Raw genomic sequence first — 46532 nt, forward strand, 5'->3', positions numbered from 1 at the left:
ACGCACACACTTGGCCTATATCGAACCAACTCCAACAAGGTGGGGTTCCGCTATGGCCAGGTTTCTAACTTACGACCTCAACCCAACGCACTACCCTGACATAATCGCGTTGCTGTTAACATGACATATTGACGTTGCCACGACAGGGAGAGGAGGCAGCTCAGTTTAACATCGAGCTGCTTAAGAATCCCGAAGCAGTTCTTGGCATTCGTCACTTACTCTTGATGATCTCTTTCAAAAGTTTATTGACCGGCTCCTGATTGCTGCGATCGGCGCTGTCCATGTTGATGTATTTAACTCCGGGGACGCGCCGCTCCGCCATCAAGCGCGGTCCGGTCTCCGCCGCCGTCGTGCTGGCGACGGTCATTTGAATTTCTGGAAATTTCTTTTCGAATACTTTGACCGCGGCTTCGATATTCTCGCGGTGATAAAGAAAGACGCCGACCTTGCCTTCTTCTTAGCCGGTCGACCGTTCGCGCCCACTCCGCTTCCGTCCCTGGAGCTGAAGCAGCGTGGACAATCGAAGAGACAAAAATATTGCTAGAAACTAGCAGCGCGACAAAAAGCGGACAGCACCGCAACGCCAGTTTAGAAAGTGGTAGATCGCAAAATCGCATTCAAAATCTGAGATCTGAAATTTGAAATCTGCAATGCGCCGCCGTGGCGGCGATTACTCGGCGGGCCACAGCGTCATGCCATTAGGCATCAATTCTAAAAATACTTTGCCGCCGGGCTTCAATTGGCGCGCCTCGGGCGAGACGATAACCCGGGTTTCAGCGCCGAGAGTAACGGTGTATTCGTAGCGGTCGCCGAGAAATTGGCTCGACCGCAAAGTTCCCTCGACGACATTCACTTCCCCGTCGCCGACGCTTTCGGACAGCACCATCTTTTCCGGCCGAATGGCGACCATTACGGGCTGGCCGACAACTGGCACTTCTTTGGCGATCACTTTGGCGCGTTCGATGGTCAACGCGCTGGCGCCGACACCGTGCACTTCGACGCGCACCTGCTGTTCGGATACACCCGTCACTTTACCGGCCAAGAGAAATGTCTTACCCAAAAAGTCGCGCACGAACGGCGTCGCCGGTTGGTAATAAACCTGCTCCGGCGTGCCTACCTGCTCGAGCACGCCGAATTTCATGATCGCGATGCGATCGGACAAGCTCAACGCTTCGACTTGATCGTGGGTGACGAAGATTACAGTGACGTTGACCCGCTGGCGCAGCGCTTTTAATTCCCGGCGCATCTCTTCGCGCAATTGCGCGTCGAGATTACTCAGCGGTTCGTCGAGCAGCAAAACCTTCGGCGAAAAAACCAGCGCCCGCGCTAAAGCGACGCGCTGCTGCTGGCCGCCGCTCAAAGCCGGCGCCTGGCGCTCTTCCAAACCGCCGAGGCCGACTAGTCCCAACACGTCAGCGACTTTCTTCTGCGCTTCGGAACCGCGGATGCCGCGCAGTTTGAGCGGATAGGCGACGTTTTCGAACACCGTCATATGCGGCCACAGCGCATAGGACTGAAACACCATGCCCATGTTGCGCTTTTCCGGCTTGATGAAAAGATTTTTTTCCGCCGACACCAGACATTGATCGCCGAGATAAATCGCCCCGCTGTCGGGCCTTTCCAAGCCGCCGACCATGCGCAGCGTCGTGGTCTTGCCGCAACCGCTGGAGCCGAGCAGCGTGAAAAACTCGCCCTCTTGGATTTCTAGATTGATCCTGTCGACCGCGGGGGCGCCGCCAAAAGTTTTGTAAAGATTCTCGATACGGAGAAAACTCATGGGTGATTTCCTATGGAAGAACTAGGTTGCTCAGTGGGTGCGAATGCCGACTTTCAAGCCAAACGAGCGCGCCACGATCGCCAGGCCGAGAGTCAGCAGAGTAATTAAGATGATCGTGATGCTCGCCACCTCGCGATAACCGGCGGCGATCTGATCGAGAGCGAGTAAGGATAAAGTGCGAGTTTCCGAAGTCGCTAGCAAAATAATCGCGCCGTTGTGCTGCGCCGCGAACATGAACTTGATCACCGCGACCATCACCATAGTTTGGGCCATCAGCGGGAACACCACTTTAAGATAAGTCCCCCAAAATCCCGCGCCCGACATGCGCGAAGCTTCTTCGAGTTCCTTGCTCAGCTGGACGAAATTGGCTTTGAGAATTTGCGTCGCCAAGGTGATGCCGCCGAGCACCTGGGCGACTACCAGCAAGACGATGGTGCCATAGAACGGCCGGAAAAACGGCGTGCCAAGAAACATCCATAACAAACCGAGACCCGACAACACGCCGGGAATCGCCGACGGCAGCCAGCAGATCGAATCGAGCAGGCCGCGGCCGGGCAGTTTGGTGCGCACCAAGACGTAACCGACGAGAGAAAAAAACACAGCGCCGATCACGCCGGCGCTGACCGCGACGATCAGCGTGTTGTGCAGCCCCTGCAAAATGCGCGGATCGCTGAGCGCCATTTTCCAATATTCCATGGTCCAGGTTTTCGGCAGATTGAAAAAACCGAAGCGGGTCATGAAGCTGCCGCCGACCACGCTAAACAGTGGCACGACATCTAAGATAAAAATTATCAAGGCGACGAACGCCGTGGCTGGAACACGCCAGGCACCGAGTTCGACGATCTTCGGCTTGAACTGACCGGTGACGGTGGTGAATTGGCGCCGGTTGATGAGCTTTCGTTGCAGCGGAATGAACGCCGCGAGAAACAGCAAGATAATGCTGCCCAGCGCCGCCGCTTGATTGACCAGTGGCGGCTCCTGGCGCGCCAGATCGACGATCTTGGTCGAGTAAACGTAAAAACTCCAAGGCACGCCGAGCAACAACTCGATTTCCAAACTGCTGAAAATCCGGATCACGCTGAGAAGAAACACCACGATGATCACCGGCGTCATCGCCGGCACGGTGATACGCATCAAGGTCGTCAACGCGCTGGCGCCGGACATCCGGCTCGCCTCTTCCATGGACGCATCCATGCGCCGAAATGACGGTGTCATGAGCATGACTTTGGTCGACAGCCCATGGCTGACCAGATGCACCCAGATGATGCCCCAGAAAGAATAGATGTCGAAGTTAAGCCCGCTCAAAAACGGCATCTGGCGCAGCCAAGCATTGATCAAGCCCGTGCTCGGATCGAGAATCAGCATCCAGCCGAAAGTACAGGCGAGACCGGGCATGAAGAAGGAAATCCAAAAACCGAATTCAAAAAAGTTCGCGCCATAAATATTGGTGCGCGCGAGCAGCCAGGAAACCAAAATGCCGGTCGGCAAGGCGCACGCCTGCACCGCGATGCCGATCTTCACGCTGTTCCACAAAGCGCGCCAAATCCCAGGCTCGGCGAACGCCTTACGCCAAGCACCTAAGCCGTAAACTTCCGGCTCGGCGATGGTCGCGGTGTTGAAACTATTGATCAGGATTAGAATCAGCGGATAGAGAACGTAAAAGCCCATGAAGCCGATCAACGCGGCCATCATCGCCGTGCCGCCGTCCATCGCCGGCAGCCAAGAACGACTGACGGACGGCGAACTGATCGCTTCGGTTTTAGCCATATCGAAAACTCTCACACGAGCCAGCGCGTTTCTAGCGCGTAGGAGTGGAAAGTTCAAGGGTTTAGTAGCTCAAAAGGGGCTCGGCACTTGATGAAAAACCTTTTCCTCCCGGCCATTTTGACTGGAGTGAAGTATCGCCAGGCAAACTTCCAGAGTGGCCTTGCCCCACTTGCCGTCATGCAGCACCGGCCGGTCGTCCGTCACCGAGCGGCAAAAATCTTCGAGCTCGACCTTGAGCGCACCGGCCCAAGGCGGACAGGCCACTTCGCTGCGGCCATGCTCATCGTAAACGAACAAGCCAGCGGAGGACTGGCGCAAGGCGCCGCGCTCGCAGCTCACCAGCGTCAAACCGAAAAAAGGTTGGCGCGGCTTCTTGTCGACATCGCCGTCGCCGCGCTCGATGTCGAAGGCGACGCCGGAACGGCTGGTGTCTTTATTTAATTTTCCTTCAGCCCGCGCTTGGCGCAGGCGATGGCCGGGGCCGAGCTGGTCTTTGCCGCCGACCACGTCGCCTTCGATCAATTCTCGATCGTCGAAATAACCGTAGCCGTCGTAAATCAACGTCGCGCTGACGCCGTTGTCGAATTCGAGCAACGCCGAATAATTTCCTTCGGTGTCGTTTTCCGCCGACCAACGGCCGGCATGGGCGCGCACGCTGCGCACCATGCCGCCGCCGAGCAAACGCGCGATGTCGACTTGGTGCGGCGCCTGGCGGTAACAAACACCGCCGCCCAGTTCAGTGACGATCTCGCCGGGCTCGCGCGGCCGCAAGAGCCACGGTGAATAGCGCAACGTGTGCACCTGGGTGACGCGGCCGAGCCGGCCGCTGCTGATCACTTCACGCATGGCGCGAATCGGCGGATTGAAGCTGCGCGTGTGGGCGACCATCAATTTAACTTTATTATCCCGCGCCGCGGTGATCATCCGGTCGCAATCTTCCAGCGTCAACGCCATCGGCTTCTCGACCATGACATGCTTGCCGGCTTGCAACGCCGTGATCGCATGTTCGGCGTGAAATGGATTGGGCGTGGCGACATAGACCGCATCCAACTCTTTCATTGCGCACAGCGCCTCGACGCTGTCGAAGGTTTGAATGCCAAACTCGCTGGCATACAGCGCCCGCGCCTCAGCGCGCAGATCGGCGCCAGCGACGAAACTGAAGCCGGTGGTCTTGCCAACCGCGAGAGGCAATGAGCGACCGCCGGTGCCAAGACCGACAAGGCCGATTTTAATCATCATGATGATTCCTAAGTTCTCTGCACGAATCCCTCGCTACGCGCTGCGCGCTACTCGGAACCATCGGATTTACCGGGCCGATTTCCCTAGTAGCGCAAAGCGCGTAGCGAGGGAAGAATTGTACGGCTATTTCTCTTCGCTATTCAAAATCGGACTATACTTCGTCGCGCCACCCTGGCGGCTCGGCTTGCCGCCTCGGAACTTGTTCTTATCAAGCTTGGCATCCTCTAGACGCAGTTTGATCGAAACATTTTTCGCCGGATCGCGAAACACGTTCATCGGGTCTTGGCCGGCTTGGACTTTTTCAATCTGTTCTTGCAACTGCTTTCGATAAAGAATGATCCCCTTGTCCGACAGCCCGAGAGCTTCTTTGGTCCGGTCCGCCACGCCGCCTTGGGTCATCCAAGCGATCATGTCTTCGCCGCTGTTGTTATCGAGCAAGGACCAATCCGGCTCGCCGCTGGCATCGATGCTCGGCACCGGCACTTGATAGAACGGAATGACCTCCTGCGGCTTGGCATCGTCGCGCGCGTAGCAGGTGTACCACAGATGCAATGTGTGCGTGTCGTCCAGCGGCACACGGATCTGAAAAGTCGGCCGCTGCGTACTACCGCTCAAGAGAATATTCGGGAACAGCACTGGATGACCCACCTGCCAATCTTCGCTGTCTTCGGTTTGCCCTTCGAGCATGCGGTTTTTGATCAGCCCATGTTCGAATTCGCGAAAATTAATTTTCTTGTGGCTCACCGGCTTGCCTTTGAACTCCGTCCGCCCCAACCGTTCTTGAACATAGTTAAAAAAATGTTGGTGCAGCCACTCGACGTGAACCGGGTCAAGCGAGTTCTCCATGATCTGCAACCAATTGCAGGGAATCACCGCCGCGCCGATATCGCGCAGCACGCCGTCGCGCACGAACAACTCCCAGCGCGGAATCAGCGGCGCCGGTTCGGGACCGAGATAGGCGAAGAGCAAACCGCCCAATTCCTGCACCGGATAAGCCGGCATGCGAATGCGATCTTTGAACGTGCTGTTGGGATCTTCGGCGGTTTCGTAAGGTTGTTCCAAACATTTCTCGTCTTTGCCGTAGAGCCAACCATGATAGGAACAACGCAAGCCGTCGTTGTCGGGAATGCCTAACATCATCTACATGCGCCGATGCGCGCACTGCGGCCCGATCAACCCCGGCCGCCCTTGCTTGTCGCGGTAGAGCACCAAATCCTCACCCAACAAACGCACCGCCTTCGTCGGCTTGTCGATCAGTTCAGCAGACGCCGCGATCGGCAGCCAATAACGCCGCCACAATTCCCCCATCGGCGTGCCGCGACCCACTTGGGTGAGTAGTTCATTCTCTTGTTGGGTCAGCATAATAGTCTCCAGGATTTTTCACCACGAAGGACACGAAGAGCACGAAGTTCAGAATAATATTTTTCCGAACCCTTCGTGTCCTTCGTGTTCTTCGTGGTGAGATAGAATTTTCTTATTCACTTCTTCGCCACTTCGCCCTGCGCCTCGGCGATCACTTTCATAATCGGTTTCATATCGAAGTAGTCCGGATTCCACTGCGGCACATACTTTACCCCGGGGTTGAGCCGATTGCGCGCTGGAATATCGTCCTTCCCTATGTCCATCCTGAGCGAACCCTCGGCGCCGGCGTCGAGATATTTCGCCGCCGATTTTTGAAAATCGCTCTGCCCCTCGCGCGATAGAAACCAGTTGAGAAAAACCTTCGCCGCGTTGGCATGAGGCGCTTGATTCATCAGTACCAAAGTCTTGGCGCGGCTTTCAACGCCGACGCCCTCCTTGAATTGCGCCGGCTCCATCAAGTCCACCGGCAGCCCTTGGCTCTTCGCTTCGCTGATCGACTGGTGCCGGCAAAGACAGAGCGAATATTTACCCGCGGCCAACCAATCCTCACCCTGCGGGATACGCGCATACAGCGTCAGCGCCGTTTCGCTAAACAGCCGGCGTAAAAACTGCGGTCCCAATTCGGGATTGTGATAAAAAAACCGGTCGCGGGTCGCGGCAAAGCCGCCGGACTTGGGATCGAAGGCGACGATCTTGCCCTTCCACTTGGGATCGAGCAAATCCCAATAAGATTTGAAGCCGGCGGGATTAACCGACTTGGTGTTGTAGCCAAGCAAGAACAGCGGCGCGCCGACGTAGACAAAGATATATTTGCCCTCGGGGTCGATGAACTGTTGCTTGCCCTGCCACCACTTAGACTCGTCCTTAACCTCCGGCAGGATAAAGGCCGAAGCGATCGGATCGAGGACTTTGCTTTGATAGAGCGTGTACGGCGAAGTGTTGCCGAGGTTGCCGATGTCGGCGAGAAACTTCCCTGCGCGCCGCTCCGCCATGATGCGCTGCAAGTGCTGCGCCGCGCTGGCGTGCAGCAAGTTCACTTTGATTTTGGGATATTTTTTCTGAAACGCCTGCCACTCGGAGTCGCTGGCGATCTAGTAGACGTTGACCTGGCCTTCCTGCTCGGCGGCTTTGATCGTCCGCTCCCACTCGCTATCCGGTGCGGCAGCCGTTTCCGCACCATAGGCGTGGGATCCCAAAAGCACCGCCGCCAATAGAATCGCTAACGATGCAATCGCATCGCGGATCCCCCCCTTTGAAAAAAGGGGGGAAGGGGGAATTTTCTGGCGGATCATCGTCGATCCGCCTCCGCAAGACTCAAAGATCCAAGGTCGCCGGCGCGAACAACTCTTCGATCTTGGCCTTCTGCGGGGTCAGTCCCTGCTCGTATGAGTAGTCGATAATCGTCTCCATCATCGGCCGGTTCGCTTTGACGCCGTAGGGATACGGATCGTCGCCGAGAATCTCGCGCGTCTTGGCTGCGTATTCTCTGCCGAAGAACAGTCCCGACGGCAGGCTCTGGACGAATCGGTCACGCCAGCGTTCTTTGGCCGCGGCAAAACCTTTGTAAAGATTGAACGCCAGCCAAGGATACTTGCGCGCGACATCGCCGCGGATCGCGTAGGCATGGTTGGCCGGGGCAAAGCCATGCTGATTGACGAATCGGCTGACCTCGGCGATACGGTCGGGAAACAGAGGTTTGACCTTGCTCCAATCGCCGTCCTGGGCGCGGATATGGGTCGAGCGGTCGATGATGTTCGACTCGCGCGAGAACGCCCTGGTCACCGAGGCGACGTCGAGTTCATGGTTGACCAACATCGAGGCGATGCTCTTGTCCGCGGGAATCTTGTTAAACGAGATGCCTTTCGGCGGCGTGAATCCGGTCGCGCCGCCGTGACTCAACTCATCGGTGCGCTCCATCCACCAATCGACCTTGTATTGCGACACGCCGAAATCATGGTCTAACGTGCCGCGCACCCACAGCGATGCGGTCTGCTGGTATTCGCCGACGCCGATGCGATGGCCGGTCACGTCACCGGGCTGTTTGATCCCGGAATCGACGTGATAGGAAAGCTCGGCGTGAAAAAATCGCCGCGAGGGAAAGACTGGAATCGCGATAAAATCCATACCCCGGGAGCGCGCGATCAGATAGGACGACAGCGACATCTCGGAAATTTCAAATTCCTGAAACTTGAGCTGGCGCCAAAAAGTTTCCGACGGATCGGAGTAGGTCGGCACCAGCTCGACGCCCTCGGGCTGAATGCTGCCGTCCATCAACGGCTGGACGCGCTCGTTGAATGCCGAAACGAAACTCAGTTGCAGTCGTGGCATGGAAACCTCCGATTCAATTTAATATACGAAGCCGCGCAATTATTTCTGCGTGCAGCCGGGATGATACGGCATGTTGCAGCGCGCGCCGGCGGCGTTGATCGACGCTTCGAACTGTTTGTGAATCAGCGGATCTTCATCTTCGAACTCGATCTGCCCGCCGCCATTTTTAATACTCGTATAAGTCCCGCCCTCGCCGTCCTGCATGCGCATGAAGCGAAACTTCCAACTGCCCCAGCGTAGCGCCAAGTAACGCGCTGGCGCCGCGCCGGAATTGAAATGTTGGTGAAACCATTGATCCGGCGGTACCACCGCGCTGCCGGGCTTCCAGTTAACCCGCTGCATGTCTTGCCCTTCGGGCCAGAGCACCGAATAGCCTTGGCCGGAGAGGATGATGACATGCGCGCCCGGACCATGCTTGTGGCCTTTCTTGTAAGTGCCGACTGGAAATTCGGAGATATGCGCACACATGGTTTGGCCGGCGAGATTGAACTTCATGTTGGTGCTGCCCTTGCCGCGCTCGCTGTAGTCCGCCAGCCCGACGGTGTGAGTGTCCGGCACGAAGTTGGTGGTCATGAAGAAGCGCCCGGTGACTTCGCCGTTGCCGCTGAAATAATTATCGTCGGATGGATCGAAGCGATCGATGAACGGATAGTCGTTGTTGAAAATAAAATCGACGTTGTGAAACAGGTTCATCATGAAGCAGGAATTTGTCACCGCGAAATAACGCGCCGACTCGCCGCCGCTGGCGTTGAAATGCTGATAGTAAGCGTTGATCGGCACGGCGAACAAACTACCCGGCCCCCACTCGAATGTGTGTTTCTTGCCGTCCTTCTGCCACACCGTGGTCGCGCCGTAGCCTTGGGTGACGTAAACCATCTCTTCGTAGAGATGCTTTTGTACCTTGGTCTTACACTTGGGCGGAATCTCGCAGACATAGCCGTCATTCACCCCGCCGGTGCCGTCGAGCACGACGAACGAACAGGGCACGCCCTTCAGATCCCAAGGCTCCACCGGAAGTTTGTTCAAATCCTCGACGAAGAATCCGGTGACCAACGGAATTTTTTGCTTGGCCTGCCAATCTTTGTAGGTATCGATGCGTTCGTATTTGATCGCCAAGGGCGTTGCTTCCGCCATAAAAGAATCCCCCCGTAAAGCCAAAAAACAATTCGCTAAGCCATCTCGTATCGCGAGCCGCGCTAACCGTCAACCGATAGGAGCGCGGACATTCCTGTCCGCGTCAAAAAAAAAGGCCGGCTCAAAAGCCGGCCCTCCTTTTTAATACCGTGAAAGTTAACTGCCGCGGCAATCGCAGCGCGCTTACTTCTGCGTGCAGCCCGGATGATACGGCATGTTGCACTTGGCGCCGGCGATTTTCATCGCTTGCTCGAAGTCCTTGTGCACCTGCGAGTCTTCATCCTCGAACTCGATTTGGTTGCCGCCCAATTTAAGGCTCGTGTAAGTGCCGCCTTCGCCATCCGTTGAGCGCAAGAAGCGGTAGCGCCAGTTGTTCCAACGTAAGGCGAGATAGCGCGCCGGGTTGGCGCCGGAATTGAAATGCTGATGGAACCATTGATCCGGCGGCACGACCACGCTGCCCGGCCCCCACTCGACCCGTTCGGTGGGCTCGCCATCTTTCCACAACACCGAATAGCCCTGGCCGGAAAGAATGATCACATGGGCGCCGGGACCATGGCGATGACCTTTCTTATAAGTTCCCACGGGAAATTCGGAAATATGCGCGCCCATGGTGTTGCGCGCCAGGTCGAACTTCATGTTGGTGCTACCCTTGCCGCGCTCGCTGTAATCGGTGAGCTTGATGTTGTGGGTATCGGGAACGAAATTCGTGGTCATGAAAAACCGCCCGGTGATGGTCCCTTCGCCGTTGAAGTAACCTTCGGTGTGGGGATCGAAGCGGTCGGTGAAAATATAGTCGCTATTGAAAATGTAATCGCTGTTGTGAAACAGGTTCATCATGAAGCAGCTGTTGGTCACCGCGAAGTAGCGCGCGGTATCGCTGCCGCTGGCGTTGAAGTGCTGGTAGTCGGCGTTGATCGGGATCGCGAACATGCTGCCCGGTCCCCACTCAAAGGTGTGCTTTTTCTTGCCGTCGCGCTGCCACACCGTGGTCGCGCCGTAGCCTTTGGAAACGTAGACCATCTCCTCGTACATATGTTTCTGCGGTTTGGTCTTGCCGCCGGCGGGAATCTCGCAGACATAGCCGTCGTTGGTGCCGCCGGTGCCGTCGAGAACGACAAACGAACAAGGCACGCCTTTCAAATCCCAAGGCTCCACCGGAATTTTGTTGACGTCTTTAACGAAGAAACCGCGAATGCAGGGGATTTTCTGTTCCGCCTGCCAAACTTTATAAGTATCGAGCCGCTCAGGTTTGAGATCGACGGGTTGGGTTGTCATTTCGACCATTAAAACTTCCTCCTATAAAATTCCGTGATACGTCCGATTGGTGACTGATTCCGTCCGATTGCTGTAACGAAGAGGCTGCCTACGCCACCTTTTTTTCCTTCGGCAGAATCCCGATGCGCTCGTTGACCACGTCGAACTCGATCAAACGATTCTTCTGGGCATCGCGCACCACGCCCAGGGGCTCGCCGCCTTTGCGCACGACTTCGATCTGCTCGCGGAGAATTTTTCTAAGCAGAATGATGCCCTCGTCGCCGACTCCCAAATGCTCCTGAGTGCGATCCGTCGGCGCGCCTTGAGTCTCCCACGCCATGGCGTCCTGGACCAACACTTCATCGAGCCGGTAGTTGCCATCATCGTCGCGAATGCGAAAGAACTCCCAGGGCGTGTCACCGTCCGCCGGCGAACGATCCCTATCATTGGGCGAAAAGTAGACAACGAACACTTGCGTATGGGCGTCGTCCACCGGCACGCGGACCTGCAAATTGTGGCGCACGCGACCTTCGAACAAACGCTCCTTGAACACATGGCGCAAGGTGCTCGGGAATAAAAGCGGATGCTGATCGACGACGGGAGCATCGCCGGGTTTTCTGCCCGGCGTCACGCGCCGCTTCATGATGCCGTATTCGAACGGCGTAAAAGTGTGATCCTCTTCATAATGGTCCACGCTCGGCGCCAAGTGCGCCGTGTCGCCGTGAAGCCAATAGAGATGCGACGGGTCGACGGAGTTCTCCGTCGGCTGGAGCCAGTTGCAGTTATAGATCTCGTGCTTCTCGATCCAGCGGTAGCCATTTTCCCAGGACAGCACGTCCCAGCGCGGCAGAAGCGGCGCGGGCAGCGGCCCCATGTAAGTCCAAATCAATCCGCCCAAGCGCTCGGCCGGATAAGCCGTGTGTTTGATCTTGTCTTTGTAGCCGCCGTCGGTGGGCTCCGCCGGCTGCTCCAGACATTTCCCGGTGCAGTCGAACTTCCAACCATGATAGGGGCAACGAATCCCTTCGGCATCGACGCGGCCAAACGCCAACGACGCCTTGCGATGCGGGCATTGTTCGGCGACCACGCCGTAGCGGCCGCTCTGATCGCGATAAACGACCAGATCTTCGCCCATCAGCCTAAACGCTTTGATCGGTTTCTCTTCGGTCAATTCGCCCGCCGCCACCGCCGGCATCCAATAGCGCCGCAAGAACTCGCCACCCGGCGTGCCGCGGCTGACTTGGGTTAGGGTCTCGTTTTCTTCTTTGGTGAGCATAACGTACTCCTGACACCGAAACGTCGAAAGCGAAATGAAATTTCCGTTTCTCTCCCAATTTTACTTCCTCTCCCTCGACGGAAGAGGGAACAACTCATACACTCCGTGCACAATTCATCGCGGCTCGAATGATGCTACTTGCCCTTATCCACCGAAGTCATGATGTCTTTCGCAAGATCGAAAATCGGTTTCATATCACCATACTCAGGTTTTACAACGTCAAAATACTTCACGCCGGGCTGCAATCGATTGTCCGGCGCAATGTCGTCCTTGGGAATATCGATGCGCCGCGAATTCGCCGGATCGTCGACGTCGCCGAGCTTTTGCAAGGCGAGCTGACCCTTCTTCGATAAAAACCAGTTGAGAAAAACTTTTGCCGCGTTGGGATGAGGCGCTTGATTCAAGTAACTCACCGAGCCGCCGCCGGCCGAGAAGCTCGAACCCTCTTTCCAACGGTTGGTGTCGAAATCTTCCACCGGCAGCCCCTGATTCTTCGCCCGCGCGGAGTCTTTGCAGCCCATGCAAATGGCGAATTTACCCTGTCCCAGCCAATCGGTCATCTGGCGAAAATTCTTCGCGTAGGTGATTTCCATGCCGCCGAAAAAAGTTTTCATAAATTGTGGCCCAAGTTCCGGACTGTAATACCAAAACTGCATGGTCGCACCCAATCCCGTGTCGCGCGGATCCAGCGAGACGATTTTGCCTTTCCATTTCGGATTGAGAACATCCTGATAGGATTTGAACTCCTGGGGATTGACCATTTTAGTATTATAAGCCAACTGCGCATTGCTCGCAGCACCGATAAACGCAAAGATATGTTTGCCTTCCGGGTCGGCGTAGCGATGCTCGTTGTTGAACCACTTAGACAAGTCGGTCACTTCGGGCAGCACCAACAGCGGTTTGAGCGGATCGAGCGCTTTGCCTTTGTAAAGCGTGTTGTACAGACTGTTGGTGCCGCCGCTGTAAACGTCGGCGATGAATTTCCCCGCGCGCCGCTCCGACATGATACGGTTGGTCAAGTCATTACCGCGCCCAGTCACCGAAACCACGTTGATGCCGGGAAAGTCACGCTTGAAATCGCGCAGCAAACCCTCGTAGCGGTAAATGTAGACCGTGACCTGCCCCTCATTTTTCGCCGCCGCCAGCGTCTGCTCCCAGTCCTTTTTCCAATCCGCCTGAGCACCGAAGACTTCAGCCGCCAATGCCAACAAGAAAAAGATCCCGGCAGCACCGATCGTTTTTTGCCTCATTCTATTCGATCCCATATTCAGCTCCTCAGCTATAGAGCCGGTCAATGAATCCAGAATGATCGAGCGTTCGCAGGTAATGCAAATCCCAGAGCGCCAGCGGCGATTGTTCTTCGGCTTCAGGATTTTTCAAGCAGCAAAGTTTGTAGGCGTTGGCCACGGCCTCATACTCAGGATAGGGTTTCGGCGCTAGCTTGGCGACGCTGCGGTACTGAACGTTTTTACATTCCGGCTCGCGCTTGCGCAGGCCGTCGAGAATCGCTTCGGTCTCGCCGCGCTTGGTGCGCGCGAAGTGAATACCCATGATTTGCGCCTTGACCAGCCGCTCCGCCAAACCTTCTTTGTTTTGCAGGGTCGTCAACGTCGAGGTCAGCGTCGGCCCGTTAATCATCGGCAAGCGATCCAGCCGCAGCACCTGCATGCCGGCCTGTTCGAACTTGTCGGTATTGCCGGTGACAAAGATCGCATCGACCTGCTTATTTTTCAGTACATCGAGCTGCATCGACTTGAACGCATTGTTGGACTCCGACAGTTCGATCCACTCGACATCGGTCAACTTCAAGCCGCCGCGCATGACGTAGAGCATATGATTGCCGCGCGGATGATGATAACCGCCGATGGAATCGATCAGCGTGGTATCGCCAATGCGTTTGCCGCGCAGCTCGGCGATAGATTGGATTGGAAAATTTGTCACCAAGCGATCGTTGGTATCGTTGGACGGCGAAGTCAGGCAGACGATCGGCTTGCCGCGCTTGACGAGCAAATACGGCGAAATATGATTGCCCGAAACAAAGTCGACATCGCCGCCGAACAAAGCCTTCTCTGCCGCCTCCGAACTGTCGCAAAATTCGAAGCTGACTTTGAGCCCGGCCTGCTGCCAGATCCCCGACTTCTCCATCACTTCCCAGATCGGCAGATGCGAATAAGCGCGGAAAAAGCCGCGGATCTCCATCGGTTTGTCTTGCGCCATATGAATCTCCTTCGATTAGATTTTTCCCGTAGGGACGGACCAAAGTGTCCGCCCGCCTCTGAATTCCGCTATTGCGGGTATGACGGAACGACTCGTTTCATCGCCCGAAGCCCTAACCTTCGCGCATACGAGAAACAATCTGCGAAATAAAACTCTGCTCAGCTGCGCGCCAGATTCTGACGGAACTTCTCGCGATACTCGGTACTGTAAAGGCGGGCGAAATTTTCCGGATAGGTTTCGCCCAGCTCGACCTTGAGCGAGACGAACACCGGACCTTCTGCGTTGAGAATTTCCGGTAGCTGCTTTTGCCAATCCACCAGCTCAGAAATCTCAAAAGTTTTTTTGTAGCCCGAGGTCTTGGCCAACTCGGCGAAGCGAACTTTACCGGCGCTCGGCAGCGGCACCGAGCCATTGGTTTCGTAGCAGCCGTTTTCGCATAGGCAATGAATATAATTTTTTGGCGCCTGACTGCCGATGGTCACCAGCGAGCCGAGATTCATCAGCAAACTGCCGTCGCCGTCGAAGACGATGACTTTCTTGTCCGGCCGGCCCAAGGCCAACCCTAACGCGTGCGACGAGCCCTGGCCCATGGCTCCAACAAAAGTGTAGTTCAAATCGCTCGGCGAAATATGCGTCAGCTCCTGCGCCGCCATATAGACCGCGACGACGATTTCATCTTTGCGCTGACGCGCAAACGCTTTTAGCATCTCATCTCGTTTCATCATGGCTAGCGCGGCTCCCTTCCGATTAAAATCGCGCTCGGTGACGAGCTAGCAAACGATTTTTCAATTGCCGAAAAAATTTTCGGCGCGTCGCCGTCCCGTTCGACCAAGCAATGCTCGATGCCCATGACATCGCAGATCGGCTCGATAATCTTGACACCGTATTTTTTTGACTGCGCGGGCGCCACATCGGGCTCTTTGCCGAGCAGACCGACGACGATGCAGACAGGGAACTTACCTTCGACAGCGATGCCGCGGATCGAATTGATGGAATCGAGAAAGCCGGTGTACTGCATCATCAACACCGACTTGTGGCCGGCGGCGTAGAGTCCGGCGCAGATCGACACGCCTTCGTCTTCTTTGCACACCTGAACGACTTTGTAGTCGGGATCGGCGATCAAGCCTTTGAGCAAATGATGGCTAGTCACCCGATCCGGCAGCGCGACGACAAAACGAATGCCGGCGCGTTTATATTCATTCTTGATCGCCGCAGCGGTCAAAGGATAGTCGGCCATGGGTCCTCCCTCTTCTATTCGGTCGGGCGCAGCATGCTGCGCCCCTACGAAATCACGCCACTTCCTGGACAAAATCCGCCAATCGCTCGCCGATCATGATCGAAGTTAAATTGGTATTGGCGCGGCTAACCACCGGCATGATCGACGCGTCGCCGACCCAAAGATTTTGCAAGCCGTGCACGCGGAGTCTTTGATCGACCACCGCCATCGGATCGCTCGCCGGTCCCATCTTACAAGTGCCGACGCCATGGTGATAGCTATCGTAAGTCTTGCGCGCGAAGGCGCCCCAATCATCGCCCGGCCCCGGCTGGATCAACGGCCCGTAGTAATCTTTCACTCCCGGCTGATGCACCAACTCATCGATGAACTGCATCGCCTCGACCATCGCTTTCAGATCTTCCGGATGTTCGAGCATGCAGGAGTCGATGCCGACCTGATCGTGCGGATCGGCGCTTTGCAGGAAAACCTTGCCGCGGTTGCGCTGTTCGAGCAAATGGGCGGAAATCGGCATCATGCGCTTGAGCCCGCTCACTTCCGTCGGCGGCCGCATGTTGATGTGAAAGTTCGCCGCTTCGCTGATCGGGTTCTTGCGAACGATCAAACGGAAACGCGGCACCACCCAATCCTCTTTCGACTCCTTTGGCCCTTCGAATGTCATGAAGACGACAGGATGGTCTTGATAGTTTTCGCCGACGCCCTTGAGTTCATGCGCCAGCGCGATGTTATATTTTTTCAACTGCTCGGCCTGGCCGATACCGGTGAGCATGAGAATCTGCGGCGTGCCGTAGACCCCCGAGGTGACCAGAATCTGCCCGCCGAGAACAGTGTGCATGGCGCCGTCTTTTTCGTAATTGACGCCTTCGCACTTTTTGCCGTTGAGTTTTAGTGTATGCACCGTCGCTTGATCGATGATCGTCAGATTCTTTCGCTCACGCGCGGCGTTTAAGTAAGCCACCACGGTGGATTGCCGTTTGCCGTCTTTAATATTGTAAGGCGACGCGCACACGCCGTAGGGCTCCGGCACATTGAGATCGGGGCACTTCGGCAGGCCCATGGCATAAGCCGCATCGATGAAGGCGCGGGCCGGCGGCGACATCGGCATATCGAGCGTATACTGACGTTTAACGTAGAGCGGACCGTCTTTGCCATGAATCGGATCGTCAGGAAAATCCTGGTCCGACTCGATCTTCTTCATGAACGGCAGACATTTTTCATAGGTCCAATCGGGATTGCCTGCCGCCACCCATTGATCTAAATCGTAACGCTGCGGCCTGAGCACCGACATGACGTTGACCGAAGAACCGCCGCCCATGATGCGGCCGGCGAGCGCATAGTAAGTGCTGCCGTCGATATGGCGCTGGGTGCCGAACATCGAGACGTAATCGGACTCCAACAGCAAGCGCGTCTGATTCTTCGACTCGGCAATCAACTCCGGCAACGGCCAGGGATCGGGACCGGCTTCGAGCAACAACACTTTGCGCGCCGGATCTTCCGACAACCGATTGGCCGCCACGCAGCCCGCCGATCCGCCGCCAACAATTATCACGTCGTACTTTCCTTCGGCCATTACGTTCTCCTCAATATGCTATGTCGTTAGTTTATCCGGGATAGATTTCTCGCTGCGCTCGAAATGACAGTTGATTGGGTTTGTCATCCCGAGCAAAGCGAGGGATCTCACCCTTCGCTCAGCCTATAAAACATTTCCGCTAGTTTGAACAGGCCGAAACAGGCGAACCCTATTGCCTGTTGCCTACTGCCTGTTGCCTTCCGCTACGCCTGCGCGCCAAGCCCCTGATGCAGCCGCTTGGTGAATTCTTGGAGAATCAAAGTCGCCGTCGCGCGCAAAACCATGTCGCCAAGAATCCCCAGGCGCCCTTTGATCTGCACATCCGCTTTGTAATCCATCTGCGAAGTCGAATCGGTCACCCGGCGCAAATCGACCGTCATATCGGCGTTCACCGTACTCTTGGTCACGGTATCGGTGCCTTCGGTCTTCACCACCATTTGCACCGGCGGCTTGCTCTCGACGATCGTCGAACGAAAGTTAAACTTCCCCGAGATCGGCCCCACCGACGCCGAGATCACCCCGTCGAAACGCGTCGAATCAATCTGCGTCACCGAGTCGATGCCCGGCAAGCAGGTCGAAAATTTATTGATATCGATCAAAAACTCCCAGGCCTTTTCGATTGGGGCATTCAAATCGATGGTACCATCAAGAATCATTGTGCGGCTTCTCCCATTAGAAATTCAGGCGCGATCTTATGTGACAAAAAATCGCGTGACAAGTCCTGGACAAACTATTACGGTTCAAGCCCGTGCTTATTCCCGAGTTAATCCGAGTTCCGCCCACATCCAAGTGAAATCATAGGCGACCTCTCCTGAACGGCGCTGGCGTTCTGAGTAGCTTTCGAAATCTTTTAGCAATGCGATCAACTTGGGGCGTACGGTTTTCAACTTGGCGGCATGACGGGGCGTACGGTTGCCAAGGGCCGGCACCGGCTCGTCGAGCCACTTGCCATAGTGATCTTGGTAGAACTCACCGAGGAGCCGCTGTTGTTCTGCAGACGGAATCTCTGGCTCTTTTGTTCTGTTCCGTGGCGGCGCGTGTTTGAGCGCTTGCTCGATGTCTTCGTAACTGATGGCGCGGAAACGCACGGCGGCGCCGCACAGGACCGACAACTCATCGCGGGCCTTTTCGGCGCGCGAGCGCGACATGGTTTCGAATACGACGCGCTTATCCTCAATGACAATGACGCCAAGGCTGCGCTGCCCAGCGCCAGCCGGCTCCAGCCAGACGTAGCTACCGTCATCCTGAGCGACAAAATCTTCGCGCACCGCCAACGCACCCAACAATGCATCGCGGTCGAGCAGATCGAACACCACCTTGGCGAAGATCATCGGCTCGCCGTCGCTGGTCATAATCTTAGGCCGCGGCGGCAACGCGACTCGCTCCAACCACCACTGATGCAACGACGGCGTCACCCAGCGAAAGAAGTCAGAAAGGCTTTTCTCGCCATATCGGCGGGTGAATTCCCGATGGTCGCGCCGCAAGTCACTTAGAAGCTCATCCTTGATCGACGCTGGAAATAGATGGGTCAAAGTTTCGAACACCACGGCACCGTCACCTGACAAGCCGATCCGTCCGACAACCAAATCCCACGCTACCACTTGCCGGGTGGCAGATCGCTCGCGCACATACAGGCGCCGATCATCCCACAAGTCGCGCAGTTCGAATCCCTGGTCAATCTTTACTTCGAGAACTTCGTACAACCGGGAATGGCTGCCGAGCATGCCTTCGAGATAATTAAGCTCGCCGCTGGAAAATCTCTTGGCCTCGCGTTCGAGAAATAGATCGAGCAACGTCAGACCATCGCTAAGTTCGAAATCGTAAGCAAACCAACTGTTGTACGCGATATTCACCGATTCCGATTTCATCACCGCATCGAGTTGCTCGTCCGGCTCATCCAGTATCCATTCGCCCCAAAACAGTTCGAGAGCTTCCTTGTGCTCTTCATTGAACTCAGCGCGAGCGGCGAAGCGCACCAGCTTCGCCAGGGCGCTATCGCGCTCCTCACGGCGATAGGATGGCGCCACTGTAAGGCTCTTGTTGAAACAGCATTTCTTGAACTTGAGGCCACTGCCGCAAGGACAAGGATCGTTTCGGCCAACCGCACTCACTGTAAATCCTCCTATTGCAGCTGAGAGCTTGGAGCTGCGAATTTAGAATCGCCAGGCTCTAACCGCTATTTTCCCGGATAATCCGCCGCCGGTGCTTTGCCGACCGCCACCGCGCACGCCGCCTTGGCCAACGCCACCGGGCTTGGCCGATCGGCCGCGCTGTCGCTCACGTAGGCCCATTTCACCTTGCCGGAGGGATCGACGACGTAGGTCACCGGCGCGGCTATGGTACCGGCCCAATGACCTTGGTTCTCCGTGCCGCAGGCGCGGATCAAAGTCGCGTCGGGATCCGAGAGCAGACGCAGCGGATAAGGATCGAGTGGAATATGCGGCCGGTCTTCTTGGCAGTCGCGCGTCACTCGTTCGAGAAGTTTCTTACCTTCCTCCGGCGGTTCGACACTGATGCCGAGGATCTGCACATTTCCAGCTAAATATTTTTCCCATTCGTAAACAAAGGCCGTCACCTGGGCCCGGCACCAGGGTCACCAGCGGCCGCGGTAGAAAAAGATCACCGTCGCCGGCGCACTTTTAAAAACCGCGGGAAAGTCGACGGTACCGCCGTCGATGTCTTTGATCGATGCGGATGGGAATGGATCGCCGACCGATAATTTTGCCATGAGACTTTTCCTTTTGTTGCGATCTATTGAGGTTTATTCCCTGTGAACGAAGAGGGCAAGGCACGCCTTGCCCCTACGAAGATTGCGTCGATTTCGGCCTTCAGTGAATGTTTGTGAGTCGCATTTGGATTGTTAGTATCCTCATGCCAGCGACCCGGATTCGCCACGATATATTCGCGCACTCGATCCATCTCTGAGTCATTGCGAATGACACGTTCGAAGTAATTTCGTTGCCAGAGTTGCGCTCCAGATATGCCGCGTAATTCGTTGATGCGTCTCGTGCTGGCCGACTTAAACGCCCCAACCACCATTCCCAACGAAGCTCTGACAGGCCGGCCGAAGCCCGCCGACGTAGGGGCAAGGCGTGCCTTGCCCTCTTCGCCTCCATTCAAGCAGACAATTCCATGGACGTGATTCGGCATGACAACGAAGGCGTCGAGACTCACATAGGATCGCAAGGCTGCGCTTTTCATCCATATCCTCATCAACGATTTTTCCAAAACCATTCGGTTCCATCGTTCCATCCACGACATCTCCGAAAAGACATTGACGATTGAGTGTACAAACCGTTACGAAATAAGCTCCGGTCTCTCGATAGTCAAATTCTCGGAGCCTGATTGAGCGGCGATGGATTTGTTCATTCGTTGGCGCCATTGCCATGCGAGCAAGGGCAAGGCACGCCTTGCCCCTACAGGGGACGACTAATCGTTGACCGTGTACTCGCGCTCGTTCAGCGTGAACCTGCCGGTCACCGGCATGCGCTTACGCATGGAATTGACCGTGTGGCAGCCCTGGTCCGCCGCTTGGGCGACTTGGATGACCTGTTCGAGCGGCGATTCGCTGATGATTTTGAAGACGTAGTTGATGCCTTGGGCGGCATCGGAAAAATCTTTGATCGGAAACTTGCCGGTCAGGTCGTAGGTCATGCGCAGATCCATTTCAAGGTCGCGTAAGACCACGCCGGTCTTAACCGCCAGACGTTTGAACTGGCTGAACATGCAGAAGCCGATAGAGGCGATGAAATATTGCAGCGGCGAAGGCCGCTTGCCATGTTGCCGCTTGAACTTTTCGTCGTCGCAATAGACCGTGTAGTCTTCGCGTTGCTCTAGCTTGACCAGCTCTTCGTTGAGCCGAATGATGGCGCGCTGCTGTAAGAGATAGCCGTCCGCATCGTCGGACGGCCGCTGCCGTTCTTCCTCATAAACGACGCGAAACTTTCCGAGATCGATGGTTCCCGGAAATGCCGCCATGGGTCACTTGGCGCCGTGCAGCGCTTGGTAAATCTTTTCCGCCGTGATCGGCAGGCTGGTGATACGCACGCCGCAAGCGTCTTCCACCGCATTGGCAATCGCCGCGGCGGTGGGAACATTCGAGGTCTCGCCGATCGGCATGCTGTTGTACGGCCCCGCGCCCTTGAGACTTTCGGTCACCGAGCTTTTGAACACCGGCAAGTCTTTGATGGTCGGGATTTTGTATTCGCCAAAATTCGCCGTCACTACTTTGCCGTCGCTGATAATCACCTGCTCCATCAATGTGTAGCCAATGCCGGTCAGCGCGCCGCCTTCGATCTGGCCTTGATGCATGAGCGGGTTCAAAACCGTGCCGCCGTTGTGCGTGGAAGTGAATTTTTTGAGCTGCACTTGGCCGGTGGCCGGATCGACTTCCACTTCGGCGATCTGCACGCACATGGAAGCTTCATGAACTTTTTTATTGTTGTCGTAGGTCGCTTCGACGCGGATCGGGCCGCCGGTGGCCTTGACCAACTCGGCGTAGGAAAGCTTGCGTTCCATGCGCGGATGCAGCACCGCGCCTTTAGCCAAGACGATTTGATCGGCGGGAACGTTGAATTGACTCGCCGCCGCCTGCTTGATCGCTTCGACGGCTTTCAACGCCGCTTCGTAGCCGGCGTTGCCGTAGACACGGGTCGCGCGGCTACCGCCGACGCCGGTGTCTTTGACGCCTTCTTGAGTGTTGAGTTGCTGCATGCGCACTTGGTTCAGCGGAATTTTTAGTTCTTCGGCGACGATCTCGCTGATGACTGTATAAGTTCCCGCGCCTTGATCGGCCATCGCCGAGGAAATCGTCACGATGCCTTTGTCGTCGAGCGCCAGCGCCACCGTGCCGATGCCGCCGTTGGCCATCCATTGCACGAACGCCACGCCGCGGCCGACGTTTTTTGCTTTCGGCCGATTGTATCCGGAATCTTCCAGCGCTTTCGCCAGGGTTTCATCCGACTTGATGAAGCCCACTTCTTCGCCGATGGGATCGACATCGCCGTCATGCATGAGATTTTTCTGGCGGAACTTGAGCGGGTCCATGCCAAGCTTCTTGGCGATGATATCCAACTGGCTCTCGTTGGCGAAAAAGCCCTGAGGGTCGCCCGGCGAGCGCATATGGCCGCAGGGAATCTTGTTAGTGTAAACCATATGCTCTTCGATCAAACAGTGGGGAATCTTGTAGGGCCCGGCCGAGCCGTGCGGGCCGGCGAGAAACGCGTTGGGCTTGAAGGCGCCATAGGCGCCGCTATCGAAGATGAAATCCATATGATGGGCGACGATGGTGCCGTCTTTTTTGAGACCGGTTTTAACTTTGATGATCGACGCGTGGCGCGGATTGCCGGCGATCAGCTCTTCATCGTAATCCATCACCAGCTTCACCGGCTTGCCGGCTTTCTTCGACAGCAAGTAAACCACCGCGACATCCATGAAGTCGCCCTTGCCGCCAAAATCGCCGCCGATGTAGCAAGGATTGACGACCAATTTTTCGTGGGCAATGTTTAAGGCATTGCCGACCTGCTCGCGAATCGCGTAGGGCACTTTGCTGCAACACCAAATCTCCGCCGAACCGTCCGGCGCGGTTTTGACCACCGCGGAATGGGGTTCGATGTAGCCGTGATGCACCACCGGCGTGGTGAAAGTATTTTCAACGACGATGTCCGCTTGGCGGAATCCGATTTCGATATCGCCCTTCTTCCAGGTGTAATAAACAAACTCGTTAGTCGGACCCGAGAGCGGTTTGGGCAGGCCTTTATAGTTGGCGACATTGGGATGGACCCACTTCGCGCCGGCGCCGAGCGCTTCGACGGGATCGAGCAGCGCGAGATTTTCTTCGTACTCGACTTCGATCAAATTCAAAGCCTCTTCGGCGATGTCTTCGCTGTCCGCCGCCAGAGCGAGAACTTTTTCACCGATGAAACGCACTTCGCCGTCAGCGAGGATCGGCATGTCGTAAAGTCGGCGGCCGATTTTCAATCCCTCACAGTCCACGCCGGTGACGATGGCGCGCACGCCTTTGAGTTTTTCCGCTTTGCTAGCGTCGATCCGCTTGATCTTTCCCGAGGCGATCGGACTGCGCAGCAGTTTTCCCCAGAGCATGCCCGGCAGCGTCACGTCCACCGCGTACTTCGCTTGGCCGCTGACTTTGAGTTCGCCTTCGATTCGCGGTGTCGGATTACCGACGATTTGTTTGTTCGATGCCATGCTTGACCTCCTGATGCGGGTAAAACTAATAATAAAAAAAATATATGTACTCCGCTTCGCTAAACGACCTCGGTGAGATCGCGCGAAGCGGAGTTGAAAGCTGGCTCCCCGGGAGGGACTCGAACCCCCGACCCGGTGATTAACAGTCACCTGCTCTACCAACTGAGCTACCGGGGAACATCAATGCCGCAAAACTTACTATTTCCTTTAACAGCCGCAGCCAGAGGCTGATCCGCCCACCGCAGAAACTGTTATACCGACTGAGTTTCGGCAGAACCGGGGAAATAATTCCGGAATCCTTATCCTAAGCCAACTTAATCGAGCTATTCCCGCCTCGATGCAATGCCAGTTTGCAATCGGTGATGGTCACTTCACGAATGCAGCAACTCATCTAACCAATGGCGGCCTCTACCCGACTTCAAGAAAAGCTCTCGTTGGCGGGCGGTCTTAGAGTCACCAAACTCTTCGTGATGAATCAACACAAACGGTCTGTTTTGCCGTGTCCACCGCGTAGCGCCACCATTATGTTCCTTTAGCTTATCCGTTGGCGCCTTACTGGTATACCCAATATACCTTTTGTTGTTTTTAAGACTTCGCAGAACGTACACATAGAACATCTTCCATAGTTCTCTAAACAAAACGCGCCACAAATGGTCTTGCTCCGTTAACGCTCTACCGGCTGACTGAGCTTCGGCTGAAAGCCGATCAGCCTACGGCTGAACCGGGGAAGCAAAAGAACAGGCACTTTTTTTAGCATACGATGGAATGGAATTCTACATCATCCGGCGGCAATTTTTTGTAGTGCGTCCAACATCTTGTGTTGGTGCGTCGCCGACCAATAGACGCGCTGGCACCGGGGACACCAAGAGAAGCGCTCTTGGCTGGCGTAAACGTAAGGCGGCACGAGATTTTCCACGCTTGTCTTTGAGCGCGCTTGCAGCGGGGAATTGCAAACCAGGCAGCGGGAAAATAGCCGCTCGCCCCATTGCAAGCCGCAGTCGCGTATCAACTGGCGCATCTGCTCATCGTAACGGTTGCTTTCAAGAAAAATAAACGGCGGCGGCTGTTTCTGTTTAAGGCCGCGGTCGCGGGTGAGAATCGTTCGGCTCTCGGCCCGCGCCGCGCGAATCAATCCGTAACCGGTCAAGTGCGGACCGTAAATCACATCGCAGCCGGCGGCGCGCAGCCATTTGACCAGCCGGCCGAGCATGCGGTCGGCGGCAAATTTTTGCTCGGCGGTTTCAGTGATTTCCATATTTGACATTGCTTCGCATAACCCGAGGCCGTAACATAGCCGCTCAACCCCATGCTTGTGAAGCGCTCCATCGGAATCTTTGCCGCATTGTTCTGGTGCGTGATGAATTTTCTCCTCATCCAGCGCCAGCTCGCCGCGCCGCCGAGCGTGATCGCCCTCAAGGGCACGGAGAAAATTTCCGCCGGCGGCGAAGAATGGTGGGGCGTGTTTTACCGCGGCGAAAAAATCGGCTACGCCTGGCAAACCATCGCGGCCAAACCGACGGGCTATGAGCTGCGCGACGGTTCGGTATTGAATCTCAACCTGCTCGGCATCGTGCAGCCGGCAGAAACCCACTTGGAAATGGCCGCCAACGAAGATTGGATTCTCGACCGTTTTAACTTCCAACTCACATCCAAAGAAATGCGCTTCAGCGCTCGTGGCGCCAGGAACAATAACAAACTGTCGCTCGAAATCGACTCCGCCGGCCACCACTCGACGCAGGAAATAACTTTGACCCAAGCGCCCTACCTGCTCGCCGCGCTCAAGCCCTACGTCGTCACCCAGCAACTGGAGACCGGCAAGAAGTTTTTCTTCGCCACCTTCGATCCCTCGACGCTGTCGCAACAAGTGACGGCGGTGGTCATCGAAGGACGCGAACAGATTCGCATCGGTAATCGCCTAGAAGCGGCGATCAAGATGCGCCAAAGCTTTCGCGGCATCTCGGTGCTGTCATGGATCGACGGCCAGGGACGAACGTTGAAAGAGGAATCCCCGGCCGGCATGTCGCTGCTCAGACAAGATAAAGCCGTCGCGCGTAATTTATCGAATCGCGCCATGGCCCTCGATATCGTCGCTCAGACTGCGATCAAGGTGACGACGCCGATTGACAACGCCGCCGCGCGGCGAGCGCTGGAACTCAAACTGAGCGGCTTTGACTTAAGCAACTTTCCCCTCGACGGCGGCCGCCAGCGGCTGAGCGAGAATCGCTTGACGATTGCGCTAGAAGATTTGCCCAAGCCCGGCACGCGCACGCTGCCCTTCGCCGATGCCCGCGTGTCGGCGTATCTACGTCCCACCGCGTTTTTGCAATCGGATCATCCGCGCATCAAAGCATTGGCAACAAAAATATTGAACGGCGAAACCGACGCGCAGCGCGCCGCGGTTAGAATCAAAGACTGGGTTTACCAAGAAATCGCCAAAGAACCGACGGTCAGCATTCCCAATGCTCTGCAAGTGCTGCAAACGAGAAAAGGCGACTGCAACGAACATACGGTGCTGTTCAACGCCTTGGCCCGCGCCGCCGGCATCCCGGCGAAAACCGTCGTCGGCGTGGTCTATCTGCGCGGCGCCTTTTACTATCACGCCTGGTCCGAAGTCTGGCTCGGCGAATGGATTTCCCTCGACTCGGTATTCAATAAATTTCCCGCCGACGTCACCCACGTGAAATTTCTCGAAGGCGAAATCGACCGGCAGATCGATATTCTGCAATTGATCGGCAATCTGAAAATCGAAGTGCTGTAGAAATGATTCAACTCATCAACCTGACCAAACACTATGGCAAACTCGCCGCTGTGGATAATTTGAATTTGGAAGTTCCCGCCGGCGAGATCTTCGGCTTCCTCGGACCCAACGGCGCCGGCAAGACCACGACGATCCGCTGCATGATGGGTATTTTGAAACCGAGCTCAGGCCAAATCTTGCTCGGCGAGTACGACGTGATTAAAGAGGCGCAGAAGGCCAAAGCGATCTGCGGCTTCATTCCCGACCGGCCATTTATCTACGAGAAGCTCAGCGGCCAGGAGTTTTTAAACTTCGTCGGCAAGCTCCACCGTGTCGAAGATCGACAGCTCGAAAAGAAAATTGCCGAACTGCTAGAGCGTTTGGAACTCACATCGTGGCGTGACGAGCTAGTCGAAAGCTACTCTCACGGCATGAAACAGCGCTTGGTGGTCTGCGCCGCGCTGATTCATGAGCCGCGCATCTTGATCGTCGATGAACCGATGGTCGGCATGGACCCCAAAGGCGCGCGCACGCTGAAAGATCTTTTTCGTTCCCTGGCCAAAAGCGGCACCACGGTTTTTCTTTCCACCCACAGCATCGGCGTCGCCGAAGAAATCTGCCACCGCATCGCCATCATCCAAAAAGGCCGCCTGATCGCCTGCGGCACCATGGCGGAGATTCACAGCCAAGCGAGTGATAACGACGGCAATCTCGAAAGCGTCTTTCTCGAACTGACTCGGGAGGAAGAGCGTGTTCGTGACTCGTGATCGTGCTCGTGTCCGGATTCGAACGAACACGAGCACGAACCACGAGCACGAAAATGGCGAAGTACTATGACCAACGTGATCTTACTACTCACCCCAACCTGGCTGGGCTGGAAGAATAGTTTCTTCCGCGCCAAGGCGTCGTGGAGCCGGCGGATTCTGCTCGGCGCTCTCGCGCTGTCCTTTTGGTTCGGCACGTTTCTGCTGATTCGCCGGGTGCTGCGCTATTTCGAAAATGTCTACGAACTCGGTCCGGCCTTGGCCTATCAACTTTTGTTGATCGTCCTGCTGACGTTTCTTTCCATGTTGCTGTTCAGCAATTTGGTCTCAGCGCTGTCGACTTTTTTTCTCGCCCGCGATCTCGAATTGATACACACCACGCCGGTAGCACCGACTAGTTTTTTCTACGCGCGCTTGATCGCCACCACGATCAATTCGTCTTGGATGATGCTGTTTTTCAGTTTGCCGATCTTCGCCGCCTATGGCTCGGTGTTCGGCGGCGGCGTCACGCTTTATCTTTGGCTCGCGGCAATCTTGCCGCTATTTCTCGTCATCCCGGCGTCGATCGGCATTCTCATCACCCACCTCTTAGTTTACTGCCTGCCGGCACGGCGCATTCGCGATTTATTATTTTTCCTCGGCCTGTTCGGTTTTCTGGTTATGTACTTTTTGTTCCGCTTCGCCCAGCCCGAGCGCTTGGTGCAGCCCGAAGCCTTCGGCAACTTCATGCAGTTTCTGTCGGCCATGGAAACGCCGTCGTCGTCTTTTTTGCCTAGCAGTTGGTCGGCGGAGATTCTCGCCGGAACACTTTTCAACCGCGACACCGAGCAGGGCTTCTTCTTCGCGCTATTGGCGAGCTACGCACTGTTCCTGCCGGTCGCCACTAGTTGGGTTTCCGGCGCGGTCTACCTCGACGGCTGGTCCAAGGCGCAGGAATCCCGCCAAGGCCGCCGTAAACTCGCTTGGCTCGATCGCACGTTGGAAGTAATCACACGGCCGTTTCCGGAAATCACCCGTGCGCTCATGCTCAAGGACATCAAAACTTTTTTGCGCGATACCACTCAATGGTCGCAGCTTTTTTTGCTGGTCGCGCTAATCGTCGTCTATCTTTACAATTTCAAAGTCCTGCCGTGGACCGTTCGCCCATGCCGCTGGCGACCATCCGCACCATCGTCGCGTTCGCCAACCTCGCGCTCGCCGGATTCGTATTGAGCGCCATCGCGATCCGCTTCGCCTTTCCCGCCGTCAGTCTGGAGGGCAAAGCGTTTTGGCTGCTGCAAACCGCGCCCATCGAACTGCGAGCGCTGCTCTGGAGCAAGTTTTGGCTCAATTTCATTCCCCTCTGTTGCTTAGGCGAGCTGCTGATCTTTCTAAGCAATTTAATGCTCGAAGTTCCTAACTGGATGATGGCACTATCGCTAGCGACAATATTTTTAATGACCTTCGGCATCACCGCCATCGGCATCGGCCTGGGCGCGCTCTATCCTAATTTTAACTATGACAACGCCGCCGAGATTCCCACCAGCTTCGGCGGCGCGATCTGCATGATCGTCAGCATGGCGTTCATCGCCCTCGCCGTGATGATCGAAGCCTGGCCGATGTATCGCATCGCGATTCAATCCTTCGGCCGCGCCCAGAGCGCCCCACCGGATGTGTGGACGATTGCGCCGCCAATGTTGATCGTGTTAGCTCTCACCGTCGTAACCGTGTTGGCAGTGCTACGCGTCGGCATCAAACATCTGGAGCAGCTAAAAGAATAACTTCACGACACTCACTCTGACGGCTCTTCGTACCTTCCGATACCCTCGCCCCTTGCGGGAGAGGGCTAGGGTGAGGGGGGAATCGCTGCAACCGGAGTTAACAAACGCTAACTTGCGACGAGGAAGACAATAAGGCCCATAGGAGAATTCCGTGAATCTCATCCACACCATTTACCAACCGCCCGGCGCCGGACCGTATCCAACGATTCTCACTCTCCACGGCCGCGGCGCCAACGCTTTCGATTTGCTCGGCCTCGCACCCTATATTTGCGGCGGAAAATTTTTACTGATCTGCCCCCAGGCACCGCTCGAAGTTCCCATCGGCCCAGATGCGACGGGCTACGCCTGGTATGCGGGAAGTCGAAGCGGCGTGCCGGATGTCGAAGGGATGCTGTCGTCGCACAAACTGCTGCAAACATTTCTCGATGAATGTCTGCAACGCTATCCCATAGATGAAAAAAAATTGATCGTCCTCGGCTTCAGTCAAGGCGGCGTGATGGCGTACAGCTTAGCGCTGACCGATCCCGGCCGCTTCGCAGGTCTGGCCGCGCTCAGCACCTGGCTGCCGCGCGAACTAACGCCGCGCTTGAACATCAGCGACGCCGTACAAACGCTGCCGACGCTGATCCAGCACGGCATTCAAGATCCACAAATCGAAATCGCCCGCGCCCGCGATTCCGTAGTGCGACTGCACGAACTCAAAGTCCCGTTAACGTTTAAGGAATACGAGATGGGCCATGAAATCAGGCCGAGAAGTCTCACCGACCTGTCGGCCTGGTTAGAAACAAATGTAGGGGCGACCGGCCGGTCGCCCGTGCACGAATAATGGCTGAGTGCGGTGCGTCCTAATTACGCATATAGCTCAAATCTTTCGCCATCGCCTCTAGCCGCGCGATGCGTTCTTCCATCGGCGGATGCGTGCTGAACCACGACGAGATACCGCCGCCGCTCAATGGACTGACGATGAACATATGCGCGGTGGCATTGGTGGTCGCGTCGCTCGCTTGCAAGGGAATTTCTTGCGCGCCCATGTGCAGCTTGCGTAACGCACTGGCGAGGGCCAATGGGTCGCCGCTAAGCCTCGCGCCGCCGGCATCCGCCAGGTATTCACGCGCCCGCGACACCGCCATTTGAATCAGCGGCGCCGCAACCATCGCCACCACCATCGCAAAGATCACTCGGATAATGTTCGAGCCGCCGCCTTCATCGTCGCGACTTCTGCCGCCGCCGAAAAACATGGCGAATTGCGCCATGTAACCGATCGCCGCGCCAAGCGTGGCGGCGATGGTGCCGATGAGAATATCGCGGTTCAAAACATGCGTGAGTTCGTGGCCGAGCACGCCGGCAAGCTCGCGCTTGTTGAGAATACGGCGAATCCCTTGAGTCACGGCAACCGCCGCATGTTGAGGATTGCGTCCGGTGGCAAAGGCGTTGGGCGTGTCGTCAGGGATGATATAGACCTTGGGCATCGGCAGCCCGCCCTTAACCGCCAACTCTCGCACTAACCCATGCAGTTCCGGGTCGTCGTTCTGGGAAACTTCTTGGGCGCTGTACATGCGCAGCACGAGCTTGTCGCTGAACCAGTAACTGAAGAACTGCATGCCGCCGGCCATGATCAGCGCCATGACCGCACCCTGTTGACCGGCGAGCGCCTGTCCTACCATCATGAACAAAACTGTCAGCACCGCTAAAAGAACTACTGTGCGGGTATTCATACGAATCTCCCTTCGCTATGTATCCTACGAAAAGATCGGGTTAAGTCAAGGTACGTTTTCACGTAGCGTCAATCTGTGTACGAGTGGGGCAAAATTCAAGTCCCCAGTTTCACAAGTCGGCGAATTTGACTTAATATCGGCCAACTGAAAATTGGAGGGATGAAGCATGCGTATTGGAGTAGTTTTTCCGCAAACCGAGATCGGCGCCGATCCGTATTATATCAAAGACTTCGCCCAGGCCGCTGAGGAGCTCGGCTTCGCGCATATCCTCGCCTACGATCATGTCGTCGGCGCCAATCCGGCGAGCCGGCCCAATTGGAAACCGCCTTACTCACATTTAGACAGTTTCCACGAGCCCTTTGTTCTGTTCGGTTATCTTGCCGGCGTGACGAAAAAGATTGAACTGGTCACTGGCATTATTATTCTGCCGCAACGGCAAACCGTTTTGGTCGCCAAACAAGCGGCGGCGCTGGATGTTTTGAGCGGCGGCCGTCTGCGCTTCGGCATCGGCATCGGCTGGAACCCGGTGGAGTACGAAGCGCTCGGGGAAAATTTTCACAATCGCGGCAGTCGCTCGGAAGAACAGATCGCAGTGTTGCGCCAACTGTGGACGAATCCCACTGTGACCTTCGAAGGCCGCTGGCACAAAATCACCGACGCCGGCGTCAACCCGCTGCCGGTGCAAAGGCCGATCCCGATCTGGTTCGGCGGCGGCGACGAGCGCGCGCTGTGCCGATTGGGAAAACTCGGCGACGGCTGGTTTCCACTCTTAGGCCCGGACGATAAATGCCGCGCCGCCATCGAAAAAATCCGCGCCGCGGCCCAAGAGGCTGGCCGCGATCCAAACACAATCGGCATCGAAGGAAGAATCGCCTACGGCCAAGGCTCGCTCGAAGCGTGGACAAAAGATTTGCAAGCTTGGAAAGCTCTCGGCGCTAGCCATCTGAGTTTCAATACGATGAAAGCGGGACTGACGACGCCGTCGGCCCACATCGAAGCGCTGCGGCGATTCAGCAAGATCGCAGTGACAAGTTAGGAGGGCGGGTTTAAAACCCGCCCCTACACGTCCCGATCTTTTTTACTTCCTTTGCGTCCCGATTGCCCTGAGCTTGTCGAAGGGTGCGGCTAATAATCTTCGCACCGCTTCGAAGGGCTCGCCGCCGTCGGCCACTGCCTGCTTCACCATTTCAACTGTCTTCACCAGACTTCGCCCCGACTTCTCATACAGCAATTCGAATAGATCGAGATCTTTCAAATAAACGACGTAATGCATCAGCACGGCGTTGTTGAGCGGCTGTTGGCTGAAGGCGCGGGCGCGATGTTGTGGGCGGTCGGCGGTGCGCCAGGCCCATTCGGCTTTGCCGCGATTAAAAACTTCCTCGCGCAAACGCAATTTATCCGCCCGGGCGATGTCACGATTGTAAAGCTCGACCAACGTCTGCGCCAGTTCAGCGATGAATGAACTGAACTCCCGTTCTTCTTCCCAAACGAGAATGGCGCGCTGATGCTCCGCGCTACCCGCGCCGAAACGGTCGCGAAAAAAATCTATCGCCGCGCGATGGCCGATAAAATTCGCCAGGCTTTCGTTAAATGCGCCGGCGCCATTGATATAAAGCGTTTGATGAAACAGCTCGTGAAAAACGATCTCGCTCAGCACGACTTTGTCGTAGCGCAGCAAATGCGACAGCAGCGGATCGTCGAACCAGCCGAGCGTACTGAACGCCGCCGATGGGCGAATGTTGGTGTCGTAACCTTCGGCGTTTAACCGCTGCGCTTCTTCCTCGGCATCGGCTTTCTCGAAAAAGCCCTTGTACGGCACGCTGCCGACGATCAAGAACCACCAAGTGTAAGGACGCAGTTCGGTTTTCGGAGCGGCGACCACAATGTGCGTGAGATCGGGCCGGTCGACGTAGGAGTAACTGGAAAAGCTCCCGCCGACGTTGAGCTTGAGCACGTCGCGCGCGTATTCGCGCAGCGCCAAGACCAGTTTTAATTTTTCCTGAGTGTCGAGAGTAACTTCCGGCTTTCGGACATAGTCGACAATCGGCTCGCGGCGCCAGAGAATCTTCCCTTCTTCATAAGCGGCGCGGAGAACGTAGATGGGCGAGCAGCCGGACAGAACCGCTCCCATGACGATTCCCAATAAGATTGCAGCAACGAGTCGGCGCGGTGGCACTTGCGTTAATTGAAGAAAAGCGTTTCGCACGGCGCCGCTAGGCATTAACTTTCGCCGCGCTATCATGCGGTGCGAGCTTCAACACTTCGCGCTCGTACTGCAGTTGGTACAAGCGGTAGTAGATTCCGCGCCGGTCCATCAGCTCGGCGTGGCTGCCGATCTCGCGGATCTCGCCGTGGTGCAGCACGATAATGCGGTCGGCATTGCGGATCGTCGACAGCCGGTGGGCGATCAACAGACAAGTCCGGTTGCGCATGACTTTTTCCAGGGCATCTTGGATCAGCGCCTCGGTCTCGGTATCGACGCTCGATGTCGCTTCGTCCATGACGAGAATTTCCGGCTGGAAGACCAACACGCGAGCCAAAGACAACAGCTGGCGCTCGCCGGCGGAAAAATTGCTGCCGCGCTCGCGCACCGGCGCCAGATAGCGTTCGGGCAGCCGGTTGATGAAGGTGTCGGCATTGGCCGCCTCGGCGGCTCTTTCGATGCGCTCCATGGGCGCCGCCGCATCGCCCAGCGCCAGATTGGCGCGCACGTCGCCGGAGAAAAGAAACACGTCCTGTAAAACTACGCCGACATGCTGGCGCAGCGCGGCCAAGTCCCACTCGCGCACGTCGACACCGCCGACTTTGATCGAGCCTTTTTGGATATCGTAGAAACGGTTCAGCAGTTTGATCGTGGTGGTTTTTCCCGAACCGGTGGCGCCGACGACGGCGATCTTTTCCCCCGGCGCGATGCGAAACGACACGCCTTTTAACACTGGATCGCCGGCTTTGTATTCGAACCAGACGTTGTCGAACACCACTTCGCCGAGAAACGGTTTGGGCACCACGGCGTTTTTTGGACTTTCGATATCCGCGGGCGTATCGAGCAGTTGAAAAATTCTTTCCGCCGACGCCATCGCCGACTGCATGACCGCGTATTTTTGGCTGAAGTCGCGCAGCGGCACGAAAAATCGATGGATGTATTCTTTGAACGCCACCAAGGTACCGATACCGATCACCGCATGCAGCACTTCGCCGCCGCCATACCAGAGCAGCAAGCCGACGCTCACCGAACCGGCCGCCTCAACCATTGAGTAGAGCGCCGCTTCGTAGAGATTCGACATGTGATAGGCATCGCGATGGTCGCCATTGAGCGCTTCGAATTCTTGATAGGTTCGTTGCTCCCGGGCGAACAGTTGAATCACCGCCATGCCGGAAATCGATTCGCCGAGATAAGCATTGATGCGCGCGATGCGTTCGCGAATTTGCCGATAGGTCTGGCGCGCCTTGACGCGAAAAAAATTAATTGCCAAGGCCATGGGCGGAATCATCGCCAGCGAAACCATGGCCAAGATCGGGTGGAGATAAAACATGATGCCGACGATCCAAGCGACCATGATAAAATCCGACACCAGCGTCATCACGCCGGAGGAAAACATCTCTTGCAGCACGTCGACGTCGGTGGTCATGCGCGTCACCAGCCGGCCGACGGGATTGCGGTCGAAATAACTCATCGGCAGCTTCTGCACATGGGCGAAGATCGCCACCCGCAGATCGGCCAGACAGCGCTGCGCCACCAGCATGGAAAAATAATATTGCACGAAAACGACCACGGTCTCGCCGATCAGCGCGGCGAGAAACAGCAGCATGACGGTCTGCAAACCCCAGAGATCTTTGCCGGCGATGTAGCGGTCGATACCGATCTTCATCAGATAGGGCTGGGCCAGACCGAACCCCTGCTGCAAAGGCAAGAGCAGCATGCTCAAGAGAAATAACCGCTTGTAGGGAATAATAAAGCGCCACAGCCGCTTCATCATTTGAAAGTCGTAGGCTTTGCCGAGAACTTCTTCGGATTGCGAGGGCTGCGCCATTTAGATTTCTTCCAGCTCCTCGCTCAACCGCTGCTGCTGATAGAGTTCGGCGTAGACGCCCTCTTGACGGACCAGCTCTTCATGATTGCCGCGCTCAATGATCCTGCCTTCATCCAAGACGAGAATTTCATCGGCTTCTTTGACTGCGGAAATACGGTGGGAAATGATCAAGCAGGTTTTTTCTTTGAGTATCGAGCGCAGGCCTTGGAGAATTTCCGCCTCGGTCTGGGCATCGACGCTCGACAAGCAATCGTCGAGGATCAACACCGGCGGGTCCATAATCAAAGCGCGGGCCAACGTCGCGCGCTGCTTCTGGCCGCCGGATAGCGTCACGCCCCGTTCGCCGACCATGGTGTCGAGCCCTTGGGGAAATATTTCCAGATCGCGGTCGAGCTTGGCGATTTTGATCGCGCGCGCCAGCTCTTCTTCGGAATACTCGTCCCGGCCGAATGCCAAATTGCGCCGCAATGAAGTGGAAAACAAAAACGGATCCTGCGGCACATAGCCCATCACCCGGCGCAGCTCACGCAGCGAAAGCTTGCGAATATCCTGGCCGTCCAGACGAATCTCGCCGCTGCCGACATCGAACATGCGCGGCACCAACTGCGCCACAGTGCTCTTGCCCGAACCGATACGGCCGACCAGACCGACCGATTTGCCGACAGGCAGCTTAAAGTTGATGCCTTCCAACGCGCCGTGACCGTTTTGCGGCTGGCCATAAGAAAATGAAACGTTGTGAAACTCGATGCCATCTTTGAGCTTCGCCAACGGTGCGCCGGCTTCGGCGCCGGCGATCTCTGGCGTGGTTTCAAGAATTTCTTCGAGCCGGCGCATCGCCGCCCGGCCGCGCTCGACCAACGATAGCATCCAGCCAAACGCCGCGGTGGGCCAAGCGAGAACGTTTAGATAAGCGATGAAGGCGACGATGTCGGCGACCAGCAGATCGCCGCCTACCACCCGCACGCCGCCGTACCAGATGACGATCAAGACGGTCAAGCCGTTGATGCCTTGCATGACCGGATTGACGATGCCGCGCATCTTCGCCATCTCCATGCTTTTGACTTCATAGCCTTTGTTGAAATCGGCGAATTGCTGGGTTTGAAACTGTTCCTGGGAATAGGCTTTGACCACGTGCATGCCGCTCAAGTTTTCCTGCACGTGGCTGCTCAACACCGACATCTGCTGCTGCACCTCCAGGGAAGTTTTTAATATCTTGCCGCGGAATTTGCGCGCGACGTACATCAGCAGTGGAAACGGCGCCAACGCCGCCAAAGTCATGCGCACGTCCATCGACAGCATCAGCGCCACCGCGTAAACGTAATAGAGCGGCGCGTTGGCGAAGTTGAGCACGCCGGGACCGAGCATGACGCGCACCGCGGAAATGTCGTTGATCGTGCGCGACATCAAGTCGCCGGTGCGCCGCGACTGGTAAAACGACAGCGGCAGTTTTTCCAAGTGGGCGAACAGATCGTTGCGCAGATCGTATTCGACGTTGCGCCCGGCGTTGAAAATCAACGCCCGCGAATAGGTGCGGACGATCCCTTGAACCAACGCCGCGGCGACGATCAACACGGCGTAAAACGTCACGTCGCGCACCGCGCCGCCGCCCTCGATGATGCGCACGGCCTCGCGAATCCACCACGGAATCCACATGACCAACGTCGCGGTGGCGAGCAAACACAGTCCGCCCTGCAAATAACTCCGCCAGTAACGCCAGATGTAGTGTGACAACCGCCCCATGTAATTTTTAAAAATACGCTACGGTGGCGCGCTTCGCAAGGAAGCGGCCGCGATGCAGTGGCGCGAATCGGCTCGGCGGCTTGACTTCGCGAGTTCGCTCCCTAATAACAGTGCATGACTCAAACGCATCTCACCCGCCGCGAAGATCTTCGCAACATCGCGATCATCGCCCACGTCGACCACGGCAAAACCACTTTAGTCGATGCCTTGCTGCACCAAAGCGGCATTTTCCGCGCCAACGAACAGGTTGTCGATCGCGTCATGGACTCCATGGATCTCGAGCGCGAGCGCGGCATCACGATCATGGCGAAAAACACCTCGATCCATTACGGCAAAGTTAAGATCAATATCGTCGACACGCCCGGCCACGCCGACTTCGGCGGCGAAGTGGAACGAACTCTAGCGATGGTCGACGGCGTCATGCTGCTGGTAGATGCCTCGGAAGGGCCGCTGCCGCAGACTCGCTTCGTCTTGAAGAAAGCGCTTGAAGCCAAGCTGACGCCGATCGTCTGCATCAATAAGATCGACCGGCCCGACGCGCGCATCGCCGAGGTGCTCGATGAAATCTACGATCTGTTCATCGACCTCGACGCCAGCGAAGACCAGCTCGATTTTCCGGTGGTCTATACTAACGCCAGGGCCGGCACGGCGACCCTCGATTTGAAACAGCGCGGTGAAAATCTTAAACCGATGTTCGAGCTGATCGTCGAAACCTTGCCGGGCCCAAGCTACGACCCGGCGATGCCGACCCAGTTTCAAGCTAACAACCTCGATTACAACGACTATGTCGGCCGCCTAGCGGTCGGCCGCGTCAAGAACGGCACGCTAGCGCCGGGACAACACATGCTCTGCCGCGTCGACGGCAGCCAGCAACTGATCAAGATCACCCAAGTCTATGGTTGGCAGGGGCTCAAGCGCGTCGAAGTCTCCTCGGTGCAAGCCGGCGACATCACCGCGGTGGCCGGCATCGAGGACATCGGCATCGGCGACACCATCAGCGACAAAGAAAAACCCGTGCCGCTGCCGCCGCTGCGCATCGATGAGCCGACCATCGCGATGCTGTTCATCGCCAACAATTCGCCTTGGTCCGGCCGCGAAGGAGAGCATGTCACCTCGCGCAAACTACGTGAACGATTGTTCTTCGAGTCCCGGCGCAACGTCAGCTTGCGCGTCGAAGAAACCGCCAGCGCCGACGCCTTCCAAGTCACCGGTCGCGGCGAATTCGCCTTAGCCATCGTCATCGAGACCATGCGCCGGGAAGGTTATGAAATGATGGTCTCCAAGCCCACCGTCATCACCCGCGAGATCAACGGCATGACCAACGAACCGATGGAACTCTTGGTGATCGATATTCCCGAAGATTTTATCGGCGTGGTGTCGCAGCTATTAGCCATTCGCAAGGGTAAGATGACCAAGATGATCCACGCCGGATCGAGCCGCGTGCGCTTGGAATTCGCCGTGCCCTCGCGCGGTCTGATCGGTTTTCGCTCGCGCTTTCTCACCGACACCCGCGGGACAGGCATCATGAACGCGCTGTTCAACGGCTGGGAGCCCTGGCATGGCCTAATTCAGTCGCGCACCAACGCCGCCATGGTCGCCGACCGCGAAGGCAACGCGCCGCCCTATGCGATTTATCACTTGCAAGAACGGGGCGTGATGTTCATCGCGCCGGGCACCAAAGTCTACGAAGGCATGGTGGTCGGCGAATACTCGCGCGAAAACGATTTGAACGTCAACGTTTGTAAAGAGAAAAAGCTCACCAACATGCGCGCCTCGGGCAAAGACGAGAACATCATCATCTCGCCGCACCGCGAGATGGGGTTGGAAGCAGCCCTTGAATGGATCTCTGACGATGAGTTGGTAGAAGTGACACCGCAGTCGATTCGACTGCGCAAGAAGATTCTCAAACAAGCCGACCGTCCGCGCCGGCGCTACGAATCCGAAGAAGATTAACCGCTATTTTTTCTCGGCACCGACCGGCTTCTTGTCGCAGTTCTCTTGCCGGACAAACATGACATGAATCCCTGCCGACGGCGCGCGCACTTCGACTGCGGGGCGGATGCCGGCTTTGAACTCCTTAACCTCGGCTGGATGGCCCAGGGCCTTCAACTTTTCTTTTAGCTGCAGCGGACTTTTAACGCCTTTTAACTGCTCGCCCTTTTTTTCCAGGATCGACACCGGCGCGCACTCGCCTTCCCGGCCCGCGAGCAGCCAGGTACCGCTGTCGTCGAGCGGCGCGTTCTTGGCAGGCTTGGCCGCAGCATCCTTGGCAGCTGCTGTTTTGCTTGGTTTCGGTGCGGTTGCCGCAAGCGAAATAGTTGGCGCGGCAAGCAGCGCCGCAAAAGCGATGCTCAGCAAAATTCTTCCAGTTGCGTTGGCATTCATCATCGACCTCCAGCGCGAATTTTAAATTGTCTTCGCGTCGAGCGCAACTGCGAAACCGCCATTCAGGCTAGCTTGACTTACAAACTTCGGCCGGCACGACCATCACGGCAAGCTCCTTCGCCGGCACATGAACTTCCACCATGTTCCCGTTGGGAGTTTTATGTTCCTTCACTTCGACCCGATAGCCCGCTGCGCGCATCTTGTCGATCAGCTGATAAGGCGTCTGAAGCCCGACAAACTCCGACCCCTTCCGAGCCAAACTCGCCAACGGCGCGCAGCCGCCCTCGCGCATCAGCAAGAACCACTCAGTAGCCAGCGCCGAGCTAGGCGGAACGGAGAGCATGAAAGTCGCGATCAATAGATTGCGAATATTGCGTTCAGTCATTGCCATCCTCAAATCCGATGTAATCTCTCTCGATTGCCTGCAACTCGAACTCTTGGTTTGGCAGATCGAAACTGGTGACAACCCAAACATTGGCATCCGGATCCCATTCAGCCTTAACTTCAATGCGATCGATCACGTCCAAAGCCCAGTCGATTATCCCGGATGAGTCAACGCCAGAAAACACTTCAAACGCCGCACCACTGCCGCGCGATTTCCGTGTAAGCTTCCGCGGCTAGATCGATCTTAGATATGGAACAAAACTCATCGGTCTTATGCGCCAGCTCCGGCTCGCCGGGACCGAGAATTATCGTCGGCGGATTGCCATAGGCCGGAGTTAAAATCGAGCAATCGCTGAAATAAGTCGCCCCAACTGGCACCGGACGCTTGCCGGTGAGATGTTCCATGATGTCGAAGACAGATCTCACCCACTCATCATTTTCATCGCTGCTGACGCTGGCCGCGCCTTGCAAGCGCCGCAACTCGACATCGATGCCCAATGCCGATTGCAGCTTTTTAAGAATGTCTGCTTCCGTCTGTCCGGGTAGAGTTCGAATATCCAAGCTAACCACCGCTTCGCCGGGAATCATATTGATCGCGCTGCCGGCGCTCATCATCGTCACCGCCAGCGTCGGCTGACCGAGAATGGGATGGGACGGCACGGCGAAATCGAAGGACTCAAGCTTCTTGATCGCATCCGCCGCCTTGTAGATCGCATTGACGCCCTGCTCCGGCATCGAACCATGGGCCGCAACGCCGGTTATTTTTACCGCGTAACGCACGCAGCCTTTGTGCGCAATGAAAGGAACATTGGCGCTCGGTTCGCCGGCGACAATCGCCCCGGCCACGCCGAGCACGCCGTCCAGCGCCGCAACCTGCGCCGCGCCTTCGCAGGTGGTTTCCTCGCCCGCGGTGAAAATCAACGTGATCCCGGATTGGCGGTTGGCCAGCTGCGCCAGCGCAAGCGCCATCGCAACCATCGCAGCCACGCCGCTTTTCATATCCGACGCGCCGCGTCCAAAGAGCTTATCGCCGTCAATTTCACCGGCAAACGGATCGCGCGCCCAGGGCGTCGCACCCAATGGCACGGTGTCTAGATGGCCGGTGAAACAGATCGGCGGTTTATCGTTGGATCCGGCAAGCCGGGCGATCAACGTCGAACGCTTGTCGGCGAACTCGTAGTAGCGCGTTTCGTATCCGGCATTTTCCAGCAGCCCGCCAAGATAGTGCGCACACTCGCGCTCATCGCCGGGTGGATTGACGGTTTTGAAAGACAGCAGCTTGCGAGTCAGCGCTAGGGCATCATTTTTCATTGCGCCTCCGCTTGCTCTCGGTGTTTGATACCTTTCTTGCTTGCTTCGCGTCATTCCTACGACCAAACGCGTCAGGTTCAGGCCAATAACCTTTAGTCAAAACAAAGATCGCGTCTTTCGCTTCCTCAGCAACTGACCATCCTAATGCAGCCACCGCGTGGTCGCTACGCGAGAGCTTGCAAAGTTTCGGCAGCGCTTGCTTGAGGCCAAAACAATTTACGCCAAATACGCCCCAGAACCGAACTTCCGCCTCAGCATCATCCAGGCAATCGAGAAGCACCTCCGTCGTCGCGCGTCGACTGCGACGCCGCCGATCAATATAATTGCCGTGAATCGCGATCCCTTCCACAGCTTGTCCGCGCAAATGAGGATCGTTCGTCCGATCCTTAACCACAGCAAAGAAAATAGCCGGGTCGAGCCCAAACCATTGGTGTGCCAGACCGTGACAGGCCTCGAATCGAGTTTCCGGCAACTGCTCCTGGTCATTGAGAACGCGAACAAGCCCCTTGAAAGCTCGCTGACCACCTAGAGTTGCCAAGGCATTGCGAATATCGAACCGAGAACCTCTATCTGTCTGAACCTGCTGGAGCATTTCTAGCAATGTCGGCACCACTGCTCGCTTGCCAGTCAGTCCCAAGATCTCAAATGCCGTTCGCAGTTTTTCTTTTGGGAGAAAATCGAGACGCTTCAAAAGTGTCGCGTAGTTCTTGACACCGTCACGCTGTAAAACCAGAAAAGAGCGGGCATTAGTTTCTCGCACCGATGGGTGCGACTTCTTCAGCAGATCCCGGTAGAAAACACAAAGGCGAGTCGTTCCGCGCGTGGCGCTATTTTTTGCAGCCCGAGCATTCATTTTGCCGGTGCTCCGCCCCAAAGTTTTTCCATAAACCCGCTCTTTTCCATCTCATCGACAAACTGACGATCGAACAACGACTGCGGCTTGATGGCCTTCGCGCGGGCGTCGGTGGGCGCGATGTCGTCGAGGATCGCTTGCAGGGTGTCGAGCTTTAATTCCAAGCGCGGCTCCAACGCTTTGATCTCGGCGTTGTAACCGGCTTCGAGAATCTTGCGGTCGTCGACGCGCAAATATTTCGCCAACACTTTGAACGTCGTTTCTTTGTCGGTGTGGAGAATTTTCGCCGCCTCGGCCATGGCACGCAGAAATTGGCCAATCAAGTGTGCGTTGCGCGCGATAATGGAACGGCGCGCGATGAACGAAACCGCGACTTGGGGAATGCGCAGGTCCGGACCGTAGACGACATAATGATAACCTTGCGCGATGGCGCGGGTATCCCACGGCGCGGTCATGGTGCCGGCATCGAGAGTGCCGGAAACCAGCGCGGCGTACATCTCCGGCGCGCCGCCGGTTTGAATGATCGTGTAGTCGCGCCCCGCTTCCATGCCGCGCCGTTTGAACGCTTGTAAGACAAAATAATGGGTCGTGCTGCCGATGCGCGTGACGCCGACTTTCTTGCCGCGCAAATCCTCCAGCCGTTTGATGTCACTCTTGGCGAGGATGCTTTGGGTCAAATAATTTTTTACGCCGGCGATAAAAACCAAATCGGTATTGCCCTGCACCGCGGCGCGCACCGTACCCAACCCACCGTCGACCAAGATCTGCGCTTCGCCGCTCAACATCGCCGCCGTCGCCAGCGGCGACGAACCGATATAGACCAAGGGAAATTCCAAATTGTACTTGCGAAAAATGCCGGCCTCCTCGGCAATCCACGGCATCGACTGCGAGATCACCCGCGCCGATTGCACGCCGACGAGGCGGTCCGCTGACCAACTCACCGTCACACCAACGGTCAGAACCATCAGCAAACAAAAAATCGGGGACGTTTTCGTTTTCACGAAGACTCCTTCCCGACCGTGGTAGACATTGCGCGCAATCGCCGCTCCGACGCATCAACTTTAGGCCAGCGACCGTTATGTGTCTGGCAATAAACCGCATCTTTAGCCTCTTCCGCCACGGACCATCCAAAGGGGCCGTCGGCGTGATCCATGCGAGCAAGTTGGCGGAGCTTCGGCAGCGCTTGTTTCGCCTTGGCCCCAGCCAAAGCGAAGATCGCCCAAAACCGCACTTCGGCAAATTGATCATCAAGGCAAGGAAAGAGTAAGTCCACTGCTTTACGGCTCTCACTTCTTGCAGCGCCCGGCGCGCGAAGGCCGATACGACCACCGACACTCTCGATCGCATATCCGCGCAGACTCGCGTTTTCTCCAGGGTTGCTGACGATCGGATAAAAGATTGATGCTCGGACTTTGCCTCGCCAATGATGTCCGAGCCCATGACAAGCTGCAACGCGAACGTTCAAAGGCTGCGTTTGATCATTAAGCGAACGCACGAGCTCGCGGCGAGCATGTTTGCCGCCAAGAATCGCTAACGCTTCGATGGCGTAGACTGCCGCCTTCGGTCGTATCCGGCGGATCACCAATATCTTTGAGACATCACTTCGCTTACCAGCCCGGCCGAGAACCCAGAGCGCTGTAGAAAGTTCGCGCTCAGGAAGGGTTTCAAGGAGTTTCTTGAGTGAAGTACGATTCCTTATGCCACGACGCTCAAGCTTTTTGAGGTCACGCTCAATGCTTTCACGAACGGAATCGCCCATTTGATCCGCGATCCGCTTTAGAAACGGACAAAGTTCCTGGTTTCGCGAACGCGAAATGGCGACAGGCCGCGGCAATTTCATTTAGCTCACTTCCTAAAATCTAAAAAGAGATCGGATGCCGCGCACTCGATCTAACTTCCCTTCCAACTCACGTGCCGTCAATTGATACTTGAACGCCTTGCGCCCGTCGATAAACAACACCGGCACTTCGTTGCCGTATTTCGCCTTTAGCTCGTCATCGTTATCGACATCGATCTCGACTAAGTCGAGCGCAGTCTTCGCCGCGACTTGATGAATGATCGATTTCATCTCGTCGCACAGGCAACAGTCTTGGCGCGAATATAAAGTCAGCTTGGGCCTCATTTTGCTGCCGGCGCTTTGGCGGGCTCTTTTGATTCTTCTTTTTTCTCGCCATCGCCCAAGGTGAGGACGTTTTTCGGAATGCCGAGCACGCCCCAAAATATTTCCGACAAAGTTCCCAGCGGCGCCGGCGTGATGGTCGGATCTTCGATGCGTCCTTTGACGTTGAAGCTGCCGACTAAAAAAGAATTGAGGATCGCCGCCACGCCGCGGCCGAGGATCGGCACGGTGTTGAACGCCGATTCGATGCCGGGGAACGGCCGCACGGCGATGAGCAGATCGATTTCGTCGTTGGGTACGTCGATCTTGCCGGCGCCGGTCATGCGCAGGTCGCTGCTATCGACGATCAAGTTTTCCGTCTCGTAGACACCCTTGACGACTTTGAAGTCCGCCGTGATGGCGCGAAAGCGAATGCCTTGCTTGGCCAGGTCGGGCATCTGAAAGGTAAACCAGCGCGACAGATCGAGCAGGTTGAGAATCTGCACCACCATGCGCATGCGGTTGATGACGCCATCTTCGATGCGCAGCGTGAACGCGCCGTTCAAGTTCTGCCGGCGCTCGACGTCGTTCTTGCCGACGGTTTCCAGTTTCCCGGTGAGATTCACTTGTCCGGTCATCTCGGTGTTGGCGACGTTGAACCATTTGAGAAACGACTGCACCGGCACGGCTTGAATTTTCGGCTCGGTGACGATGCCGAGGCTGTCTCGCCGGTCGACAATCGTCGTCGCGCCGAGGATCGTGCCGCCGGCCGAGCGCGCCGTCAGATTGGCCAGACGCCAGACGCGCCGGTCGATGGTCGCGTCGATTTTCAGATCGCTGAATTCGAAATTTTTAATCCGCCCACGGCCGATGGTAAATTTTCCCTCGGCCTGCAAGCTGTTGTAAAACTCGCCAACCTCCGGATCGATTTGCGCGATCAGCTGGGTCACGTCCAGATTCGGCGCAGTAAAATCGAAAAGCAGCTGCGGTTTTTCGCGGTAGCGCCAACGGCCGCTGGCGGCGGCGGGAAAGCCGGCGACTTGTCCTTTTAAATTCTGAAAGTCGATGCCATTGTCGTCGATGATGACCTTGCCGTTGAGTTCGCGCAGCGGCTGCAACAACGGATGCACCAAGATTTGCAGGTTGGCGAGGTCCAAGGCGCCGGTGAACTTGCGCCGCTCTTTGCTGTTGAACGCACCGGCGTAGCGCACCGCGCCGCGGATGATGCCGGAATCTTGTGGCGTGCCGGTATCGAGCAGCAAGCTGGTGACGACGCCGGCTTTGATCCCGGTCGTATTGATCGCCAAGTCGAAACTGCCGTCGGCGCCGTCGTAATCTAGCAGCGTCAGTTGGATCTGGATCGGCGCGCCGCTCAACTGCGCGCGCAGCTGCTCGCTCTTGATTTCTTTCGGCGTGAACAGCAGCTCGCCTTTGATCTCACTGAAAGAGTGATCGCCGTAGCGCAGCTTAACATTATCCAATGCCGCCCTGCCGTTGATCTCCACTGGCCCGTTAGCCTCACGCTTAAGCTCGAAGTCGATTTTGCTGCGGCCGAGCAACTCTTGCAGCGACTGTGCAAGCTTGACCGACTGGGCCGAGAACTGCCCCGATATCAGCTGCTCGCGCAGTTCGGCGAGATTGAAATCGCCGTGCAATTGCAGCGCCAAAGCGCCGCCGCCAGCCGGGGCGAGATCGTAACGTCCGTTCAATTGCTGAATCTGCGAATCGCCGTAGACGGCTTTGAAGTTTTGCAGCGTCGCCACGCCTTGATTGAAACCCAGATGGCCATCCGCGCCGCGCAGCGGCAGCATGCCGTCAACTCCCAAGCTGCCGGCGCCGTCGCGCAACTCGCCGTCGAACCAGACCTGCTTGCCGAAGCCGGTTTGAGAAACGCGCCGCAAGCCGGCAATCGTGGCATCGACGCCGGCTTTTTTGATTTCCAAGCGGCCGGCCTGGATTGAAGCAAGCGCTTTCTCCAAACGCGGCGAATCGATTAACTTAACCGGCAGATATTTGCGCAGCGCCAATAACGGCGCACTCGGCGCAATCAAGTTCAAACGCAAATGGGGATCGTTGCCGTCGAGGCCGTCGATGTCGCCCTGAAGTGAAAACTTGACCTCGCCGGCGCGAAATTCGCCGCGCGATAAATTTAACCGGTGGGGGCTCCACTCGGCTGTCAGAGTCGCCTTGCCGGCGCCGACGGCGAGAGGCGCGGTAAAGATTTCCGGGGCATCAATAGTGAGCGCTTTGAAATCGACATCGCCGCTCACCAGCCACGGCTTTTCCGCCGCGCCTTCGACATGCAGACGCGGGCTAATCTGGCCTGTCAGCGATTTTAGCGACGCCGCGCCGGCGTATTTTTGCACCAGCGCGCCGGGCAACTCGCCAAGCTCGATATCGCCGCTCCAGCGCGCCCGCTGAAATTCAAGCGCGTCTTTGGGAAACAGCAAACGACCGGCGCTTTTTAAGTTCATCGTCGCGCCGTCTTTAACCAACGAACCCTTGAGGTCGAAGCTCAACGCCGCGCCGACGCTCTCCGCCTGCCCCAGTTTGAACCAGCTCGCCATGACATCGCGCAATCTCTGGCCACGGACCCACTCGACGTCAATGATAGCTTTGGCTAAATGCCAATCGCCGAGCATGCCTTGGGACCAGCAGTCGGTGAAATCGATGGCGCCGTCTTGAACCTTGAGCGCCTGCAAGTCCAATTTGAACTCGCCGCCCTGCTGTTTGAGAAACGGCAGATTGCGCAGACGATCGAGCAACGGAATGCTTCCATCCGCTTCACGGATGAACGTAGCAGACGGTTTGCGCAGATGAATTTCATAAAACACCACTTGCCGGCTGAGCAGCGGCAAGAGCGCCACCCTTGCGGTCAATCTTTCGGCACGGATCGCCGGCGCCGCCGCGCCGGGCTCCGACAACGCCAAGTCGGAAAAACCGACGCCGGTAATCCAACCGATTTCCAAATCGGCGTCGCCGAGGGCGACTTTAAGCTCGGTTTGCTTTTCGACTTCGTCGATCAAAAAGCGGCGAAACTCGCCGGTGCGCACGAGATGATAAAACGCCAGAGCGCAAACGATGAAAAAAAGAATGAAAGTAACGCCGATGAAACCGCAGACTTTGAACGCTTTGCGCATGAGAGATAGATGATCGCTAAATGGTTTTGGGATGGTTCGCTAACTTTGCCGCATGCTAATGGAACTGCTCTACTCTGGCAAGAGAATTGTCGCGTGGTGTTGTAGCAAAGTGATTATGTCAGGGGTTAACGGCAACGTAATTATGTCAGGGTGGAAGGATGACAACCCTGACAATGAAAGACGAGAAACGACTAGACGTAATTCAACAAGTATATCGCAGCGAGATCACCGTGGTTGAGGCCGCAC

43 protein-coding genes, 1 tRNA gene and 1 pseudogene are annotated in these 46532 nt (G+C 56.5%); 7 read left to right on the forward strand and 38 right to left on the reverse strand.

The features are described 5' to 3' along the window. Positions 1 to 670 precede the first annotated feature (670 nt). The 25 genes and pseudogenes from EXR70_09660 to EXR70_09780 all read right to left on the reverse strand — a co-directional run bounded on the left by EXR70_09660 (position 671) and on the right by EXR70_09780 (position 24632). The gene (locus EXR70_09660) at positions 671 to 1777 is read right to left on the reverse strand and encodes an ABC transporter ATP-binding protein (GenBank protein ID MSP38743.1); all 1107 of its coding nucleotides are present in this window, start codon (positions 1775 to 1777) and stop codon (positions 671 to 673) included. Between the two features lie 30 nt (positions 1778 to 1807). Next, positions 1808 to 3544, reverse strand: coding sequence for an iron ABC transporter permease (locus tag EXR70_09665; protein MSP38744.1), 1737 nt, complete (start codon positions 3542 to 3544; stop codon positions 1808 to 1810). Positions 3545 to 3613: 69 nt separating this feature from the next. After that, positions 3614 to 4783, reverse strand: a complete 1170-nt coding sequence (locus tag EXR70_09670) for a Gfo/Idh/MocA family oxidoreductase (protein ID MSP38745.1) — start codon at positions 4781 to 4783, stop codon at positions 3614 to 3616. Positions 4784 to 4906: 123 nt separating this feature from the next. Next, positions 4907 to 5923, reverse strand: a complete 1017-nt coding sequence (locus EXR70_09675; GenBank protein MSP38746.1) for an aromatic ring-hydroxylating dioxygenase subunit alpha — start codon at positions 5921 to 5923, stop codon at positions 4907 to 4909. Then, positions 5924 to 6145, reverse strand: a complete 222-nt coding sequence (locus tag EXR70_09680) for a hypothetical protein (GenBank protein ID MSP38747.1) — start codon at positions 6143 to 6145, stop codon at positions 5924 to 5926. Positions 6146 to 6261: 116 nt separating this feature from the next. Further along, positions 6262 to 7236 carry an extracellular solute-binding protein gene (locus tag EXR70_09685; protein ID MSP38748.1) on the reverse strand — a complete coding sequence of 325 codons (975 nt, stop codon included), beginning with the start codon at positions 7234 to 7236 and terminating at the stop codon, positions 6262 to 6264. Next, complete coding sequence (locus EXR70_09690) at positions 7237 to 7437, reverse strand: hypothetical protein (GenBank protein ID MSP38749.1); 201 nt, start codon at positions 7435 to 7437, stop codon at positions 7237 to 7239. A 22-nt stretch (positions 7438 to 7459) separates the two neighbouring features. After that, positions 7460 to 8473 carry a hypothetical protein gene (locus EXR70_09695; GenBank protein ID MSP38750.1) on the reverse strand — a complete coding sequence of 338 codons (1014 nt, stop codon included), beginning with the start codon at positions 8471 to 8473 and terminating at the stop codon, positions 7460 to 7462. Positions 8474 to 8512: 39 nt separating this feature from the next. Then, positions 8513 to 9607 carry a cupin domain-containing protein gene (locus EXR70_09700; GenBank protein ID MSP38751.1) on the reverse strand — a complete coding sequence of 365 codons (1095 nt, stop codon included), beginning with the start codon at positions 9605 to 9607 and terminating at the stop codon, positions 8513 to 8515. A 183-nt stretch (positions 9608 to 9790) separates the two neighbouring features. Further along, entirely contained in the window at positions 9791 to 10894 is a 1104-nt protein-coding gene (locus tag EXR70_09705) for a cupin domain-containing protein (protein ID MSP38752.1), read from the reverse strand. Between the two features lie 79 nt (positions 10895 to 10973). Next, entirely contained in the window at positions 10974 to 12140 is a 1167-nt protein-coding gene (locus tag EXR70_09710) for a hypothetical protein (protein MSP38753.1), read from the reverse strand. Positions 12141 to 12274: 134 nt separating this feature from the next. Beyond that, on the reverse strand, positions 12275 to 13405 hold the full coding sequence (locus EXR70_09715; protein ID MSP38754.1) for an extracellular solute-binding protein: 1131 nt from the start codon (positions 13403 to 13405) through the stop codon (positions 12275 to 12277). Positions 13406 to 13415: 10 nt separating this feature from the next. Further along, complete coding sequence (locus tag EXR70_09720) at positions 13416 to 14357, reverse strand: hypothetical protein (GenBank protein ID MSP38755.1); 942 nt, start codon at positions 14355 to 14357, stop codon at positions 13416 to 13418. 158 nt (positions 14358 to 14515) lie between these two features. Further along, entirely contained in the window at positions 14516 to 15082 is a 567-nt protein-coding gene (locus EXR70_09725; GenBank protein ID MSP38756.1) for a thiamine pyrophosphate-binding protein, read from the reverse strand. Between the two features lie 2 nt (positions 15083 to 15084). Then, a complete protein-coding gene (locus EXR70_09730; GenBank protein MSP38757.1) occupies positions 15085 to 15594 on the reverse strand; it encodes a decarboxylase in 510 nt (169 codons plus the stop codon). A gap of 52 nt (positions 15595 to 15646) precedes the next feature. After that, complete coding sequence (locus EXR70_09735; GenBank protein ID MSP38758.1) at positions 15647 to 17161, reverse strand: GMC family oxidoreductase; 1515 nt, start codon at positions 17159 to 17161, stop codon at positions 15647 to 15649. Positions 17162 to 17364: 203 nt separating this feature from the next. After that, positions 17365 to 17817, reverse strand: a complete 453-nt coding sequence (locus tag EXR70_09740; protein ID MSP38759.1) for a hypothetical protein — start codon at positions 17815 to 17817, stop codon at positions 17365 to 17367. Positions 17818 to 17913: 96 nt separating this feature from the next. After that, positions 17914 to 19314 (reverse strand): SEC-C domain-containing protein, encoded by a 1401-nt coding sequence (locus EXR70_09745; protein ID MSP38760.1) that lies wholly within the window; start codon positions 19312 to 19314, stop codon positions 17914 to 17916. 23 nt (positions 19315 to 19337) lie between these two features. Then, the gene (locus EXR70_09750; protein ID MSP38761.1) at positions 19338 to 19736 is read right to left on the reverse strand and encodes a redoxin domain-containing protein; all 399 of its coding nucleotides are present in this window, start codon (positions 19734 to 19736) and stop codon (positions 19338 to 19340) included. Between the two features lie 299 nt (positions 19737 to 20035). Further along, positions 20036 to 20543, reverse strand: a pseudogene (locus EXR70_09755) (transposase). A gap of 47 nt (positions 20544 to 20590) precedes the next feature. Beyond that, positions 20591 to 21139, reverse strand: coding sequence for an OsmC family peroxiredoxin (locus EXR70_09760; GenBank protein MSP38762.1), 549 nt, complete (start codon positions 21137 to 21139; stop codon positions 20591 to 20593). Positions 21140 to 21142: 3 nt separating this feature from the next. Continuing rightward, positions 21143 to 23368: a xanthine dehydrogenase family protein molybdopterin-binding subunit gene (locus EXR70_09765; GenBank protein ID MSP38763.1), complete on the reverse strand. Its 2226-nt coding sequence runs from the start codon at positions 23366 to 23368 to the stop codon at positions 21143 to 21145. Between the two features lie 101 nt (positions 23369 to 23469). Beyond that, positions 23470 to 23545, reverse strand: a tRNA-Asn gene (locus tag EXR70_09770). A 194-nt stretch (positions 23546 to 23739) separates the two neighbouring features. Next, a complete protein-coding gene (locus EXR70_09775; GenBank protein MSP38764.1) occupies positions 23740 to 23985 on the reverse strand; it encodes a GIY-YIG nuclease family protein in 246 nt (81 codons plus the stop codon). Positions 23986 to 24146: 161 nt separating this feature from the next. Then, positions 24147 to 24632 (reverse strand): hypothetical protein, encoded by a 486-nt coding sequence (locus EXR70_09780; protein ID MSP38765.1) that lies wholly within the window; start codon positions 24630 to 24632, stop codon positions 24147 to 24149. A gap of 42 nt (positions 24633 to 24674) precedes the next feature. Here EXR70_09780 and EXR70_09785 point away from each other — a divergent pair, with 42 nt between their 5' ends. The 5 genes from EXR70_09785 to EXR70_09805 all read left to right on the forward strand — a co-directional run bounded on the left by EXR70_09785 (position 24675) and on the right by EXR70_09805 (position 29455). After that, a complete protein-coding gene (locus EXR70_09785; protein ID MSP38766.1) occupies positions 24675 to 26126 on the forward strand; it encodes a transglutaminase domain-containing protein in 1452 nt (483 codons plus the stop codon). Positions 26127 to 26128: 2 nt separating this feature from the next. After that, positions 26129 to 26872, forward strand: a complete 744-nt coding sequence (locus EXR70_09790) for an ABC transporter ATP-binding protein (GenBank protein ID MSP38767.1) — start codon at positions 26129 to 26131, stop codon at positions 26870 to 26872. A gap of 66 nt (positions 26873 to 26938) precedes the next feature. Then, entirely contained in the window at positions 26939 to 28081 is a 1143-nt protein-coding gene (locus EXR70_09795) for a hypothetical protein (GenBank protein ID MSP38768.1), read from the forward strand. Next, positions 27934 to 28629, forward strand: coding sequence for a hypothetical protein (locus tag EXR70_09800; GenBank protein MSP38769.1), 696 nt, complete (start codon positions 27934 to 27936; stop codon positions 28627 to 28629). The genes EXR70_09795 and EXR70_09800 overlap by 148 nt, the downstream gene beginning before the upstream one ends. A gap of 151 nt (positions 28630 to 28780) precedes the next feature. Then, a complete protein-coding gene (locus EXR70_09805; protein ID MSP38770.1) occupies positions 28781 to 29455 on the forward strand; it encodes a hypothetical protein in 675 nt (224 codons plus the stop codon). Positions 29456 to 29474: 19 nt separating this feature from the next. On the opposite strand, the gene htpX is transcribed toward EXR70_09805, so the two are convergent. Beyond that, the gene (gene htpX / locus EXR70_09810) at positions 29475 to 30344 is read right to left on the reverse strand and encodes a zinc metalloprotease HtpX (GenBank protein ID MSP38771.1); all 870 of its coding nucleotides are present in this window, start codon (positions 30342 to 30344) and stop codon (positions 29475 to 29477) included. A gap of 166 nt (positions 30345 to 30510) precedes the next feature. Between htpX and EXR70_09815 the strand changes: the two genes are divergently transcribed. Continuing rightward, positions 30511 to 31380 (forward strand): LLM class F420-dependent oxidoreductase, encoded by an 870-nt coding sequence (locus EXR70_09815; protein ID MSP38772.1) that lies wholly within the window; start codon positions 30511 to 30513, stop codon positions 31378 to 31380. Between the two features lie 42 nt (positions 31381 to 31422). Here EXR70_09815 and EXR70_09820 read toward each other — a convergent pair whose 3' ends face one another. The 3 genes from EXR70_09820 to EXR70_09830 are packed head-to-tail and all read right to left on the reverse strand — an operon-like array spanning position 31423 to position 36115. Continuing rightward, entirely contained in the window at positions 31423 to 32586 is a 1164-nt protein-coding gene (locus tag EXR70_09820; GenBank protein ID MSP38773.1) for a hypothetical protein, read from the reverse strand. Further along, complete coding sequence (locus EXR70_09825) at positions 32558 to 34375, reverse strand: ABC transporter ATP-binding protein (protein MSP38774.1); 1818 nt, start codon at positions 34373 to 34375, stop codon at positions 32558 to 32560. The genes EXR70_09820 and EXR70_09825 overlap by 29 nt, the downstream gene beginning before the upstream one ends. After that, the gene (locus EXR70_09830; GenBank protein ID MSP38775.1) at positions 34376 to 36115 is read right to left on the reverse strand and encodes an ABC transporter ATP-binding protein; all 1740 of its coding nucleotides are present in this window, start codon (positions 36113 to 36115) and stop codon (positions 34376 to 34378) included. 114 nt (positions 36116 to 36229) lie between these two features. Between EXR70_09830 and typA the strand changes: the two genes are divergently transcribed. Beyond that, entirely contained in the window at positions 36230 to 38068 is a 1839-nt protein-coding gene (gene typA, locus EXR70_09835; protein ID MSP38776.1) for a translational GTPase TypA, read from the forward strand. A gap of 3 nt (positions 38069 to 38071) precedes the next feature. On the opposite strand, the gene EXR70_09840 is transcribed toward typA, so the two are convergent. The 9 genes from EXR70_09840 to EXR70_09880 all read right to left on the reverse strand — a co-directional run bounded on the left by EXR70_09840 (position 38072) and on the right by EXR70_09880 (position 46286). Further along, positions 38072 to 38500 (reverse strand): hypothetical protein, encoded by a 429-nt coding sequence (locus EXR70_09840; protein ID MSP38777.1) that lies wholly within the window; start codon positions 38498 to 38500, stop codon positions 38072 to 38074. A 67-nt stretch (positions 38501 to 38567) separates the two neighbouring features. Continuing rightward, on the reverse strand, positions 38568 to 38891 hold the full coding sequence (locus tag EXR70_09845) for a hypothetical protein (GenBank protein ID MSP38778.1): 324 nt from the start codon (positions 38889 to 38891) through the stop codon (positions 38568 to 38570). Next, the gene (locus EXR70_09850) at positions 38878 to 39069 is read right to left on the reverse strand and encodes a hypothetical protein (protein MSP38779.1); all 192 of its coding nucleotides are present in this window, start codon (positions 39067 to 39069) and stop codon (positions 38878 to 38880) included. Before EXR70_09850 ends, EXR70_09845 begins: the two co-directional genes overlap by 14 nt. A 1-nt stretch (position 39070) precedes the next feature. After that, positions 39071 to 40249 carry a M20 family peptidase gene (locus EXR70_09855; GenBank protein ID MSP38780.1) on the reverse strand — a complete coding sequence of 393 codons (1179 nt, stop codon included), beginning with the start codon at positions 40247 to 40249 and terminating at the stop codon, positions 39071 to 39073. Next, a complete protein-coding gene (locus EXR70_09860) occupies positions 40185 to 41048 on the reverse strand; it encodes a hypothetical protein (protein MSP38781.1) in 864 nt (287 codons plus the stop codon). The genes EXR70_09855 and EXR70_09860 overlap by 65 nt, the downstream gene beginning before the upstream one ends. After that, on the reverse strand, positions 41045 to 42049 hold the full coding sequence (locus EXR70_09865) for a hypothetical protein (protein MSP38782.1): 1005 nt from the start codon (positions 42047 to 42049) through the stop codon (positions 41045 to 41047). The genes EXR70_09860 and EXR70_09865 overlap by 4 nt, the downstream gene beginning before the upstream one ends. Next, entirely contained in the window at positions 42046 to 42888 is an 843-nt protein-coding gene (locus EXR70_09870; protein ID MSP38783.1) for a HEAT repeat domain-containing protein, read from the reverse strand. The genes EXR70_09865 and EXR70_09870 overlap by 4 nt, the downstream gene beginning before the upstream one ends. 12 nt (positions 42889 to 42900) lie before the next feature. Continuing rightward, positions 42901 to 43170, reverse strand: a complete 270-nt coding sequence (locus EXR70_09875) for a glutaredoxin family protein (protein MSP38784.1) — start codon at positions 43168 to 43170, stop codon at positions 42901 to 42903. Then, positions 43167 to 46286 (reverse strand): AsmA family protein, encoded by a 3120-nt coding sequence (locus EXR70_09880; GenBank protein MSP38785.1) that lies wholly within the window; start codon positions 46284 to 46286, stop codon positions 43167 to 43169. Before EXR70_09880 ends, EXR70_09875 begins: the two co-directional genes overlap by 4 nt. Positions 46287 to 46532 lie beyond the last annotated feature (246 nt).

This window comes from Deltaproteobacteria bacterium, assembly GCA_009692615.1.
Taxonomy (GTDB): domain Bacteria; phylum Desulfobacterota; class Binatia; order UBA9968; family UBA9968; genus DP-20.

Excerpts from the sequence above, each read along its gene's own strand:
- EXR70_09660 (MSP38743.1), bottom strand. The coding sequence starts at position 1,777 with ATGAGTTTTCTCCGTATCGAGAATCTTTACAAAACTTTTGGCGGCGCC.
- EXR70_09665 (MSP38744.1), bottom strand. The coding sequence starts at position 3,544 with ATGGCTAAAACCGAAGCGATCAGTTCGCCGTCCGTCAGTCGTTCTTGG.
- EXR70_09670 (MSP38745.1), bottom strand. The coding sequence starts at position 4,783 with ATGATGATTAAAATCGGCCTTGTCGGTCTTGGCACCGGCGGTCGCTCA.
- EXR70_09675 (MSP38746.1), bottom strand. The coding sequence starts at position 5,923 with ATGATGTTAGGCATTCCCGACAACGACGGCTTGCGTTGTTCCTATCAT.
- EXR70_09680 (MSP38747.1), bottom strand. The coding sequence starts at position 6,145 with ATGCTGACCCAACAAGAGAATGAACTACTCACCCAAGTGGGTCGCGGC.
- EXR70_09690 (MSP38749.1), bottom strand. The coding sequence starts at position 7,437 with ATGATCCGCCAGAAAATTCCCCCTTCCCCCCTTTTTTCAAAGGGGGGG.
- EXR70_09695 (MSP38750.1), bottom strand. The coding sequence starts at position 8,473 with ATGCCACGACTGCAACTGAGTTTCGTTTCGGCATTCAACGAGCGCGTC.
- EXR70_09700 (MSP38751.1), bottom strand. The coding sequence starts at position 9,607 with ATGGCGGAAGCAACGCCCTTGGCGATCAAATACGAACGCATCGATACC.
- EXR70_09705 (MSP38752.1), bottom strand. The coding sequence starts at position 10,894 with ATGGTCGAAATGACAACCCAACCCGTCGATCTCAAACCTGAGCGGCTC.
- EXR70_09710 (MSP38753.1), bottom strand. The coding sequence starts at position 12,140 with ATGCTCACCAAAGAAGAAAACGAGACCCTAACCCAAGTCAGCCGCGGC.
- EXR70_09715 (MSP38754.1), bottom strand. The coding sequence starts at position 13,405 with ATGGGATCGAATAGAATGAGGCAAAAAACGATCGGTGCTGCCGGGATC.
- EXR70_09720 (MSP38755.1), bottom strand. The coding sequence starts at position 14,357 with ATGGCGCAAGACAAACCGATGGAGATCCGCGGCTTTTTCCGCGCTTAT.
- EXR70_09725 (MSP38756.1), bottom strand. The coding sequence starts at position 15,082 with ATGATGAAACGAGATGAGATGCTAAAAGCGTTTGCGCGTCAGCGCAAA.
- EXR70_09730 (MSP38757.1), bottom strand. The coding sequence starts at position 15,594 with ATGGCCGACTATCCTTTGACCGCTGCGGCGATCAAGAATGAATATAAA.
- EXR70_09735 (MSP38758.1), bottom strand. The coding sequence starts at position 17,161 with ATGGCCGAAGGAAAGTACGACGTGATAATTGTTGGCGGCGGATCGGCG.
- EXR70_09740 (MSP38759.1), bottom strand. The coding sequence starts at position 17,817 with ATGATTCTTGATGGTACCATCGATTTGAATGCCCCAATCGAAAAGGCC.
- EXR70_09760 (MSP38762.1), bottom strand. The coding sequence starts at position 21,139 with ATGGCGGCATTTCCGGGAACCATCGATCTCGGAAAGTTTCGCGTCGTT.
- EXR70_09765 (MSP38763.1), bottom strand. The coding sequence starts at position 23,368 with ATGGCATCGAACAAACAAATCGTCGGTAATCCGACACCGCGAATCGAA.
- EXR70_09775 (MSP38764.1), bottom strand. The coding sequence starts at position 23,985 with ATGTTCTATGTGTACGTTCTGCGAAGTCTTAAAAACAACAAAAGGTAT.
- EXR70_09780 (MSP38765.1), bottom strand. The coding sequence starts at position 24,632 with ATGTCAAATATGGAAATCACTGAAACCGCCGAGCAAAAATTTGCCGCC.
- EXR70_09785 (MSP38766.1), top strand. The coding sequence starts at position 24,675 with ATGCTTGTGAAGCGCTCCATCGGAATCTTTGCCGCATTGTTCTGGTGC.
- EXR70_09790 (MSP38767.1), top strand. The coding sequence starts at position 26,129 with ATGATTCAACTCATCAACCTGACCAAACACTATGGCAAACTCGCCGCT.
- EXR70_09795 (MSP38768.1), top strand. The coding sequence starts at position 26,939 with ATGACCAACGTGATCTTACTACTCACCCCAACCTGGCTGGGCTGGAAG.
- EXR70_09800 (MSP38769.1), top strand. The coding sequence starts at position 27,934 with ATGGTCGCAGCTTTTTTTGCTGGTCGCGCTAATCGTCGTCTATCTTTA.
- htpX (MSP38771.1), bottom strand. The coding sequence starts at position 30,344 with ATGAATACCCGCACAGTAGTTCTTTTAGCGGTGCTGACAGTTTTGTTC.
- EXR70_09815 (MSP38772.1), top strand. The coding sequence starts at position 30,511 with ATGCGTATTGGAGTAGTTTTTCCGCAAACCGAGATCGGCGCCGATCCG.
- EXR70_09820 (MSP38773.1), bottom strand. The coding sequence starts at position 32,586 with ATGATAGCGCGGCGAAAGTTAATGCCTAGCGGCGCCGTGCGAAACGCT.
- EXR70_09825 (MSP38774.1), bottom strand. The coding sequence starts at position 34,375 with ATGGCGCAGCCCTCGCAATCCGAAGAAGTTCTCGGCAAAGCCTACGAC.
- EXR70_09830 (MSP38775.1), bottom strand. The coding sequence starts at position 36,115 with ATGGGGCGGTTGTCACACTACATCTGGCGTTACTGGCGGAGTTATTTG.
- typA (MSP38776.1), top strand. The coding sequence starts at position 36,230 with ATGACTCAAACGCATCTCACCCGCCGCGAAGATCTTCGCAACATCGCG.
- EXR70_09840 (MSP38777.1), bottom strand. The coding sequence starts at position 38,500 with ATGAATGCCAACGCAACTGGAAGAATTTTGCTGAGCATCGCTTTTGCG.
- EXR70_09845 (MSP38778.1), bottom strand. The coding sequence starts at position 38,891 with ATGGCAATGACTGAACGCAATATTCGCAATCTATTGATCGCGACTTTC.
- EXR70_09855 (MSP38780.1), bottom strand. The coding sequence starts at position 40,249 with ATGACGCGAAGCAAGCAAGAAAGGTATCAAACACCGAGAGCAAGCGGA.
- EXR70_09860 (MSP38781.1), bottom strand. The coding sequence starts at position 41,048 with ATGAATGCTCGGGCTGCAAAAAATAGCGCCACGCGCGGAACGACTCGC.
- EXR70_09870 (MSP38783.1), bottom strand. The coding sequence starts at position 42,888 with ATGAAATTGCCGCGGCCTGTCGCCATTTCGCGTTCGCGAAACCAGGAA.
- EXR70_09875 (MSP38784.1), bottom strand. The coding sequence starts at position 43,170 with ATGAGGCCCAAGCTGACTTTATATTCGCGCCAAGACTGTTGCCTGTGC.
- EXR70_09880 (MSP38785.1), bottom strand. The coding sequence starts at position 46,286 with ATGCGCAAAGCGTTCAAAGTCTGCGGTTTCATCGGCGTTACTTTCATT.